This window comes from Streptomyces achromogenes subsp. achromogenes, from assembly GCF_000720835.1.
Classification (GTDB): Bacteria; Actinomycetota; Actinomycetes; order Streptomycetales; family Streptomycetaceae; genus Streptomyces; species Streptomyces achromogenes.
Genome location: NZ_JODT01000041.1, coordinates 1 through 57,671 on the forward strand (window position 1 = coordinate 1; position 57,671 = coordinate 57,671).

The 57,671-nt window shown below is 72.1% G+C and carries 47 protein-coding genes and 1 tRNA gene (1 of these 48 running past the window's edge); 22 read left to right on the top strand and 26 right to left on the bottom strand.

The window, feature by feature from the left end; all coding sequences use genetic code 11:
* Positions 1 to 990, bottom strand: a 990-nt coding sequence (locus IH25_RS0131795; RefSeq protein ID WP_037656018.1) for an AfsR/SARP family transcriptional regulator, incomplete at its 3' end; no start/stop codon positions are given.
* Positions 991 to 1,331: 341 nt separating this feature from the next.
* On the opposite strand from IH25_RS0131795, the gene IH25_RS0131800 reads away from it, so the two are divergent.
* Complete coding sequence (locus IH25_RS0131800; protein ID WP_245172940.1) at positions 1,332 to 1,523, top strand: hypothetical protein; 192 nt, start codon at positions 1,332 to 1,334, stop codon at positions 1,521 to 1,523.
* Between the two features lie 70 nt (positions 1,524 to 1,593).
* Here the strand turns inward: IH25_RS0131800 and IH25_RS0131805 are convergent, their stop codons facing one another.
* Positions 1,594 to 3,018 carry a GH1 family beta-glucosidase gene (locus tag IH25_RS0131805; protein ID WP_030618621.1) on the bottom strand — a complete coding sequence of 475 codons (1,425 nt, stop codon included), beginning with the start codon at positions 3,016 to 3,018 and terminating at the stop codon, positions 1,594 to 1,596.
* Positions 3,019 to 3,501: 483 nt separating this feature from the next.
* Positions 3,502 to 4,551 (bottom strand): LacI family DNA-binding transcriptional regulator, encoded by a 1,050-nt coding sequence (locus tag IH25_RS0131810; protein WP_030618623.1) that lies wholly within the window; start codon positions 4,549 to 4,551, stop codon positions 3,502 to 3,504.
* Between the two features lie 483 nt (positions 4,552 to 5,034).
* Between IH25_RS0131810 and IH25_RS0131815 the strand changes: the two genes are divergently transcribed.
* From IH25_RS0131815 to IH25_RS0131835, 5 genes are all read left to right on the top strand, one after another.
* Entirely contained in the window at positions 5,035 to 6,357 is a 1,323-nt protein-coding gene (locus IH25_RS0131815) for an ABC transporter substrate-binding protein (protein WP_030618627.1), read from the top strand.
* Positions 6,358 to 6,765: 408 nt separating this feature from the next.
* Positions 6,766 to 7,758 (top strand): carbohydrate ABC transporter permease, encoded by a 993-nt coding sequence (locus tag IH25_RS0131820; RefSeq protein WP_030618630.1) that lies wholly within the window; start codon positions 6,766 to 6,768, stop codon positions 7,756 to 7,758.
* Between the two features lie 14 nt (positions 7,759 to 7,772).
* On the top strand, positions 7,773 to 8,696 hold the full coding sequence (locus IH25_RS0131825) for a carbohydrate ABC transporter permease (protein WP_030618633.1): 924 nt from the start codon (positions 7,773 to 7,775) through the stop codon (positions 8,694 to 8,696).
* 415 nt (positions 8,697 to 9,111) lie between these two features.
* Positions 9,112 to 10,554: a GH1 family beta-glucosidase gene (locus tag IH25_RS0131830; RefSeq protein WP_030618635.1), complete on the top strand. Its 1,443-nt coding sequence runs from the start codon at positions 9,112 to 9,114 to the stop codon at positions 10,552 to 10,554.
* A gap of 87 nt (positions 10,555 to 10,641) precedes the next feature.
* A complete protein-coding gene (locus IH25_RS0131835; RefSeq protein WP_030618639.1) occupies positions 10,642 to 11,697 on the top strand; it encodes a LacI family DNA-binding transcriptional regulator in 1,056 nt (351 codons plus the stop codon).
* 140 nt (positions 11,698 to 11,837) lie between these two features.
* Here the strand turns inward: IH25_RS0131835 and IH25_RS0131840 are convergent.
* The 4 genes from IH25_RS0131840 to IH25_RS38020 form a co-directional block, all read right to left on the bottom strand.
* Positions 11,838 to 11,910, bottom strand: a tRNA-His gene (locus IH25_RS0131840).
* Between the two features lie 107 nt (positions 11,911 to 12,017).
* Positions 12,018 to 12,620 (bottom strand): oligoribonuclease, encoded by a 603-nt coding sequence (gene orn, locus IH25_RS0131845; RefSeq protein WP_030618642.1) that lies wholly within the window; start codon positions 12,618 to 12,620, stop codon positions 12,018 to 12,020.
* A gap of 91 nt (positions 12,621 to 12,711) precedes the next feature.
* The gene (locus tag IH25_RS0131850; protein ID WP_030618644.1) at positions 12,712 to 13,935 is read right to left on the bottom strand and encodes a helix-turn-helix domain-containing protein; all 1,224 of its coding nucleotides are present in this window, start codon (positions 13,933 to 13,935) and stop codon (positions 12,712 to 12,714) included.
* Positions 13,936 to 14,314: 379 nt separating this feature from the next.
* Entirely contained in the window at positions 14,315 to 14,584 is a 270-nt protein-coding gene (locus IH25_RS38020) for a hypothetical protein (RefSeq protein ID WP_030618647.1), read from the bottom strand.
* A gap of 317 nt (positions 14,585 to 14,901) precedes the next feature.
* Here IH25_RS38020 and IH25_RS0131860 point away from each other — a divergent pair, with 317 nt between their 5' ends.
* Positions 14,902 to 15,429, top strand: a complete 528-nt coding sequence (locus IH25_RS0131860) for a universal stress protein (protein ID WP_030618650.1) — start codon at positions 14,902 to 14,904, stop codon at positions 15,427 to 15,429.
* Between the two features lie 127 nt (positions 15,430 to 15,556).
* Positions 15,557 to 16,117 (top strand): GPR1/FUN34/YaaH family transporter, encoded by a 561-nt coding sequence (locus IH25_RS0131865; RefSeq protein WP_030618653.1) that lies wholly within the window; start codon positions 15,557 to 15,559, stop codon positions 16,115 to 16,117.
* Positions 16,118 to 16,186: 69 nt separating this feature from the next.
* On the opposite strand, the gene glmS is transcribed toward IH25_RS0131865, so the two are convergent.
* On the bottom strand, positions 16,187 to 18,004 hold the full coding sequence (gene glmS, locus IH25_RS0131870; protein ID WP_030618655.1) for a glutamine--fructose-6-phosphate transaminase (isomerizing): 1,818 nt from the start codon (positions 18,002 to 18,004) through the stop codon (positions 16,187 to 16,189).
* Between the two features lie 76 nt (positions 18,005 to 18,080).
* Positions 18,081 to 18,338, bottom strand: coding sequence for a hypothetical protein (locus IH25_RS0131875; protein WP_030618657.1), 258 nt, complete (start codon positions 18,336 to 18,338; stop codon positions 18,081 to 18,083).
* 165 nt (positions 18,339 to 18,503) lie between these two features.
* Here IH25_RS0131875 and IH25_RS0131880 point away from each other — a divergent pair, with 165 nt between their 5' ends.
* On the top strand, positions 18,504 to 20,069 hold the full coding sequence (locus IH25_RS0131880) for a purple acid phosphatase family protein (RefSeq protein ID WP_030618659.1): 1,566 nt from the start codon (positions 18,504 to 18,506) through the stop codon (positions 20,067 to 20,069).
* Positions 20,070 to 20,091: 22 nt separating this feature from the next.
* Here IH25_RS0131880 and IH25_RS0131885 read toward each other — a convergent pair whose 3' ends face one another.
* Complete coding sequence (locus IH25_RS0131885; protein WP_030618661.1) at positions 20,092 to 20,982, bottom strand: DUF4429 domain-containing protein; 891 nt, start codon at positions 20,980 to 20,982, stop codon at positions 20,092 to 20,094.
* Positions 20,983 to 21,067: 85 nt separating this feature from the next.
* Between IH25_RS0131885 and IH25_RS0131890 the strand changes: the two genes are divergently transcribed.
* Positions 21,068 to 22,669 (top strand): beta-N-acetylhexosaminidase, encoded by a 1,602-nt coding sequence (locus IH25_RS0131890; protein WP_030618664.1) that lies wholly within the window; start codon positions 21,068 to 21,070, stop codon positions 22,667 to 22,669.
* Positions 22,670 to 22,735: 66 nt separating this feature from the next.
* Here the strand turns inward: IH25_RS0131890 and IH25_RS0131895 are convergent, their stop codons facing one another.
* The 11 genes from IH25_RS0131895 to IH25_RS0131945 all read right to left on the bottom strand — a co-directional run bounded on the left by IH25_RS0131895 (position 22,736) and on the right by IH25_RS0131945 (position 37,353).
* Positions 22,736 to 24,508: an IucA/IucC family protein gene (locus IH25_RS0131895; protein ID WP_030618666.1), complete on the bottom strand. Its 1,773-nt coding sequence runs from the start codon at positions 24,506 to 24,508 to the stop codon at positions 22,736 to 22,738.
* Positions 24,505 to 25,029: a GNAT family N-acetyltransferase gene (locus tag IH25_RS0131900; RefSeq protein WP_030618668.1), complete on the bottom strand. Its 525-nt coding sequence runs from the start codon at positions 25,027 to 25,029 to the stop codon at positions 24,505 to 24,507. The genes IH25_RS0131895 and IH25_RS0131900 overlap by 4 nt, the downstream gene beginning before the upstream one ends.
* On the bottom strand, positions 25,026 to 26,312 hold the full coding sequence (locus IH25_RS0131905; protein ID WP_030618669.1) for a lysine N(6)-hydroxylase/L-ornithine N(5)-oxygenase family protein: 1,287 nt from the start codon (positions 26,310 to 26,312) through the stop codon (positions 25,026 to 25,028). The genes IH25_RS0131900 and IH25_RS0131905 overlap by 4 nt, the downstream gene beginning before the upstream one ends.
* Positions 26,296 to 27,738 carry a lysine decarboxylase DesA gene (gene desA / locus IH25_RS0131910; protein WP_030618670.1) on the bottom strand — a complete coding sequence of 481 codons (1,443 nt, stop codon included), beginning with the start codon at positions 27,736 to 27,738 and terminating at the stop codon, positions 26,296 to 26,298. Before desA ends, IH25_RS0131905 begins: the two co-directional genes overlap by 17 nt.
* A gap of 119 nt (positions 27,739 to 27,857) precedes the next feature.
* Complete coding sequence (locus tag IH25_RS0131915) at positions 27,858 to 28,703, bottom strand: siderophore-interacting protein (RefSeq protein ID WP_030618672.1); 846 nt, start codon at positions 28,701 to 28,703, stop codon at positions 27,858 to 27,860.
* Between the two features lie 52 nt (positions 28,704 to 28,755).
* Entirely contained in the window at positions 28,756 to 29,808 is a 1,053-nt protein-coding gene (locus IH25_RS0131920; RefSeq protein WP_030618674.1) for an ABC transporter substrate-binding protein, read from the bottom strand.
* 1,338 nt (positions 29,809 to 31,146) lie between these two features.
* Entirely contained in the window at positions 31,147 to 31,599 is a 453-nt protein-coding gene (locus IH25_RS0131925; RefSeq protein ID WP_030618676.1) for an NUDIX hydrolase, read from the bottom strand.
* A 105-nt stretch (positions 31,600 to 31,704) separates the two neighbouring features.
* A complete protein-coding gene (locus IH25_RS0131930; protein ID WP_030618679.1) occupies positions 31,705 to 32,865 on the bottom strand; it encodes an acyl-CoA dehydrogenase family protein in 1,161 nt (386 codons plus the stop codon).
* Positions 32,866 to 32,870: 5 nt separating this feature from the next.
* Entirely contained in the window at positions 32,871 to 33,812 is a 942-nt protein-coding gene (locus tag IH25_RS0131935; RefSeq protein WP_030618683.1) for a hydroxymethylglutaryl-CoA lyase, read from the bottom strand.
* On the bottom strand, positions 33,809 to 35,725 hold the full coding sequence (locus IH25_RS0131940; RefSeq protein WP_030618686.1) for an ATP-binding protein: 1,917 nt from the start codon (positions 35,723 to 35,725) through the stop codon (positions 33,809 to 33,811). Before IH25_RS0131940 ends, IH25_RS0131935 begins: the two co-directional genes overlap by 4 nt.
* Before the next feature lie 11 nt (positions 35,726 to 35,736).
* Positions 35,737 to 37,353, bottom strand: coding sequence for a carboxyl transferase domain-containing protein (locus IH25_RS0131945; protein WP_030618689.1), 1,617 nt, complete (start codon positions 37,351 to 37,353; stop codon positions 35,737 to 35,739).
* Between the two features lie 96 nt (positions 37,354 to 37,449).
* Between IH25_RS0131945 and IH25_RS0131950 the strand changes: the two genes are divergently transcribed.
* From IH25_RS0131950 to IH25_RS0131960, 3 genes are all read left to right on the top strand, one after another.
* Positions 37,450 to 38,046, top strand: coding sequence for an SACE_7040 family transcriptional regulator (locus IH25_RS0131950; protein ID WP_030618691.1), 597 nt, complete (start codon positions 37,450 to 37,452; stop codon positions 38,044 to 38,046).
* A gap of 883 nt (positions 38,047 to 38,929) precedes the next feature.
* Positions 38,930 to 40,087, top strand: coding sequence for an acyl-CoA dehydrogenase family protein (locus IH25_RS0131955; protein WP_030618694.1), 1,158 nt, complete (start codon positions 38,930 to 38,932; stop codon positions 40,085 to 40,087).
* 34 nt (positions 40,088 to 40,121) lie between these two features.
* Positions 40,122 to 40,997 (top strand): acyl-CoA thioesterase, encoded by an 876-nt coding sequence (locus IH25_RS0131960; protein ID WP_030618697.1) that lies wholly within the window; start codon positions 40,122 to 40,124, stop codon positions 40,995 to 40,997.
* A gap of 210 nt (positions 40,998 to 41,207) precedes the next feature.
* On the opposite strand, the gene IH25_RS41405 is transcribed toward IH25_RS0131960, so the two are convergent.
* From IH25_RS41405 to IH25_RS0131975, 3 genes are all read right to left on the bottom strand, one after another.
* Positions 41,208 to 41,573 carry a hypothetical protein gene (locus tag IH25_RS41405; protein WP_030618700.1) on the bottom strand — a complete coding sequence of 122 codons (366 nt, stop codon included), beginning with the start codon at positions 41,571 to 41,573 and terminating at the stop codon, positions 41,208 to 41,210.
* A gap of 154 nt (positions 41,574 to 41,727) precedes the next feature.
* A complete protein-coding gene (locus IH25_RS0131970; protein WP_030618703.1) occupies positions 41,728 to 42,516 on the bottom strand; it encodes a phosphatase in 789 nt (262 codons plus the stop codon).
* A 78-nt stretch (positions 42,517 to 42,594) separates the two neighbouring features.
* Complete coding sequence (locus IH25_RS0131975; protein ID WP_037656022.1) at positions 42,595 to 44,106, bottom strand: PucR family transcriptional regulator; 1,512 nt, start codon at positions 44,104 to 44,106, stop codon at positions 42,595 to 42,597.
* 173 nt (positions 44,107 to 44,279) lie between these two features.
* Here IH25_RS0131975 and IH25_RS0131980 point away from each other — a divergent pair, with 173 nt between their 5' ends.
* The 4 genes from IH25_RS0131980 to IH25_RS0131995 are packed head-to-tail and all read left to right on the top strand — an operon-like array spanning position 44,280 to position 49,136.
* A complete protein-coding gene (locus tag IH25_RS0131980) occupies positions 44,280 to 45,740 on the top strand; it encodes a sodium:solute symporter family protein (protein WP_030618707.1) in 1,461 nt (486 codons plus the stop codon).
* Positions 45,741 to 45,796: 56 nt separating this feature from the next.
* Positions 45,797 to 46,777 carry an agmatinase gene (gene speB, locus IH25_RS0131985; RefSeq protein WP_030618710.1) on the top strand — a complete coding sequence of 327 codons (981 nt, stop codon included), beginning with the start codon at positions 45,797 to 45,799 and terminating at the stop codon, positions 46,775 to 46,777.
* A complete protein-coding gene (locus IH25_RS0131990; protein WP_030618713.1) occupies positions 46,774 to 48,459 on the top strand; it encodes a thiamine pyrophosphate-binding protein in 1,686 nt (561 codons plus the stop codon). Before speB ends, IH25_RS0131990 begins: the two co-directional genes overlap by 4 nt.
* 53 nt (positions 48,460 to 48,512) lie before the next feature.
* Entirely contained in the window at positions 48,513 to 49,136 is a 624-nt protein-coding gene (locus IH25_RS0131995; protein ID WP_394298457.1) for a GntR family transcriptional regulator, read from the top strand.
* 51 nt (positions 49,137 to 49,187) lie between these two features.
* On the opposite strand, the gene IH25_RS0132000 is transcribed toward IH25_RS0131995, so the two are convergent.
* Entirely contained in the window at positions 49,188 to 49,544 is a 357-nt protein-coding gene (locus tag IH25_RS0132000) for a peptidase inhibitor family I36 protein (RefSeq protein WP_030618719.1), read from the bottom strand.
* A gap of 273 nt (positions 49,545 to 49,817) precedes the next feature.
* Between IH25_RS0132000 and IH25_RS0132005 the strand changes: the two genes are divergently transcribed.
* The 5 genes from IH25_RS0132005 to IH25_RS0132025 all read left to right on the top strand — a co-directional run bounded on the left by IH25_RS0132005 (position 49,818) and on the right by IH25_RS0132025 (position 57,661).
* Positions 49,818 to 50,741, top strand: a complete 924-nt coding sequence (locus IH25_RS0132005; protein ID WP_030618722.1) for a serine hydrolase — start codon at positions 49,818 to 49,820, stop codon at positions 50,739 to 50,741.
* A 53-nt stretch (positions 50,742 to 50,794) separates the two neighbouring features.
* Entirely contained in the window at positions 50,795 to 51,820 is a 1,026-nt protein-coding gene (locus IH25_RS0132010; protein ID WP_030618724.1) for an esterase-like activity of phytase family protein, read from the top strand.
* A gap of 93 nt (positions 51,821 to 51,913) precedes the next feature.
* On the top strand, positions 51,914 to 55,633 hold the full coding sequence (locus IH25_RS0132015; protein WP_030618728.1) for an ABC transporter ATP-binding protein: 3,720 nt from the start codon (positions 51,914 to 51,916) through the stop codon (positions 55,631 to 55,633).
* Between the two features lie 112 nt (positions 55,634 to 55,745).
* Positions 55,746 to 56,135, top strand: a complete 390-nt coding sequence (locus IH25_RS0132020) for a hypothetical protein (RefSeq protein ID WP_030618730.1) — start codon at positions 55,746 to 55,748, stop codon at positions 56,133 to 56,135.
* A gap of 104 nt (positions 56,136 to 56,239) precedes the next feature.
* On the top strand, positions 56,240 to 57,661 hold the full coding sequence (locus IH25_RS0132025; RefSeq protein ID WP_030618733.1) for a S28 family serine protease: 1,422 nt from the start codon (positions 56,240 to 56,242) through the stop codon (positions 57,659 to 57,661).
* Here the strand turns inward: IH25_RS0132025 and IH25_RS0132030 are convergent.
* A protein-coding gene (locus IH25_RS0132030; protein ID WP_030618736.1) for a glycoside hydrolase family 3 protein crosses the window boundary here: on the bottom strand, positions 57,658 to 57,671 show its 3' portion. Its footprint extends 1,837 nt past the window's final position; the window shows 14 of its 1,851 coding nt (coding positions 1,838-1,851); its start codon lies off the right edge, out of view; it ends in the stop codon at positions 57,658 to 57,660. The genes IH25_RS0132025 and IH25_RS0132030 overlap by 4 nt on opposite strands.

Below are 57,671 nucleotides of genomic sequence, written 5' to 3' on the forward strand. Positions count from 1 at the left end.
GGCGTTGTCCAGCAGGACCAGCACCCGCCGGCCGCGCAGCAGGGAGCGGTACAGCGCCGACCGTTCCTCCAGGGAGTCGGGGATCGCCGAGTCGGCCGTGCCCAGCGCGCGCAGGAAGGAGCCGAGCACGGTTTTCGGTTCGACGGGGCGCGGGCCCGTGCCCTGGAGGTCGACGTACAGCTGTCCGTCGGGGAAGGCGGACCGCGCGCGGTGGGCCACGTGCACCGCCAGGGTCGTCTTGCCGACGATGCGCTGCTGGAGGTCGCTGAGGCCGGGACGCGGGTCCACGCCCAGTTCGTCCTGGAGCAGGCGGCGGGTGTCCGCGTAGACCGCGAGGGCCTCCGCCTGCCGGCCGCTGCGGTACAGCGCCAGCATCAGCAGTTCGCGCAACCGCTCGCGCAGCGGGTGCGCCGCCGTCAGGGCGGTCAGTTCCGAGACCGCCTCGGCGTGCCGGCCCCGCTCCAGGTCGATGTCCAGCCGGGACTCCAGGAGTTGCAGCCGCCACTCCTCCAAGCGGGCCCGTTGCGCCTCGGCGTACGGGCCGGGCACCCCGGCCAGCGCCTCCCCGTCCCACAGAGCCAGCGCCCGGTCCAGGGCGTTGCGTGCCCCGTCCGGGTCCCCGGCGACGCGTGCCCGCTCCGCCTCCTCCGCCAGGTGCTGCGCGGTCCACACGTCGACGGCGTCCTCGGGCAGCGCGCCGACCGCGTACCCGCCCGACCGGCTGACCAGGATGTCGGGGCCCAGCACCTTCCGCAGCCGGGAGGCGTACGTCCGCACGCCGGGCAGCGCCGAGGCGGGCGGTTCGTCGCCCCAGAGGCAATCGATCAGCTCGGCGGCGGTCGCCGTACGGCCTTCACGCAGCAACAGGGCGACCAGCAGAGCGCGTTGGAAGGGGCTGCCCGTGGGCAAGGATTCCTCGCCGCGCCAGGCGCGCACCGGGCCGAGGAGGGTGAACCGCGGTTCCGGGTCGCCGGATATCGATGCGCGCATCACGCCCCCTTCCCACACGTCAGGGTAACAACCGGCGCGGACGGCGCGTATATCGTTCGTATATCTCGGCGCGCGACCATCTAACGAGCAGTCTTCCGCGACTTGCCCAGTCCGGAGCTGACCTGAGCGGGGGAACCCAGGGGTGGCTCCCTGGGGGCCCCTGCTCGTTTCGCTGTCTCGGCCAACTCTGGCCCACGGGGCTCGGTTTGAGCTACCGTCATATCACCGGCACCTCACCGTGGCTGTCCATGTCCCCCGCCAAGGGACGCGTATGGCCTGCTCACGGCGGGGCCGGCACCGGACTGGGCATGTCGCACAGAGAAGAGCGCCGTATGCACTCGATGAGTCCTGCTGTCCTGCTCTCGGCCGGAGTCGTGGTGACTCTGGCCTATTTCGTACTCGTGGCCTATCTCGCCCGGGCCCTGAAGTCGGCACACCGGCTTCCCGTGGTGATCGGGGCGCTGACCGGGCTCGTCGGGGCCCTCCCGGCCATCCTCTACGCGCTGTACTCCGCGCTCAAAGTGATCGCCTGACACCCGGCGTCCCCCACCGGGGACGACGAAGGGCGCGGCCCGCCCCCACGACAGGCCGCGCCCTCCGGGACTAGAGGGCCGGCACCGGCGGCAGCGCTCCGGTGCGGGCCGCCTCGCCGTACCAGTGGGCGCTCGACTTCGGCGTCCGCTCCAGCGTGGCGTAGTCCACGTAGACCGCGCCGAACCGCTTGCCGTAGCCGTACGCCCACTCGAAGTTGTCCAGCAGCGACCACAGGTAGTAGCCGCGCACATCGGCGCCGTCGGTGATGGCCCGGCGCACCTCCGACAGATGGCCGTGCAGGTAGGCGATGCGCTCGGGGTCGTGCACGCGGCCGTCGGGGTCGGGCTTGTCGTCGTAGGCCGCGCCGTTCTCGGTGACGTACAGCGGCAGGCCCGGCGCCTCGCGGGCGTAGCGCATGATCAGGTCGTACAGGCCCGTCGGGTCGATGCTCCAGCCCATCTCCGTGCGCTCGCCCGGCGTCTGGTGGAAGACGATGTCGTCGCAAGCCGGCCAGGGGGAGTGCTCGCCGCCGCCGTGCCCGTCCAGCCGGGGCCCCTTCACCTCCCCGGACGCGGCCGAGACCAGCGCCGGCGTGTAGTAGTTCAGGCCCAGCGCGTCCAGCGGCGCGTTGATCGTGCGCAGGTCGGTGTCCAGGACGTGACTCCAGTCCGTCACCGAGCGCGTGGCCTCCAGCAGCGTCTCCGGGTACGCCCCGTGCAGCATCGGGCCGTGGAAGATCCCGTTGGCCAGGTCGTCGATGCGGCGGACGGCGGCCAGGTCGGCCGGGTCCTGGCTGAGCGGGCGCACCACCGAGGAGTTGAGGCTGACCGCGATCCGGTTGTGGGACGGCATCGCCGCGCGCAGGGCGGACACGGCCAGCCCGTGCCCGAGGTTCAGGTGGTGCGCGGCCCGCAGGGAGGCCGCCGGGTCGGTGCGGCCGGGCGCGTGCACCCCGGAGCCGTAGCCCAGGAAGGCGCTGCACCAGGGCTCGTTGAGGGTGATCCACTGCTCCACCCGGTCGCCCAGCGCCTCCCCGACCAGCCGCGCGTACTCGGCGAACCGGAACGCGGTGTCCCGCTCCGGCCAGCCGCCCGCGTCCTCCAGCTCCTGCGGGAGGTCCCAGTGGTAGAGCGTGAGCGCCGGCTTGATGCCGTGTTCCAGCAGTTCGTCCACCAGCCGGCGGTAGAAGTCCAGGCCGCGCTGGATCGCCGGGCCCCGGCCCGTCGGCTGCACCCGGGGCCAGGACACGGAGAAGCGGTACGCGCTCAGGCCCAGCTCCGCCATCAGCGCCACGTCGTCGCGGTAGCGGTGATAGTGGTCGACCGCGACGTCCCCGGTCTCCCCGCCGGCCGTGCGGCCCGGCGTATGGCTGAAGGTGTCCCAGATCGACGGGGTGCGGCCGTCCTCCCCCACCGCCCCCTCGATCTGGTACGCCGAGGTCGAGGCGCCCCAGAGGAAGGCGGGCGGAAAGGTCTGTGTCATCGGTTCGGGCATGGAGGCTCTCCCAGGGGTCGAGTACATGCATTATGCATGGGAGCGCTCCCACGATGGAAGGGGGAGCGGACGGTGGTGTGGCGCGCCAGGGGGGCGTGCGGAAGCGCGATGCGGCGGACGACGCGACCGTGCGGGCCGCCGGGCCGAGGTTCCCTGTCCGCTGCCGGGCCGCCGCGCCGCGGGTCGCCGTCGCCGGGCCGCCGCGCCGTGGTTCCCCGCCGTCGGCCGCCGCGCTGTGGTTCCCCGCCCACCGCCGGGTCACCGGCGCCCCGCCCCTGCCGCGGGCCCTGATCCCGGCCGCCGCGCTGGGCGGAGCCGTGCCGCGCTGGACGGGAGCCACGCCGGGCAGAGCCGCGCCGCGCCACGCCGGGCGTCCGCGCTCGGCGCGTCCCGGCCGCCGGGACCAGCCGATGGCGTACGAACGTCGAGAAGCCGGACGAGCACCACGCGTCCCAGCCGCCGGGACCGGCCGCGCGACCGGCGTCAGGCGGACTCCCGCACCACCAGTTCCGTCGGCAGCACCACCCCGCGCTGCCCCGTGCCGCGCTGGGCGATCTCCTCCAGCAGGAGGCTCGCCATCGTGCGGCCCATCTCCGCCAGCGGCTGGCGGACGCTGGTGAGCGGCGGGTCGATGTGCCGGGCCACGATGGAGTCGTCGAAGCCGACCAGTGCCACGTCCCCGGGGATCCGGCGGCCCGCCGCGCGCAGTTCCTGCACCGCGCCCGAGGCCATCACGTCGGAGGCGGCGAAGACGGCGTCGAGATCCGGGCGCCGGCGCAGCAGTTCCCGCATGGCCGCGCGTCCGCCCTGCTCGGTGAAGTCGCCCGCCGCGATCAGCTCCTCGGCGACGGGGACCCCGGCGTCCCGCAGCGCGTCCCGGTAGCCGTCGAGCCGGCCCCGCGCCACGTCCATGTCCGGCGGGCCGGTGATGGTGGCGACGGCCCGCCGCCCGCCCGCCAGCAGGTGCCGTACGGCGAGCCGGGCGCCGCCCCGGTTGTCCGCGCGGACATGGCCCAGCCGCTCCGCCTCGCCGCGGCGCCCGGCCAGCACGGTCGGCACGGCCAGTTCCGCGAGCCGGTCGGGCAGGGTGTCCTCGGCGTGCACCGCCATCAGCAGCACCCCGTCCACCCGCTGCGCGGCCAGATAGCCGGCCAGCCGGCCGTACTCGGTCTCGTCGCCCGTGAGCACCAGCAGCAACTGCATGCCCGCGCTGGAGAGTCCGGCGGACACGCCCAGGATGATCTCCGAGAAGTACGGCTCGGCGAACAGGCGGCTCTGGGCGTCGGGCACGACCAGCGCGACCGAGTCCGTGCGGCTGGTGGCCAGCGAGCGGGCGGCGCGGTTGGGGACGTAGCCGAGTTCCGCGATCGCCCGCTCGACGGCCGCCCGGGAGCGGTCGCTGACCTTGGGGGAGCCGTTGATGACCCGGGAGACCGTGCCGCGGCCCACGCCGGCGCGGGCGGCCACGGCGTTCAGGGTCGGTCGCCGCACGGCCGCCGTCCGGGACGGCTGCGGCTGTTCGGCAGGGCTCATCGTTCACCTTCCGGCGGTCCGGGTCGGGGGCGCTTCATTCTGGCCCAGGATTTCCGGCAATCGCCCCGCGGTGCGCGGCGGTTGGCCGCGGTAAGCGGCCGACGTGCCCGGTGACCTGCGCCGACGCGCGGCGGGACGGCCCAGGGCGAGGTGAGCGGGGCGACACGTTCCCGTGACGTACGGAACACGCTTGCGCAACAACGCCGTCTTCAAGTCTTGACACCCGCCCCGGCACCGACGAGTCTTCCGGCATGCCGCGTGGGAGCGGTCCCACGGGGTGACCGGGGCTCTCTTCCGTTCGGACGAAACCACCCATGGCCTTCCCCTCTACCTTGCATGGCACACCGTTGACCAGCACGTTTCCATCGCACACCGTGTGCTGTTGGCTAGCCGCTGCTCGATCCGAGAGGGCAGGTCCGGACCGCCCGGCCCGGCGGTCCGAATCCTGAGGTCCCGTTCCCCACTGGAACAAGGAGTAGTGGAATGCGCATCACCCGTACCGGCGGTGGCCACGGCCGCAGAGCGGCGATCGTGGCCACGACGGCCCTGACCGCCTCCGCCCTGCTGCTGACCGGTTGCAGCAGTGACGACGGCGAGTCGGACGGCACGGACGCCAACGGCAACATCACCCTCACGGTGGCCGACTACGGGCAGTTCGGCTACAAGGAAGCCAACCTGTTCGCCAAGTACCACGAGCTGCACCCGAACATCACGGTCAAGGAAGAGACCACCGCCAACGAGCAGGACTACTACCCGAAGCTCCTTCAGCAGCTGAACTCGGGCAGCGGCCTGGCGGACGTCGCCGGTATCGAGGTCGGGCGCATCAAGGAGGTCGTGGACACCCAGGCGGACAAGTTCACCGACCTCGGCAAGGCGATCAACGTCGGCGACTGGGTGCCCTGGAAGGCGAAGCAGGCCACCGCCAAGGACGGCGCGGTGATCGGCGCCGGTACCGACATCGGCCCGATGTCCCTGTGCTACCGCAAGGACCTCTTCGAGAAGGCGGGCCTGCCCACCGATCGCGAGGCCGTCGCCAAGGCCGTCGCCGGCGGCTGGGAGGACTACCTCAACCTCGGCGAGCAGTACCAGAGGAAGGCGCCCTCCGGCACCTACTTCATGGACTCCGCCTCCGCGATGTACAACGCGGTCGTCTCCTCCTCGTCCCAGCAGTACTACAACGCCGACGGCGACGCGGTCTACAAGGACAGCGCGTCCGTCAAGCAGGGCTGGAACCTGGCCGCGGAAGCCGCCGACAAGAAGCTCAGCCAGGGCCTGCCGCAGTTCACCGACGCCTGGTTCGCGGCGCTGCGCAAGGGCAGCGTGGCCACCATCGCCTGCCCCGCCTGGATGTCCACCCAGATCGTCACCTACTCCGGTGACGCCTACAAGGGCAAGTGGGACATCTCCCGCGCGCCCGGCACCACGGCGGCCAACTGGGGCGGTTCCTTCCTGACCGTTCCCAAGAGCGGCAAGCACGTCAAGGAGGCCACCGAGCTGGTCAAGTGGCTGACCGCGCCCGAGCAGCAGGCCGCGGTGTTCAAGGCCGCGGGCATCTTCCCGTCCAACCAGAAGGCCTACGAACTGGCCGACGTGAAGAACGCCAAGCTCCCGTACTTCAGCGACGCCCCCATCGGCCAGATCTACGCCGAGGAGGCCAAGTCCATCCCCGCGGCGGTGCTCGGCCCGAAGGACGGCACCATCAAGGACACCATCTCCACCCAGATCAACAACATGGAGAAGCGGGGCACCGACCCCGACGACGCCTGGAAGGCCGCGACCGACACGCTGGACAAGGCGATCGGCTGACCGGCCCGGGTGCGGACGGCTTCCGGGCCGCCCGCACCCCGCCCGTACGGGCACCCCGCCCCCGCCGCCGGGCAGCGCAGACCGGTACGCGGCACGGGGACACCGGCCCTGTCGTCGAACTCCCGCCAGGCGCGCCCCGCGTGCCGGCGGCGGGAGCCGGACGACAGGACGCCGGCCCGGGCGGGTGAGTGACCGACGACGCGGAAGCGGTGCCCGGCCCAGGGCGCCGCCGCGGCGTCACCGGCGGGGACCGGCGGCCGACGGCCGGGTTCCGCCCCACACGCACGTCAGGCCGCGGCACGGGTCGTCCGCCACCGTACCGATCCGCGCGGGGAGCGGCGGGCCGGTCCCCCTGTGGACCGCGCCGTACGCCCCACCGGCCGAAACCTTCAGGGAAGGACTCCCTCCGTGGCAACGACAACCCCCACCCGGGGTGCCTACACCCCGCCCCCCGGCGGCTCCGGTGCCGTGTCGAACGGACGCGGCACATGGCGCAGCCGGCTGTGGCGCTTCGACGACAAGGCGTCGCCGTACGCCTACATCGCCCCCTTCTTCCTGATCTTCGGCGCCTTCGGGCTCTATCCGCTCCTCTACACCGGCTGGATCGCCCTGCACCGGGTGGAGATGACGGGCCTCGACCAGTCCGAGTGGGTGGGCCTCGACAACTTCTCCCGGATCCTCCAGGACGCCGAGTTCTGGACGGCCGTGTCCAACACCTTCATCATCGGTGTCATCTCCACCGTGCCGCAGCTGCTGGTGGCCCTGGGTCTCGCCCATCTGCTCAACTACAAGCTGCGGGCCAGCACCTTCTGGCGGACCGTCATCCTCACCCCGTACGCCACCTCCGTCGCCACGGCCGCCCTGGTCTTCGCGCTGGTCTTCCGCGCCGACGGCGGCATCCTCAACTGGGTGCTGCACTTCTTCGGCGCCGGCAACATCGACTGGGGCAACGGGACCTGGACCTCCAAGATCGCCATCTCGGTCATCGTGATCTGGCGGTGGACCGGCTACAACGCCCTCATCTACCTGGCCGCGATGCAGGCGGTCCCCACCGATCTGTACGAGGCCGCCGCCATCGACGGGGCGACGCGCTGGCAGCAGTTCCGCAAGGTGACCATCCCCTCGCTGCGGCCGACGATCCTGTTCACCATCGTCATCTCGACCATCGGCTCGATGCAGTTGTTCGGCGAGCCGCTGCTGCTCCAGGGCGGCACCCTCGGCTCGATCGGCGGCAGCGAGCACCAGTACGAGACGCTCAGCATCTACCTCTTCAACTACGGCTGGAAGCTGGGCCACCTGGGACCGGCGGCGGCCGTGGCCTGGGCCATGCTCGTCCTGCTGCTGCTGATCGCCCTGATCAACTGGATCGTCGGCCGGTTCGTGCGCAAGAACGCGGCCTGACGGGAGCGACATCGATGACCACGACCAGTCCCACCAAGACCTCGGCGCCGGGCCTTGTCCCGGCACCGTCCCCCACCGCCCCCGGCAGGGCCCCGGGCCGTCTGCGCCTGGGCGCCGGCCAGCAGTTGCGGGGCGGCCCGTTCACCTACGCCGCCCTGATCGTCGTCGGGCTCGGCTCGATCCTGCCGCTGTACTGGACGCTGGTGGCCGCCTCGCACGACCAGCAGCGGGTCCTGGACAGCCCGCCGCCGCTGCTGCCGGGCGGCAGACTGGGGAGCAACCTCCAGGCGGCCTGGGACCAGGCGAACCTCGGCAAGGCCATCGTCAACAGCGTGATCGTGGCCGGCAGCATCACCGTCGCCACCCTGTTCTTCTGCACCCTCGCCGGCTACGCCTTCGCCAAGATGCGCTTCCGCGGCCGGAACGTGCTGATGACCGCGGTCATTGCCACGCTGACCATCCCGCCCCAGCTCAGCGTCGTCCCGCTGTTCATGATGATCTCGGACTTCGGGTGGAGCGGACAGCTGGAGTCGGTGATCTTCCCGACCCTGGTCGGCGCGTTCGGTGTCTTCTTCATGCGCCAGTACCTCATCGAGGCGCTGCCGTACGAGCTGATCGAGGCGGCCAAGGTGGACGGGGCGAGCAACATCCGCATCGTGTGGAGCGTGGTGCTGCCCGTGGCCCGGCCCGCGATGATGGTGCTGGGCATGCTCACCTTCGTCCAGGCCTGGAACGACTTCTTCTGGCCCTTCCTCGCGCTGAACCAGCAGAACCCCACCATCCAGGTGGCGCTCGGCCAGCTCAGCGCCTCCTACACGCCCGACCAGAGCATCGTCATGGCCGGCGCGCTGATCAGCACCCTGCCGCTGCTGCTCGTCTTCGTGATCTTCGGCAAGCAGATCGTCGGGGGCATCATGGCCGGCGCGGTCAAGGGCTGACCCCCGGCCGCGGGGCCCGCCCCGCCGGACCGGCCCACCGCGGGCCGGTCCGTGTCCCACCGCCGGCGCGCCGCACGCGCCGGCCCACCCCTCGTGCCCGGTCCGGTACCGCCCACCTCCTCATCCGCCCCGCAGCGGGCCGTACCGGACCGGACACCTCCCGGCCCCGCCGGGCTCGTACCGCACGGGATGCCCACCGCCCGGCCGGGCCGTCGACTCCCGTACCGGGTACGGGAAGGACACGGCCCCGTCCCTCCGCGCAACCCGTCCGGCCGGTACCGGCCACGACGCCCAGCGCCATCCGGGGCGGACCCGGGCCCCGGCCGCCCGGACCCCGCCCCGCCCGCGACCGGCTCCCGCACGGCCGGCCCGCCGTCCGCCATCCGTTTCTCTTCCTTCTGGGAGCGCTCTCACCATGACCGCCGTACGACCCGAGACCACCGTCCAGCCGGCCGCGGACACCTCCTTCCCGACCGGCTTCGTCTGGGGTGCCGCCACCGCCTCCTACCAGGTGGAGGGCGCCGCCACCGAGGACGGCCGCACCCCCTCCATCTGGGACACCTTCAGCCACACCCCCGGCAAGATCCGCAACGGCGACACCGGTGACATCGCCGCCGACCACTACCACCGGTACCGCGACGACGTGGCCCTGATGAAGGACCTCGGCCTCAAGGCCTACCGGTTCTCCATCTCCTGGCCCCGGGTCCAGCCCACCGGCCGGGGCCCCGCCGTCGAGCGCGGCCTGGACTTCTACCGCCGCCTGACCGACGCCCTCCTGGAGGCGGGCATCACCCCGGTCGCCACCCTCTACCACTGGGACCTGCCGCAGGAGCTGGAGGACGCGGGCGGCTGGCCGCACCGCGACACCGCCCACCGGTTCGCCGACTACGCCACCCTTGCCGCCCGCGCCCTGGGCGACCGGGTCAAGATGTGGACGACCCTCAACGAGCCCTGGTGCTCGGCGTTCCTCGGCTACGGCTCCGGCGTGCACGCCCCGGGCCGCACCGACCCGGCCGCCACCCTGCGCGCCGCCCACCACCTGAACCTGGCCCACGGCGAGGCCGTCGGCGCCCTGCGCACGGCCCTGCCCTCCTCGGCGCAGGTCTCCATCACCCTGAACCTGCACCAGGTGCGCCCGCTCACCGACAGCCCCGAGGACGCCGAGGCCGCCCGCCGCATCGACGCCGTCGGCAACCGGGTCTTCACCGGCCCCCTGCTGGACGGCGCCTACCCCGAGGACCTGCTGCGCGACACCGCGCACGTGGTCGACTGGGAGGAGCTGGTGCGCGCCGGGGACCTCGCGGAGATCTCCCGTCCGCTCGACGTGCTCGGGATCAACTACTACGCGCCGACCGTGGTCTCGCTGCCCGCCGACGGCGCCGCCAGCACCCGCAACGACGGCCACGGCGCGAGCGACCACTCCCCGTGGACCGGCTCCGAGCAGGTCGCCTTCCACCTCGCCAACGACGACCTGACCGCCATGAACTGGGCCATCGACCCCAGCGGGCTGCACACCCTGCTGACCGAGATGTCGGCCCGGCACCCCGGGCTGCCGCTGATGGTCACCGAGAACGGCGCCGCCTTCGACGACTATGTCTCCCCGGAGGGACGCGTCGAGGACCCGCAGCGCATCGCCTATCTCCACTCCCACCTGGACGCCGTGCGCCGGGCCATCGCCGACGGAGCCGATGTGCGGGGCTACTTCCTGTGGTCCCTGCTGGACAACTTCGAGTGGTCCTACGGCTATTCGAAGCGCTTCGGCGCCGTCTACGTCGACTACGCCACCCAGCGCCGCATCCCCAAGGCCAGCGCCCGCTGGTACGCCGAGGTGATCCGCAACAACGCCCTGCCCGCCTGACCGCCCGTCGCCGCCCGCGGAATCGAAGGCGCCGCCGTCACGCTGTTACATTCCTGGCCTGACGGCGGTGAACGGAAGGCGGCGACCATGGCAGGCAACGGTGTGAGGGGCCGGGGCGGCCGGCGGCCGACCCTGGAGGAGGTCGCCGCCCGGGCCGGGGTCGGGCGCGGCACCGTCTCCCGGGTGATCAACGGCTCGCCCCGGGTCAGCGACGCCACCCGCGCCGCCGTCGAGGCGGCCGTCGCGGAGCTGGGCTACGTCCCCAACACCGCGGCCCGCGCCCTCGCGGCCAACCGCACCGACGCCATCGCGCTGGTCGTGCCCGAGCCGGAGACCCGGTTCTTCGCCGAGCCCTACTTCTCCGACATGCTGCGCGGGGTCGGCGCGGGACTGGCCGACACCGAGATGCAGCTGCTGCTGACCTTCGCGGGCAGCGACCGGGAGCGGCAGCGGCTGGCCCAGTACCTGGCGGCCCACCGGGTGGACGGCGTGCTGCTGGTCTCCGTGCACGCCGACGACCCGCTGCCCGATCTGCTGGCCGAGCTGGAGATCCCGGCCGTGATCAGCGGCCCGCGCTCGGCGGCCGAGTCGCTCACCTCGGTGGACTCCGACAACTACGCCGGCGCCCGCGCGGCCGTGGAGCACCTGCTGTCCCGGGGCCGCCGCCGGATCGCGCACATCACCGGCGCGCTGGACGTCTACGGCGCCCAGCGCCGTGCCGACGGCTACCGCGACGCCCTCGCCGACGCGGGCCGCCCGGCGGACGAACTCCTCATCGAGCCGGGGGACTTCACCGAGGAGGGCGGCCGGCGCGCGATGAGCACCCTGCTGTCCCGCCGGCCCGACCTGGACGCGGTCTTCGCGGGTTCGGACGTGATGGCGGCCGGCGCCCGCCAGGTGCTGCGCGAGGCGGGCCGGCGGATCCCCCAGGACGTGGCGCTGGTCGGCTACGACGACTCGGCCATCGCCCGCCACATGGACCCGCCGCTCACCAGTGTCCGGCAGCCCATCGAGGAGATGGGCCGCGCGATGATCGACCTGCTCCTCACCGAGATCGCCGGCCGGCGTCCGGGCCCGGCGCGGGAGGCGGCGCCCCGCCGGGCGGTGCTGCCGGTGCAGCTGGTGGTGCGGGCGTCGTCGTGACGCGGCTCACCGGCCGGGTCCGCACGGGGCCCGGCCGGTGGGGGAGCGCGTCGGAGAAGCGCGGGTGGGAAACGTGGGCGGAAAAACGAATCAGCCGGTGACTTCCGTCTTCCGACGTAAGTCACCGGCTGATCACTCAGGGTGAGTGACGGGACTCGAACCCGCGACATCCTGGACCACAACCAGGTGCTCTACCAGCTGAGCTACACCCACCACGACCGGTGGTGGAACTTGTCGTTTCCCCGACCGGCCGAGAAGAAGTCTACAGGGTCTTCAGGGGTGCTCGCGCACACGTTTTCGCGCGGGCGGCCACCGGGCGGCTACGGCGCGGGTACGACGTGCCGGGCGGCGATCTGCCGGGCGGTGTCGGAGTCCGGGCCGGGCTGGGGCACGAAGATGGCCTCGCGGTAGTAGCGCAGCTCGGCGATCGACTCGCGGATGTCGGCGAGGGCCCGGTGGTTGCCGTTCTTCTCGGGGCTGTTGAAGTACGCCCGCGGGTACCAGCGGCGGGCCAGCTCCTTGACCGAGGAGACGTCGACGATCCGGTAGTGGAGGTAGTCCTCCAGGGTCGGCATGTCCCGCAGCAGGAAGCCGCGGTCGGTGCCCACGGAGTTCCCGCACAGCGGGGCCTTGCCCGGCTCCTTCACGTGCTCGCGCACATACGCCAGCACCTGCTCCTCGGCGTCCTGAAGGGTCGTGCCCCGCTCCAGCTCGGCGAGCAGCCCGGACGCGGTGTGCATCTGACGCACCACCTCCGGCATCGTCTCCAGCGCGCGGGCCGGCGGACGGATGACGATGTCCACCCCCTCGCCGAGTACGTTCAGCTCGGAGTCGGTGACGAGGGCGGCCACCTCGATGAGCGCGTCGTCGGACAGCGAGAGGCCGGTCATCTCGCAGTCGATCCACACCATGCGATCGTTCATGCGACCACCCTAAAGCGCACCTGAGCTTTTTACGTGCCCCTGTGCCGCACGAGAGAAGGGGGCGGGACCCGCCCGCCCCCTTCCGTCGTGCTCAGTTACCGCTGCGCGGGCCCGGGAGCAGGCCCACGGCGCCGGCCGGGGCCCGGCGGGCCTGGAGCGGTACTCCGCCTTCGCGGTGCTCGTGCAGCAGCGCGGGGGCGGGGCCGTTCACCGGTCCCGGGCCGGGCAGCCCCGCGGGGGCGCCCTGCGGGCCGGCCACCGGCACCGCCGGCTCCGGCTCGCCCGGCTTGTCGCCCTGCGGCCTGCGGGCCCGGTAGGCGGCCCGGTAGGCGGCGGGGGAGGAGCCGAGCTGGCGGCGGAAGTGGCCGCGCAGGGCCACCGGGGAGCGGAAGCCGCAGCGGCCCGCCACCTCGTCCACCGAGTAGTCCGACGTCTCCAGCAGCCGCTGCGCCTGGAGCACCCGCTGGGTGATCAGCCACTGCAGCGGCGCGCTCCCGGTGAGCGAGCGGAACCGGCGGTCGAACGTGCGGCGGCTCATATAGGCGCGTGCCGCCAGCGTCTCCACGTCGAACTGCTCGTGGAGGTGTTCCAGCGCCCAGGCGACGACCTCGGCGAGCGGGTCGGCGCCGATCTCCTCGGGTAAAGACCGGTCGAGGTAGCGCTCCTGACCGCCCGAGCGGCGCGGCGGGACCACCAGGCGCCGGGCGAGCGCGCCGGCCGCCTCGTTGCCGTGGTCCGTCCGCACGATGTGGAGGCAGAGGTCGATCCCGGCCGCGGTGCCCGCCGACGTCAGCACATCGCCGTCGTCGACGAACAACTCCCGCGGATCGACGTGCACCGACGGATAGCGCTTGGCCAGCGTCGGCGCGTACATCCAGTGGGTGGTCGCCGGGCGGCCGTCCAGCAGGCCGGCCGCCGCGAGCACGAAGGCACCGGTGCACAGCCCGACGATGCGGGCACCCTCCTCGTGCGCCCGGCGCAGCGCGTCGAGCGCCTCCTCCGGCGGCGGCGAGGTGATCGACCGCCAGGCCGGCACGACGACCGTCCCGGCGCGGGAGATCGCCTCCAGCCCATGCGGTGCGGTGAGTTCCAGGCCCCCGGTGGTCCGCAGCGGGCCTTCCTCGCCCGCGCACACCAGCAGCCGGTAGCGCGGCACGCCGGCGTCCTGGCGGTCGATGCCGAACACCGAAAGCGGAATGGAACTCTCGAAGATGGGGCCGCCGCTGAACAGCAGCACCGCGACGATTTCCTTACGGCGTCGCCCGGACAGTTTCCGGGCTGCGGCATCCTGCGCGGCAGTGGAGTCGTGGCTCATACTGCTAAGCCCCCCTCGGTGGTCGCGGCTCCTCGGTTGTGTCGCTCCTGCACGTTTCCCCTCGGTCCTGCACGAGTCCCCCGCCGTAAAGACAGTCAAGATCGAATTTACTGGTTCCCGCGATCATGCGGTGGCCAGTTCGACACGCCGGACATTGTCGACATGACAACTTGGCGTGAAGCATTCGATCACGAAGCGTTGCACTCACGAGGCGTGCAGGGAAGTGCGCCTTGTCGTCGTGGCCAAACCGCGTAGGGTGCGCGGCGGCTCGCGGACCCTTTCCTTGCAGGTCGAACGGGGATTGGAGGGCGGGTCGGAGCCCTCTTGGGCGATATCCAGAAGTTGGCTGAAAAGCAGCGCTCAGAGGCGCGAAAACAGGTCAGTCGACCGGTGTCTGACCCCGGGTGTGACGTCCGCCTCTTTGCGCGGCGCAACGCGCGGCACACCGCTCCGACCGGCGCAGCAGCAGCCGGCACACGGCCGTGACGGCGGTGAGACCGAGTGCCGTGCCGGCGGTGCCGGCCAGTGAGGTGCCGTACCAGAGCAGGACGACCGGTACGAGCACACAGCTGAAGGCTGCCCACCGGATCACCTCGCCGACCGTGTCCGGCGTGGGGCGGGGGTCGCCGCTGGATCGGGGACCGGGCATCTCGTCCTCCCTGGGGCGGTGGCTCACCCGGGTTCAACGCGTGTTCGACCGGCCGGTCACCGACCGTACACCGGTGAACGGTGTGCAAACCGCCTGTACGAGGCAGCAACCATTGCGTTACGGGCGCGGCTCGTGCATGCTCCGGTGAACCCCTGCGGATGCCGGGGGGAACCGCTTACGGAGCGTGCGCGGGATCTGGGCTCGGGAGGCGTGCCGCCGTACCCTTGGGGGTATGGGCTTGGGAAGATGTTTCCCGGACACAGCTCCGCCGCACACTGTCGTCCCTTCCCATAAAGGATCACAACGCCGAGACAGCCATGGCCGGTCACGAATTCTTCGAACCAGCGGACCGCAAGCGGCCGGTCGCCGACCCCACGGCGGCCGATCCCCTGGCGGCGGAAGAGTCCCGCCCTTCCTGCGACCCCGCCTTCCGGCACGGAGTCGTCGTCGGCTTCGACGGCTCCACCTCCAGTGAGCGCGCCCTCGCCTACGCGATCGGCATGGCCCACCGTTCCCGCTCGGGCCTGATCATCGTCCATGTCGCCAACCGGTTGCCCACGACCGTGTGGGCCGGCTGCGAACCACCCGTCTTCGTCGATGTGCCGGACCACCGCACCGAGGTCCTGGGGCTGGAGCTGGCCTGCGCCGACTATCTGGCCGAGGTGCCCTGGATCCTGGTCGAGCGGGGCGGGGACATCTGCCACGAACTCGAAGAGGTGGGGCGGGAGTACGAGGCCGACGCGATCGTGGTCGGCTCCACGCACGGCATCGTCGGCCGGATCTTCGGCTCCGTCGCCGGGCGGCTCGCCAAGCGGGCGCGACGGCCCGTGATCGTCATTCCCTAGGGCATCCCACGCCCCCTCAACTCCCTTGGCGCACAGGCGAACTACTGGCGCGTAGCAGGTGTTCCGGCCCTGGTGGGGGGCATATACCGGGCACCGCACCACCGCACCCGCACGAAGGGAGCCCGCCGTGGACAACGACGTCTCAGCGGGAAACGTGACCACCGCCGCGGCCGGCCGGCTGGCCCTCGCCCTCACCCTCCTGGCGTTCGGGCTGGGGACGACCGGCGTCATCCACGGCGTGGGCGCCTCCGACACCGTGACCGTGGCCCACTACGTCGGCGGGGTCACCCTCTTCCTCGTCGGCCTGCTGGCCCTGCACGACGGCGCCGCCGCCTCCGGCGCGGGCTATGTCACGCTCGGCGCCCTGTGGTTCGCCTGGGCCGTGTCGGACCGCGGACCGGCCAACGCGGCCGGCCTCTTCCTGCTGCTGTTCGCCCTGGTCGCCCTCACCCTGACCCTCACCGGCCGGGACGCCCTGGGCCGGCTGATGTACGGGCTGTTGTTCCTGTCCATGCTGGTGCTGGCCGTCGCGGCCTTCGCCGGCAGTTCGGTGCTCGCCCGGGCCGGCGGCTGGACGGCCGTCGCCTCGGGGGCGGTGGCCTGGTACGCGGCGACGGCGGCGCTCGCGCACTGGCCGACGGTGGTGTCCCGGCGTGCCGCGGGCCGGGGGGTGACGGCCACCGGTTGAAGTCGAGCGGCATGAGAAGGACCCCCGCGTGCCCGGTGGCACACGCGGGGGTCCGTTCTGTGCTCGCGCCTACTCGACGGTGACCGACTTGGCGAGGTTCCGCGGCTTGTCGATGTCCCGGCCGAGCGCCTTCGCCGTGTGGTAGGCGAGGAGCTGGAGGGGGATGCCCATCAGGATCGGGTCCAGCTCGTCCTCGTTCTTCGGGACGATGATGGTCTGGTCCGCCTTCTCCTGGTGCTGGTGGGCCACCGCCAGGATCTTGCCCTCGCGGGCCTTGATCTCCTCCAGGGCCGCGCGGTTCTTCTCCAGCAGGTCGTCGTCGGGGACGATCGCGACCGTGGGCAGGGCCGGCTCTATGAGGGCCAGCGGACCGTGCTTCAGCTCGGAGGCGGGGTAGGCCTCGGCGTGGATGTAGGAGACCTCCTTGAGCTTCAGGGAGGCCTCGCGGGCCACCGGGTAGCCCCGGACGCGGCCGATGAAGAGCATCGAGCGGGCGTCGGCGTAGCTCTCCGCCAGCCGCTTGATCTCCTCCTCCTGCTTCAGGATCTCGGAGATCTGCCCGGGCAGCTTGCGCAGGCCCTCGATGATCCGCTTGCCGTCGCGGACCGACAGGTCGCGGGTGCGGCCCAGGTGCAGCGCCAGCAGGGCGAAGGCCACCGTGGTGTTGGTGAAGCACTTGGTGGAGACGACGCAGACCTCGGGGCCGGCGTGGACGTAGACGCCGCCGTCGGCCTCGCGGGCGATCGCCGAGCCGACCACGTTGACCACGCCGAGGACCCGCGCGCCCTTGCGCTTCAGTTCCTGCACGGCGGCCAGCACGTCGTAGGTCTCACCGGACTGGGAGACGGCGATGTACAGGGTGTCGGGGTCCACGACCGCGTTGCGGTAGCGGAACTCGGAGGCCGGCTCGGCGTCGGCGGGGATGCGGGCCAGCTCCTCGATCATCTGGGCGCCGATCATGCCCGCGTGGTACGAGGTGCCGCAGCCGAGGATCTTCACCCGGCGGATCCGCCGGGCCTCGCGGGCGTCCAGGTTGAGGCCGCCGAGGTGCACGGTGGAGAACCGGTCGTCGATCCGGCCGCGCAGCACCCGGTCCACGGCGTCGGCCTGCTCGAAGATCTCCTTGTGCATGTAGGTGTCGTGGCCGCCCATGTCGTACGACTCGGCCTCCCACTCCACCGTGGTGGGCTCGGCGGTGGTGCGCGTGCCCTCGGTGGTGTAGGTGCGGAAGTCGTCGGCCTTGAGGGTGGCCATCTCGCCGTCGTCGAGGGTCACTATCTGGCGGGTGTGGGTGACCAGCGCGGCGATGTCGGAGGCGACGAACATCTCCTTCTCGCCGATGCCGAGGACGACCGGGGAGCCGTTGCGGGCCACCACGATCCGGTCCGGGAAGTCGGCGTGCAGGACGGCGATGCCGTAGGTGCCCTCGACCAGCCGGACCGCCTGGCGGACCTTGTCCTCCAGCTTCTCGGCCTGCGAGCGGGCGATCAGGTGGGTGAGGACCTCGGTGTCGGTCTCGGAGAGGAACTCGACGCCGTCCGCCTCCAGCTTGCGGCGCAGGTCGGCGGCGTTGTCGATGATGCCGTTGTGGACGACGGCCACCTTCTGGTCGGCCGACATGTGCGGGTGGGCGTTCACGTCGGACGGGGCGCCGTGGGTGGCCCAGCGGGTGTGGGCGATGCCGGTGGTGCCCTTGAAGCGCGCTGGGACCTTCGCCTCCAGGTCGCGCACCCGGCCCTTGGCCTTGACCATCTTCAGGCCGGGCGTCTTCGGGGAGGTGACGACGATGCCCGCGGAGTCGTAGCCCCGGTACTCCAGGCGCTGGAGGCCCTCCAGCAGGAGGGGGGCGACGTCACGCTTCCCAATGTAACCGACAATTCCGCACATATATAGAGGTATCCCTTGACTGTCGCTGGTCCGGGCGGGAGGGGTCTGGCTGAGTGGGTCCGGGCTGCGGCCGGGCTCAGCCGTAGACCATGCGGCGCAGCTGCCTGAGCGTCAGCTCCGGCGGCGCCACCGCCCGGTATTTCAGGTCCGCCTCGATCCGCTGGAAGATCTCCGCGTTCACCAGGCCCTGGGCCTGGAGCTCGCGGTGGCGGCGACGGACGTACTCCTGGGTCGTCTCGTCGAAGAAGGCGAGCACGTCCTGGACCACGCGCAGTGCCTCGCCCCGGCTCAGGGGCGTGGACCGCGTCAGATGATCTACGAGTTCGTCGTGCACCCGGTAGATCCTGGGGTACCGGCGCCTGTTTCGCAAGAATCGTGCCCGATTCCGGGCAGAGGGCTGTTGAAACTCTTATGGCGCCCTGTTCGCCCCCCGTCCATCCGGAGTCCCGCATCCCGTTGCCCGAGCCGACCAGTTTCAGACGCCATGGACATTCCTCGTATGGGCGTTCCCGAGAAGCTGGCCGAGCGCATGAGCATGGCCGAACAGCACGAGTACCTGCGGGCCGGATTCTCGCGGCGCACCATGATCCGGGGCGGCGCGGTCACGCTGGGCGCCGTCGCCGGCGGCGCGTTCGTGCCGGGGGCCACCGCCCAGGCCGCCGTGCCCGCCCGGCACACCGCCCCCGCCGCCGCCACGGCCGACGGCGCGCACGTCGCCCCCTTCGGCCGCCACCTGGCCTGGGGCAACGACCCGCGCACCGAGATCACCGTCTCCTGGCAGGTCCCGGTCGCCGTCAGGAAGCCGTTCATCCGGGTCGGCGCCCACCCCTGGGACCTCTCCCGGAAGATCGAGGCCGAGGTCCGCACCCTGTACACCCCGGCCGGGGTCGGCGCGAGCGGCGACCACACCCAGTACTACCTGCACGCCAGGCTCACCCACCTGCGCCCGGGGCGGACGTACTACTACGGCGTCGGCCACCAGGGCTTCGACCCGGCCGAACCGCACCTGCTGGGCACCGTGGGCACCTTCACCACCGCCCCCGCCCACAAGGCGCCCTTCACCTTCACCGCCTTCGGCGACGAGGGCGTCGGCTACCACGGCCTGGCCAACAACAGCCTCCTGCTCGGCCAGAACCCCGCCTTCCACCTGCACGCCGGCGACATCGCCTACGCCGACCCGTCCGGCGCGGGCAAGACCGCCGACACCGGCTTCGACGCGCGGACCTGGGACTCCTTCCTCGCCCAGACCGAGACCGTCGCCAAGCAGGTCCCGTGGATGCCGGCGTACGGCAACCACGACATGGAGGCCTGGTACTCGCCCAACGGCTACGGCGGCGAGGACGCCCGCTGGACCCTGCCGGACAACGGCCCGGACCGGAAGAACCTCCCGGGCGTCTACTCCTTCGTCTACGGCAACACCGCCGTCATCTCGCTCGACGCCAACGACATCTCCTACGAGATCCCGGCGAACCTGGGCATCTCCGGCGGAACCCAGACCACATGGCTGGAAGGACAGCTGAAGAAGTTCCGCGCCGCCAAGGACGTCGACTTCATCGTCGTCTTCTTCCACCACTGCGCCTACTGCACCTCCACCGCCCACGCCTCCGAGGGCGGGGTGCGCCAGGAGTGGGTGCCGCTGTTCGAGAAGTACACCGTGGACCTGGTCATCAACGGCCACAACCACCAGTACGAGCGCACCGACGTGATCAAGGGAGGCGAGGTCGCCAAGAAGCTGCCCATCGGCGGCACCGCCTACCCCGAGACCGACGGCGTGGTCTACGTCACCGCCGGCGCGGCCGGCCGCAGCCTGTACGCCTTCTCCGCCCCCGACACCTACGAGGGCCACGAGCACGAGACCGACTCGGTGGCCTCGTTCGTCAACACCGAGGACGGCAAGGTCCACGAGACCGTCGGCTGGTCCCGGGTGCGCTACCTGAACTACTCCTTCCTGCGCGTGGACGTCAGCCCCGCGCCCAGGGGCCGCCAGGCCACGCTGAAGGTGTCCGGCATCGCCGAGACCGGCGACCGCGTCGACCACTTCACGGTGTCCCGCACGGCCAAGTAGCCCCCGCTGTCGCGGGCGGTCCTCACAGGCGCTTGAGGACCGCCTGCTTGGCCAGCGCGAACTCCTCGTCCGTCAGCACCCCGTCGCGGTGCAGCTCGCCCAGCTCCCGCAGCCGCCGCAACAGCGTGTCGTGGTCGTCCCCGGCCGCCTGTTCCCCGGTCGTCCGCTCCCCGGCCCGCTGCTCCGGGATCCGTCCCGCCTGCGTCCGCGCGGCCGAGGGGTGCGGCAGCCGCGCCTGCACCGCCGCCGCGACCAGGGCCATCAGCGGGTCCTTCCGGAACCCCCACAACTCCACCGCGTTCGCGTCGTACTTGGGCGGTGCGCCCGCCGGCGCACCGCGGACCAGGAACCGCAGGTGCCCGTTCTCCAGACCGGCCGCCGGCTGCCACTCGACACCGGTGAGGTCGGCGAGCGGAATCGTGCGGGGTCCGGCCGACGCCTTGGACTCCTCCGTCTTCCAGTTCCACTCCAGCCGCACCCGCTCCCCGTCGAAGCCCGCGGTGCCGTCCCCGGCCGAGGCGGACACCGGCAGCGACGGGCCCGGCAGCAGGTACTCGTCCACCGGGTCCGGTGAAATCCCCTCCAGCAGCAGGGCGTTGCGCAGCTCGTCGGCGAGGTACTCGGCCACGCCGTACCGGTCGGGCTCCACGACCAGCTGATAGGGGTCGTGCGGCGCGGCGAGCCGGCCCGCGGTGGCCTGGAGCAGCGGATCGGCGCCGTCGCGCAGCCGCAGCCTGAGCCGCCCCGACTTCCGGCCCTGCTCCAGGGAGACCCCGGCCAACGCACGCAGCGGAACGACGAGTTCGCTCAGCTCACGGCGGAGCAGACCCACGCTCTTCTCCCCGCCCGGGGTGATCCGCAGGGTGTCGCCGTCGAACGCCCAGGTGCCGTCCTTCTGGATGATGTCCGCCATACGGGGATTGTTTCACCCGATCTGCGGCACAGTGGAGGACGACCCCGTCAGACGGTCAACCTCCCCTTAACCGAAGGGAGCGCATGTGAGACCGAACCACGGCACCACTCCCCGGACGTTCCGCGTCCTCGCCACCCTGCTGCTGCTCGCGGCGGCCGGTGCCTTCGGCGTCGGCGCGGCCCCCGACGTCCAGGCGGCCGCCCCCTCGCCGCTGGACCGGGTGGTCCCGGCACCCGTCTCCGCCAAGCCGGGCGGCACGCCGTACCGCATCACCCGCGCCACCCGCATCCGCGTCGACGGCTCCGCCGAGGTCCGCCGCGTCGGCGCCTACCTCGCCGGCATCCTGCGCCCGTCCACCGGCTACCCGCTGCCGCTCACCGACCACGGCAGCGGCGGCATCCGGCTCCGGCTGCGAAACGGCGACTTCGGCGCCGAGGGCTACCGGCTGCACAGCGGCGCCGGCGGCGTCACCCTCACCGCGCGCACCCCCGCCGGGCTCTTCCACGGCGTCCAGACCCTGCGCCAGCTCCTCCCGCCGGCCGTCGAGAAGAAGACCGTGCAGCGCGGCCCCTGGCGGATCGCCGGCGGCACCGTCGAGGACCGCCCCCGCTACGCCTACCGGGGCGCCATGCTCGACGTCGCCCGGCACTTCTTCACCGTCGCCCAGGTCAAGCGCTACATCGACCAGGTGGCCCTCTACAAGGTCAACGAACTGCACCTGCACCTCAGCGACGACCAGGGCTGGCGCATCGCCGTCGACTCCTGGCCGCGCCTGGCCGCCTACGGCGGCGCCACCCAGGTCGGCGGCGGCCCGGGCGGCTACTACACCAAGGCCGACTACCGCGAGATCGTCCGCTACGCGGCCTCCCGCTATCTGGAGGTCGTCCCCGAGATCGACATGCCGGGCCACACCAACGCGGCCCTGTCCTCCTACGCCGAGCTCAACTGCGACGGCGTGGCACCCCCGCCCTACACCGGCACCCGGGTCGGCTTCAGCTCGCTGTGCGTGCCCAAGGAGGTCACCTACGACTTCGTGGACGACGTGATCCGCGAACTGGCCGCCCTCACCCCCGGCCGCTATCTGCACATCGGCGGCGACGAGGCGCACTCCACCAGCCACCCCGACTACGTGGCCTTCATGGACCGGGTCCAGCCGGTGGTCGCCCGCTACGGCAAGACGGTCATCGGCTGGCACCAGCTCACCGGCGCCCGCCCGGCCCCGGGCGCCCTCGCCCAGTACTGGGGCCTGGACCGCACCGCCGCGGCCGAGAAGGAACAGGTCGCGCAGGCCGCCCGGAACGGCACCGGGATCGTCCTGTCCCCGGCCGACCGGATCTACCTCGACATGAAGTACACCGACGCCACCCCCATCGGCACCAAGTGGGCGGGCCTGGTGGAGGTGCGGCGCTCCTACGACTGGGACCCGGGCTCCTATCTCGCCGGGGTGCCCGCCTCGGCCGTCCGGGGCGTCGAGGCACCCCTGTGGACGGAGACCGTGCAGACCACCGCCGACATCGAGTACCTGGCCTTCCCTCGGTTCGCCGGGGCGGCCGAGCTGGGCTGGTCGCCGGCCGCCCGGCTGGGCTGGGACGGCTACCGTGAGCGGCTGGCCGCGCAGGGCCCGCGCTGGGACGCCCTCGGCATCGGCTATTACCGCTCGCCGCAGGTGCCCTGGCCGGCACCCTGACCGGCGGAAAACCGACGGGCACCCCGGAGGACCGTACTCCGGGGTGCCCGTCCGCCCGCGGGGCCGTCAGAACCCGGCGAGGGGGTTCTTCAGGGTGCCGACCAGCTGGAGCGCGCCGGACGGATCGGCGAGGTCCACCATCTGCTTGTTGTTGCGCAGCTGGAGCCGGTTGAGGCAGGACAGCGCGAACTCCGGGGCGAACATGTCGTACTGGCGGAACCGGTCGGCCAGCTGCGGATTCGCCTCCTGGTACTCGCGGGTGACCTCGGCGACCGTGCGCCAGAAGCCGTCCTCCTCCAGGACGCCCTCCTCGGCGAGCTGCGCGGCGAGGAAGCGGAAGAAGCAGTCGAAGACGTCCGTGAAGATGGACAGCAGCTTCTTGTCCTCGGGGACCTCCACCCGGATGCGCGCCACCTCCGGCGGCAGCGCCGCGTCCGGGTCCATGACGGCGATCTCCTCGGCGATGTCCTTGTAGACCGCCCGCCGCACGGCCCCGTCCCGCAGAACCAGGATCGTGTTCTCGCCGTGCGGCATGAACACCAGGTCGTAGGCGTAGAAGCTGTGCAGCAGCGGGGTGTAGTAGGCCCGCAGATACCGCCGCAGCCACTCCACCGGGGCCAGGCCCGACCGCTCGATCAGCGCGCCCGCGAAGGAGGCGCCCTCGTGGTCGACGTGCAGCAGCGAGGCCATCGTCGCCAGCGACTCGCCCTCCTCCAGCGAGGGCACCGGGCTCTCCCGCCACAGCGCGGCCAGCATCTTGCGGTACGGCGAGTAGCGGTCGGTGGCCCGCTCGTACTCCAGGTGCCGGTAGCCGACGGCCGCCCGCTCCCGGATGATCGACAGACCGCTCGCCTTCAGCACCGGGTCGCCGTCGATCAGCCGGGCCAGCCAGTCGTTGATCGCCGGGGTGGCCTCCATGTAGGCGGCCGACAGACCGCGCATGAAGCCCATGTTGAGGACCGACAGGGCCGTCTTCACATAGTGCTTGTGCGGGGCGCTGGTGTTGAAGAAGGTACGGATCGACTGCTGGGCCAGGTACTCGTCGTCGCCCTCGCCGAGCGGCACCAGCAGGTCCCGGGCCACCTCGGCGGCGAAGGTGACGCTGAGCTTGTTCCACCACTGCCAGGGGTGCACCGGTATGAACAGGTAGTCGGCGGGGTCCAGGCCCCGGCCGGTGAGCCCGGCCCGGAACCGCGCCACCGTCTCCTCGCCCAGCTCCTCGCGCAGGAACGACTCGTACTCGATGCCCACGCCGGCCGTGAACGCGGCCCGCGAGCGGTGCGCGGCCAGCCACACCAGCCGGACGGGGCTCGCCGTCTCCGGCGCGTACGACAGGTACTCGTGGACGCCGAAGCCGAGCCGCCCGTTGTTCGCGACGAAGCACGGGTGGCCCTCGGTCATCCCGGTCTCGATCGCCTGGAACCCGGCCCGCGTCAGCTCCGCCGAGGTCACCTGCGGCTTGGTGAGCTTGTAGCAGGTGCCCGACAGGGTGGAGGAGATCTCCTCCAGGTACACCGGCAGGATCTCGTCGCTCAGCCCCAGCGACTCCTTCAGCTCGATGAAGAAGTCCAGCGCGGCCAGTTCGAGATCGCCGCCGTCGCGGTGCCGGGTGATGGAGTCGGGGTCGATCTGCCAGTGGTCCAGGGCCCGGCGCACGGCGGTGAACCGGTAGCTGGTCAGACCGTCGTCGCTGCGGACGACGTACCGGCCGCCGCCCTGCTCCTGAGGGGTGAGCAGCCGCTCGTGCGCGAACTCGGCGAGGGCCTTGCGCACCAGCAGGCGGTTGGCCCTCGCCCACCGCTCGGGGGACAGGTGGGACACGGCGTCGGCGAGGGTCATGCGGTCACCGCCTTCTCGAACTGCTCACGGGTGCAGAAGCTCAGCAGCGCCCGCTTCTCCGGCTTGTCCATCTCCCGCTCGGGCACGAACCCCACGGCCGCGTTCAGGGCGTGCACCGCCGTGTTGCGGACGTCCGGCTCGACCACGACCCGCTCCACCGCCGGGTCCTCGAACAGGTGCGCCATCACGGCGGTGATCACGGCCCGGGTGAACCCGTGCTCGGGGGTGTCCGTGGCCGGCGTCAGGAAGTGCATGCCGACATCGCCCGGCCGCGCCTCGTACAGCCCCACCAGTTCCCGGTGCGCGGGGTCGTACTTCTCCATCAGGAACACCGGCTCACCGTCGCGCAGCCCGAACAGCGCGTGGTGGTGCTCGTCCGCCGCTATCTCCATATAGGCCCGCTCGACGTCCTCCAGCCGCGCGTCCTGCATCATCCAGAACGCCGCCTTGGGATGCGTGACCCAGGCGTGCAGCAGCTTGGCGTCGTTCAGGGGATCGACGGGTCGGAAGGTGAAAGTCATACGGCGAACTCCTGGAAGGCGATGGACTTCTCGACCGGGTAGTACTCGGTGCCGAGCAGTTCTCGGATGATGTACGCGTTCCGGTACGCGCCCATGCCCAGGTCGGGGCTGGTGATGCTGTGGGTGTGGACGCCGGCGTTCTGCAGGAAGACCCCGCGGCCGGTGACGTCCACGCTGTAGTTGCGGGCCACGTCGAAGCGGCCGTGGCCGTCGAAGCGGAGCCGGTCGCGGATGGGGTCGAGGAAGGCCGGCGGGGTGTAGTGGTAGCCGGTGGCCAGGACCAGGCCCTCGGTGCGGATCTCGAAGTCCTTGTCCTGCTCGTCCTGGTGGAAACCGAGGGTGTAGGCACCGTCCGCGTACGTGGCCGTGCGCAGCGTGGAGTTGGTCAGCAGCCGGGTGGGCACCGGGCGGTCGCCGCTCTCGACGTTCTTCTGGTACAGCAGGTCGAAGATGGAGTCGATCAGATCCGAGTTGATGCCCTTGAACAGGCCCTTCTGCTGCTTCTCCAGCCGGTAGCGGGTCTCCTCGGGCAGCGCGCGGAAGTAGTCGATGTAGTCCGGGGAGGTCATCTCCAGCGTCAGCTTGGTGTACTCCAGCGGGAAGAACCGCGGGGAGCGGGTGACCCAGTTGAGCCGGTAGCCGTGGGCGTCGATCTCCGAGAGCAGCTCGTAGTAGATCTCGGCCGCGCTCTGGCCGCTGCCGACGACGGTGATGGACTCCTTCCCCAGCAGCTCCGCCTTGCGGTGCATGTACTGGGAGGTGTGCAGGAAGTCCCCGCCGAGGTCCCGGCACGCCTCGGGCACGAACGGGACGGTGCCGGTGCCCAGCACCAGGTGCCGGGCGCGGTAGGTCTCCCCGGCCGCGGTCCGCACGGCGTACAGCTCACCGTCGTGGACCACCTCGGTCACGGTGGTGCCGAAGCGGACGCTGCTCAGTTTCCCGGCGGCCCAGCGGCAGTAGTCGTCGTACTCGACGCGCAGCGGGTAGAAGTTCTCGCGGATGTAGAACGAGTACAGTCTGCCCTTCTCCTTCAGGTAGTTCAGGAAGGAGTACGGCGAGGTCGGGTCGGCCAGGGTGACCAGGTCCGACATGAACGGGGTCTGGAGGTGGGCGCCGTCCAGGAACATCCCGGCGTGCCACTCGAAGTCGGGCTTGGACTCCAGGAAGACGCCGTCCAGTTCGGCGATCGGCTCGGTCAGGCAGGCGAGGCCGAGGTTGAAGGGGCCGAGCCCGATCCCCACGAAGTCGTAGGTCTTGGTCGGGCTGTCAGGACGCGCGGTCAAGGGACTCTCCCAGGTACTGCTCGGCATGGCCGGCGATCAGATCGAGGACGGCGGCGATGTCGTCCGCCTTGGTCTCGGGGTTGAGCAGGGTGAACTTCAGGTAGTGGCGGCCGGCCACCTTGGTGCCCGCGACCACGGCGTCGCCGGAGGCGAACAGGGCCTTGCGGGCGTAGAGGTTGGCCCGGTCGATCTCGGCCGGGTCGGTGACGGCCGCCGGGATGTAGCGGAAGACGAGGGTGGACAGGGAGGGCTCGACCACGACGTCGTAGCGCGGGTCGGCCGCCAGCAGCGCCCAGCCCTCGCGCGCCAGGTCGCACACCTCGTCGAAGAGCTGTCCGATGCCGTCGGCGCCCATCGTGCGCAGGGTCAGCCACAGCTTGAGGGCGTCGAAGCGGCGGGTGGTCTGGAGGGACTTGTCCACCTGGTTGGGGATACGTTCCTGCACCATGCGGCGCGGGTTGAGGTACTCGGCGTGGTAGGTGGCGTGCCGCAGGGTGGCCGCGTCCCGGACCAGCACGGCGGAGGAACTGACCGGCTGGAAGAAGGACTTGTGGTAGTCGACGGTGACGGAGTCGGCGCGCTCGATGCCGTCGATGCGGTCCCGGTACTTCAGGGAGGCGAGCAGCCCGCAGCCGTAGGCGGCGTCCACGTGCATCCACACGCCGTACTGGGCGCACAGCCCGGCGATCTCCGGCAGCGGGTCGATGGAGCCGAAGTCGGTGGTGCCGGCGGTGGCGACGACGGCCATGGGCACCAGGCCCTCCCGCGCGCACCGCTCCAGCTCGCGGGCGAGGGCGACCGTCTGCATGCGCTTGTCGTGGTCGACGGGGATGGTGACGACGGCGTCCGGGCCGAGGCCGAGCAGTTTCGCGGACTTCTTGACGCTGAAGTGGCTGACCTCGGAGGCGAAGATCCGCAGTTTCGCGAGCGAGTCGCTCTTGGCCTCCTCCCGCGCGAGCAGCAGCGCCTGGAGGTTGGACTGGGTGCCGCCGGAGGTGAACACGCCGTCGGCGGCCGGGCCGAGGCCGATGCGGGCGGCCGTCCAGTCGATGAGCTTGCGCTCGATGAGGGTGCCGCCGGCCGACTGGTCCCAGGTGTCCAGCGAGGAGTTGACGGCGGACAGCACGGCCTCGGCGAGCACCGCCGGGATGACCACCGGGCAGTTGAGGTGGGCCAGGTAGCGGGGGTGGTGGAAGTAGACCGCGTCCCGCAGGTAGACGTCCTCCAGTTCGTCCAGGACGGCGGTGGTGTCGCCCAGCGGACGGTCGAGGTCGATCGCGTCGATGGCGGGGGAGAGGGCGTCCACGGTGACGCCGGTGAACGGACGGTCGGTGGTGGCGAGTTTGGCCGCCACCCGCTCGACTCCTTCGGTCACGGAGCGGCGGTAGTGCTCCGCGGTGAGGCCATTGAGCAGGTGCGAGCGCATGTGGGGGTCCTCCGAGGGGACGATCCGTGCGGGATGATCTTAGGTTAGCCTAACCTAAGTTTCGCGGAGGGAGGCATGCCTCTCCCAAGGCCGGATCAGGCCAAAGGGGGAGGGGCGGGCTACTCGCCCGTCGCGCGGAGCTGTTCCTCCGTCAGGCCCTGGCGCCAGTAGCCGACGAACGTCACCCGCCGCCGGTCCACCCCGCGTTCGCCGACGAAGTGCCGCCGCAGGGCCTTGACCTGACCGGACTCCCCGGCGAGCCACACATACGGCCGCTCGGCGGCGGGCAGCGCGGCGGCCCGCACGGCGTCGACGGCCATGGGGGACCCGTCGTGCCGCACGAGCCACGTGATCTCCGCGTCCGCCTCCGTGCGCACGTCCTGTATGTCACCGGCGTGCGGCACCTCCAGCCAGGCCCGGACCCGGGTGCCGGCGGGCAGGGACTCCAGGATCGCGGTCGCGGCGGGCACGGCCGTCTCGTCGCCGCACAGGACGACGAGGTCGGCGTCCTGGGGCGGGCGGAAGCGGATCGCGCGGTTGTCGGCGACGGCCGGCCCGAGCAGCAGCACCCGGTCGCCGGCGGCGGCCCGCGCGGCCCAGCGGGAGGCGGGACCGGCCGGGGTGGCGGCACCCGGCTCCACGCCGTGCAGGGCGAAGTCGATGTCGATCTCGTCGGGGTCGCGGCGCAGCGCCCGCAGCGTGTACGAGCGCATCACGGCCCGTACGTCGTCCGGGAGTTCCCGCCAGCCCTGCCACCAGCCGTCGCCCAGCTCCAGCGGGACCGCCGGTTCGCTCTGCCCGGGGTGCGGCAGGAACAGCGACAGGGACTGGTCGCGCCCGTCGGAGTGGAAGGCGTGCAGGTCGGTACCGGTGAAGGTGACCCGGACCAGAGACGGGCCGAGCCGCCTCGTCCGTACGACCTGGAGGGAGAAGAAACGGAACGGGGCGGCTACGGCCGTGGTCATGTGTGGCTCCTGAGGGCGGGGTTCAGGGCTTTGTGGGAGGGCTGGACCGTCGTCAGCTGACCTTCTTGGCCTTCTCCAGGGCCTCGGCCAGCTTGGTGAGCAGCGGTACGCACTTGTCGTACGAGAGGATCGGCTCGGGGGAGCGGGGGATGACCTGACCCGCCTTCACCGCGGGCAGCTTCTTCCAGGTGGCCTTGGTGAGGTCGGCGGGCTGGATCGCCTGGGAGCGGTCGTCCATCATGATGATGTCGGCGCCGTACTTGTCGACGTTCTCCCAGCTCAGCGCCTCGTACCAGCCGCCGCCACCGTTCTTCTGCTTGGCAGCCTCGGACGGCTCGACGAAGTTCACGCCGAGGGACTTGAAGTACTCCAGGTCGATGGAGAGGTTGCTGCCGGAGACGTAGAACAGCTGGTCGCTGGCGCTGCCGACCATCACCTTGAGGTCGGGCTTGGCCTTCGCGGCGGCGCGCAGGCGGGCGGCGGCGTCCTCGAACCGCTTCTTGGCGTCGGTGACCTTGGCGGCCTTCATGTCGGCGCCGAGCGACTCGGCCAGGTCCCACATGCGCTGGAGCGGCTGGGTGAGCTGACGGTCGTAGACGGAGATGCCGACGCTGGGGGCCAGCTGGTCGATCTTCTTCTTCGACTCCTCCGGGACGTACCAGAGGGTGCCGGCGCCGTCGAACATCGTCGTGATGAGGACGTCCGGGGCGAGGGAGGCGTACTTCTCGATGTTGAACTGGCCCCAGGCGTTGCCGAGGATGGTCACCTTGCTGATGTCCATGTCGCCGGCCTGGACGTCGGGCTTGCCGGCGGTGGTCTTCGTCGGGCCGAAGACGCCCTTGACCTGGATGCCGTAGTCGTACAGCGCGGCGCCGACGCCGGTGAACGCGACGATGTTCGCGGGCACCTTGTCCAGCTTCACGGTCGTGCCGCGGTCGTCCTTGTACGACCAGGGGCCGGACTTGCCCGCGCCCTTGCTCCCGCCGGAGCCGCCGTCTGCGCCCTTGTCGTCCCCGCAGGCGGCGAGCGCGGCCCCGAGGCCGAGGGCGCCGCCCGCGGCGAGCAGTCCGCGGCGAGTGAGGTGGGTGGCACGGGCATGGGACATGGGTATGACTGCTTTCGACCGGGGCGAAGCGCCCGCCGGACAAGTTCGAAGGTAGGTTAGCCTAACCTCAGCTGATGTCCAGAGGGTGGGGTTGCCCTGCTGCGTGGGTCGCGTTCACCTCTTCCCTCAAGTGGCCGTCGGGCCGCTCGCTTCTCGGCGAGTGTCGGGCTTCCGCGAGGTGAGTCAAGGGCGCGTTCCGCGTCGGCTTCGCCGATGGGCCTGCGGCCCACCCTTGACACACCTCACTCCAGCCCGGGGAAGAAGCGAGCGAGCGGCCGAAAGAACAGTGGCCCACCCCGGTACCGGACCCCTGGGCGAGCTACAACCCCCTGTCGGCAAGGATGCGCACTCGCGCCTCGCCAGCACGCCGGGCAGGCTTAGCGACTTCCGGCCCGGTGGGGCGTGGTGCGCGTTCGCGTCTCGCCAGCACGCCGGGCTGGTTAAGCGGCTTGCGGCCCGGGGGCGGGTGCGCGGTTGCCTCTCGCCTGCACGCCGGACGGGGTCGGCGGCTTGCGGAGAGTGGGTGGTTCGCGATCGACGGAGGCTTCTCGCCAGCGCACCAGCACGTCATTGCGCCAGCGGGTCGGTGGGCTCGGGGGCTGCGGACGCGCGGGCGGCGCATGCCCCCTCGCCCACCGGCCCACGGGCGTATCGGCCAGCGGCTCACCGGAACGCCGGGCCGGTGGCCTGGTGGTGGGGGCGGCACTCGGCGGCCAGGGTCAGGGGGTGGTTAGTTATGGGCAAGCAGTCCAAAACGAGCCCCTCGGCAGCCCGCGCCCACGGTTCCATTCGAGGGGGCGATGCTGCTGGCGCGGCAGGGCTGGGCCCAGGGAGGTGGGTTATGGACAGGTATTTCCAGAACTAGCCACCGGCCGTATCGGCCAGCGCCCCGGCGAGGCCCCGGCCATCGAAAGACCGGAAGGGGCACCGTGTGGCCGAGGCCCCCGAAGGGGGGCCTGTTTGACTTGCTGGTCCGCCCGCCGTGACGGCCGTCAGACGCCGAACCGGCCCGGCGTGCAGGCGAGGCGCGAGCGCGTATCCCTGACCCACGATGCGGACGTAGCCGACGGCAGGGGCCAACCAAGTTCAGCCGGCCACTTTCCCCTGGCCGCCCGCTCGCTTCTTCCCCGTGCTGGAGTGAGGTGTGTCAAGGGTGGGCCGCAGGCCCATCGGCGCAGCCGACGCGCAAGCGCCCTTGACTCACCTCACGGAAGCACGACACTGACAGAGAAGCGGGCGGCCCCACGGCACCCATGGCAACCCCGGCCCAGCCCGACCCACGCGTTCGACCAGGGCAGACCGCCCACCGGACAAGTGGGGTCGGGGTCCCCCCGGGGATCAGGGCCGGCAGCCGGCGGACACCCCGCTCGCGAGAAGCAGCGCCAAGGGCCCGCCCTGCAAAAGGAAGCGCCCCTCGCCCACGGCCCTGAGCGCGTCGTCCATCGCCCACCACATGAGCTTGAAGTCGGCCTCCCACGGCATGAGTTGCTGGTGCCCACAGGTGAGCTGCGTGGCCTGGAAGAGGTGCACCCGGGCGACGGAGTCGAGTGACATGGCGTACGAGCCGAGAGGCCGCCAGGACCGGGCGGTGATGCCCGCCTCTTCCCGGAGCTCGCGGCGGGCGCACTGCTCCGGCGTCTCGCCCGCCTCGGCCTTGCCCCCGGGCAGGAACAGGTACTCGCCCCCATGCCGGGGGAACTCCGCGGTCAGGACGGCGACCTGTCCGTGGTCGTCACGGGCGACGACCACGGAGGCGTCGGACTTCGCGTCAGCGGCGTGTGCTTGGGCCATACCCGGTGAGCGTAGTGCCGGGGCCCCTCAGAGTGGCGGCGAACGGCGGCCCCACGGCACCCGTGGTGGCCCCGGCCCAGCCCGGCCCGCGCGAGCGGTGGCGTCTCAGCCCACCAGCCCCAGTTCGCGGGCGATCAGCATGCGCTGTACCTCGCTCGTGCCCTCGCCGATTTCCAGGATCTTGGAGTCGCGCCACATGCGGGCCACCGGGTACTCGTTCATGAAGCCGTAGCCGCCGTGGATCTGGGTGGCGTCGCGGGCGTTGTCCACGGCGACCGTGGAGGAGTGGAGCTTGGCGAGGGCGGCCTCCTTCTTGAAGGGTTCGCCCGCGACCAGGCGGGAGGCCGCGTCACGCCAGGCAAGGCGGGCCGTGTGGGCCTTCATCTCCATGTCCGCGATCTTGAACTGGATGGCCTGGTTGGCGCCGATCGGGCGGCCGAAGGCGTGACGTTCCTTCGCGTACTTCACCGACTCGTCCACACAGCCCTGGGCCAGGCCCGTGGCGAGCGCGGCGATGGCGATGCGGCCCTCGTCCAGGATGCGCAGGAACTGGGCGTAGCCGCGGCCCTGTTCGCCCAGCAGGTTGGCGGCCGGGACCCGGACGTCCTGGAAGGACAGCTCGCGGGTGTCGGAGGCGTTCCAGCCGACCTTCGAGTAGGGCGCCGCCACCGTGAAGCCAGGGGTGCCGGACGGCACGATGATGGCCGAGATCTCCGGGCGGCCGTCCGGCTTGTGGCCGGTGACCGCGGTGACCGTGACCAGACCCGTGATGTCCGTGCCCGAGTTGGTGATGAAGCACTTGGTGCCGTTGATCACCCACTCGTCGGTGTCCGGGTCCAGCCGGGCCGTCGTACGGGTCGCCCCGGCGTCGCTGCCGCCGTCCGGCTCCGTCAGGCCGAACGCCCCCAGGATCTCGCCCGCGCACAGGCGGGGCAGCCACTGGCGCTTCTGTTCCTCCGTGCCGAACAGGTGCAGCGGCATCGCGCCGAGCGAGACGCCGGCCTCCAGGGTGATCGCCACCGAGGAGTCCACCCGGGCCAGCTCCTCCAGGACGAGGCCCAGTGCCAGGTAGTCGCCGCCCATCCCGCCGTACTCCTCCGGGAACGGCAGCCCGAACAGGCCCATGCGGCCCATCTCGCGGACGATCTCGTACGGGAACTCGTGCCGCTCGTAGAAGTCGCCGATCTTCGGCGCCACGACATCGTGCGCGAACTCCTCGACCGTACGGCGGAGTTCCTCCAGCTCGGGGCTGAGACGGTGGTCCATGCTGATCACTGGTCCTTGTGGGAGAGAGCGCGGACGGTACGGGACGGGCTGGGCCGGCCCAGCTGTTCGGCCATCCACACGCTGGTGGCGGTCAGACGGCCGAGGTCGACCCCCGTCTCGATGCCGAGGCCGTGCAGCATCCAGACGAGGTCCTCGGTGGCGAGGTTGCCGGTGGCGGACTTGGCGTACGGGCAGCCGCCGAGCCCTCCGGCGGAGGCGTCCACGGTGGTGACGCCGTGCTGGAGCGCGGCCAGGGTGTTGGCGAGCGCCTGGCCGTAGGTGTCGTGGAAGTGCACGCCGATCGCGTCGGTCGGCACGCCCCGCTCGTTCAGCAGCGCGAGCAGCGCCTGCACCTGGCCCGGGGTGGCCACTCCGATGGTGTCGCCGAGGCTCAGCTCGTCGCAGCCCATGTCCCGCAGCGCCCCGCACACCCGCGCCACCTGGGCGGGCGGCACCGGACCCTCCCACGGGTCGCCGAAGCACATGGAGACATAGCCGCGCACCCGTACGCCCTCGTCCTTCGCGTGCCGCACCACCGGTTCGAACACCGCGAGGGACTCCTCCAGCGTGCGGTTGAGGTTGGCCTTGGCGAAGGACTCGGTGGCACTGGCGAACACCGCGACGTACTCGGCGCCGAGGGCGAGCGCCCGGTCCAGGCCGCGCTGGTTGGGCACCAGGACGGGAAGAGCCGCGTCCAGGTCCTTGACCTGGGGGAACAGCTCTTCGGCGTCGGCGAGTTGGGGGACCCACTTGGGGTGGACGAAGCTCGTCGCCTCGATGGTGGTCAGGCCCGCGCCGGCCAGCCGGCGGATGAACTCGGCCTTCACCGCCGTCGGGACGGCCGTCTTCTCGTTCTGCAGCCCGTCGCGCGCGCCCACCTCGTGGATCCGCACCCGCGCCGGCAGGCCCTCGGCCGGTACGGTCATGGGCAGTCCCTCGGTGCTCATCCGGCCGCCTCCTCGTGCGGTGCGATGACGGCCAGCACCTGGTCCATGGCGACCGTGCTGCCCGGGGTCACGTCCAGTTCGGCGACCGTGCCGGCGTGCGGGGCGGAGATGACGTGCTCCATCTTCATCGCCTCCACCACCAGCAGGCTCTGGCCCGCGGTCACCTCGTCGCCGACGGCCACCTTGACCACCGTGACCGTGCCCGGCATGGGAGCGGTGAGGGAGTCGGCGCCCGCGTGGGCGGCACGGTTCAGGGACGCGGCGACCGGGTCGTGGTCGCGCACCTGCCAGGCGTCGCCGTCCCGGCCGAGCCAGTCGCCGGCGCGGCGGAAGGTGTGCCGGACGCCGTCCAGGGTGACGCTCACCCGGTCACCGGTGACGGTGTGCTCGCCCCGGGGGGTGTGGGCGACGGGTTCGCGCACCCGCAGATGGAAGACGGGCGGCTTCGGAGTGCCGCCCAGCCGCCAGCCGTTCGGCACCGAGAACGGGTCGGTCCAGCCCTCCGTGCGCGGCCTCAGCGCCTCCAGCCGTACGGCCGCCGCCGCCTCGTACACCTCCTGAGGCACCTCGGCGGGGACCAGGTCGTCCACCACCCGCTCCACCAGCCCGGTGTCCAGGTCACCGGCGACCACCGCCGGATGGGCCAGCAGCCGGCGCAGGAACCCGGCGTTGGTCTGCACGCCCAGCGTGACCGTCTGGGCCAGGGCCGCCCGGAGCCTGCGCAGCGCGGTCGCGCGGTCGGGGCCGTAGGCGATCACCTTGGACAGCATCGGGTCGTACAGGCTGCCCACCTCGGTGCCCTCGCTGAGCCCGGAGTCGGTGCGCACGCCGTCGCCCTCGGGCTCGTCCAGCAGCAGGACCGTGCCGCCGGAGGGCAGGAAGCCGCGCGCGGGGTCCTCGGCGCAGATCCGGGCCTCCACCGCGTGCCCGGTGAGGGTGATGTCCGACTGGCCGAAGGGCAGCGGTTCGCCGGCCGCGACCCGCAGCTGCCACTCCACCAGGTCCAGTCCGGTCACCAGCTCGGTGACCGGGTGCTCCACCTGGAGCCGGGTGTTCATCTCCATGAAGTAGTACTGCGACGGGTCGCCGCCCGGGACGATGAACTCCACCGTGCCCGCGCCCCGGTACCCGCAGGAGCGGGCCGCCTGCACGGCCGCCTCGCCCATCGCGGCCCGGGTCGCCTCGTCGAGGAGCACGCTCGGCGCCTCCTCGACGACCTTCTGGTGGCGCCGCTGGAGGGAGCACTCGCGCTCGCCGAGGTGCAGCACGTTGCCGTGGCCGTCGGCCAGCACCTGGATCTCGATGTGCCGGGGCCGGTCGATCCACCGTTCCACCAGCAGCGTGTCGTCGCCGAAGGAGGTGCGGGCCTCCCGGCGGGCGGCGGCGATCTCCTCCTCCAGCACGGTCAGGTCCCGCACCAGGCGCATGCCCTTGCCGCCCCCGCCGGCCGACGGCTTCAGCAGCACGGGCGCGCCCAGGGCGCGGGCCGCCTCGGCCAGCTCCGGGTCGCGGCCGCCCGGCACCACCGGCACCCCGGCCGCCTCGACCGTCTCCTTGGCCCGGATCTTGTCGCCCATCAGCGCGATCGCGTCCGCCGGCGGGCCGATGAAGACCAGTCCCGCCTCCTCGCAGGCCCGCGCGAAGGCCGCGTTCTCGGCGAGGAAGCCGTACCCGGGGTGGACGGCCTGGGCGCCGGTGCGGGCGGCGGCCTCCAGCAGCCGCTCCACCGACAGATAGCTCTCGGCGGCCGGCGCCGGGCCGAGCCGCACCGCCGTGTCGGCCTCCCGTACGTGCCGCGCGTCGGCGTCGGCGTCGGAGAAGACCGCCACCGAGCGCACGCCCAGGGCGCGCAGCGTACGGATCACGCGTACGGCGATCTCGCCCCGGTTGGCCACCAGCACTGTGTCGAACACGGTTCCCCTCCTCACATCCGGAAGACGCCGAACTGGGGGTCTCCCAGAGGCGCGTTGGCGCAGGCCGTCAGGGCCAGTCCGAGGACCTGACGGGTGTCCAGCGGATCGATCACGCCGTCGTCCCAGAGCCGGGCGGTGGCGTAGTAGGCGTTGCCCTGGCGCTCGTACTGGGCGCGGATCGGCGCCTTGAACGCCTCTTCCTCCTCGGCGGGCCACTCCTCGCCGCGCCCCTCCAACTGGTCCCGCTTGACGGTCGCCAGCACGGACGCGGCCTGCTCGCCGCCCATCACGGAGATCTTGGCGTTGGGCCACATCCACAGGAAGCGGGGGGAGTAGGCCCGGCCGCACATCGAGTAGTTGCCCGCGCCGTAGGAGCCGCCGACCACCACCGTCAGCTTCGGCACGCGCGTGCAGGCCACCGCCGTGACCATCTTGGCGCCGTGCTTGGCGATGCCCCCCGCCTCGTAGTCCTTGCCGACCATGAAGCCCGAGATGTTCTGGAGGAACACCAGCGGGATGCCGCGCTGGTCGCACAGCTCGATGAAGTGGGCGCCCTTCTGGGCGGACTCGGAGAACAGGATGCCGTTGTTGGCGACGATGCCGACCGGGTGGCCGTGAATCCGGGCGAACCCGGTGACCAGGGTCTGCCCGAACTCCGCCTTGAACTCGGCGAACCGGGAGCCGTCGACCACGCGCGCGATGATCTCGCGGACGTCGTAGGGGGTGCGGGAGTCGACCGGGACGGCGCCGTAGAGCCCGTAGGGGTCCACCTTGGGTTCGACGGCCGGCCGGACCTCCCAGGGCAGGGACTGCCGGGCGGGGAGCGTGGCCACGATGTCCCGGACGATCCTCAGGGCGTGCGCGTCGTCCTCGGCGAGGTGGTCGGTGACCCCGGAGACCCGGGAGTGCACCTCGCCGCCGCCCAGCTCCTCGGCGGTGACGACCTCGCCGGTGGCCGCCTTCACCAGGGGCGGCCCGCCGAGGAAGATCGTGCCCTGGTTCCGTACGATCACGGCCTCGTCGCTCATCGCCGGGACGTACGCCCCGCCCGCCGTGCAGGAGCCCATGACGGCCGCGATCTGCGGGATGCCCGCGCCGGACATGCGGGCCTGGTTGTAGAAGATCCGGCCGAAGTGGTCCCGGTCGGGGAAGACCTCGTCCTGCATCGGCAGGAAGGCCCCGCCGGAGTCGACCAGGTAGACGCACGGCAGCCGGTTATCCAGGGCCACCTCCTGGGCGCGCAGGTGTTTCTTGACCGTCATCGGGTAGTACGTGCCGCCCTTGACCGTGGCGTCGTTCGCCACGATCACGCACTCGCGGCCGCCGACCCGCCCGATCCCGGCGATCACGCCGGCGGCCGGGGCCTGCCCGTCGTACATCCCGTCGGCCGCGAGCGGCGCCAGCTCCAGGAAGGGCGAGCCCGGGTCGAGCAGGGTGTCCACCCTGTCCCTGGGCAGCAGCTTGCCGCGCGCGGTGTGCCGGGCGCGGGCCTTCTCGCCGCCGCCGAGGGCCGCCGCGGCGAGTTTGCCGCGCAGCTCCTCCACGAGTGCGAGATGGGCCCTCTCGTTGGCCCGCCAGCCCTCCGACGCGGGATCGGCCGCGCTGTGAAGCTCCGGTGCCTCCTGCATCCTGCGGTCCCCTCACCGGTGTCCGAACCTGTTAATGAGCGTTAACCATTTCCCTCAGGTTAACGACCGCTAACGTCGCTGTCTAGAATTGACGGCATGGCCAGCAGAACCGACGCCCCGACCCGCCGCGAGCAGATCCTCAAGGAAGCCGCCCGGCTCTTCGCCGAACGCGGCTTCCACGGTGTCGGCGTGGACGAGATAGGCGCCGCGGTCGGCATCAGCGGCCCCGGGCTGTACCGGCACTTCCCGGGCAAGGACGCGATGCTCGCCGAGCTGCTGGTCGGCATCAGCGGACAGCTGCTCACCGGTGCCCGGCGCCGGCTGGCGGAGGCCGACGGGACCCCCGCGAGCCGCGTGCTGGACTCCCTGATCGAGGGCCACATCGACTTCGCCCTGGACGACCGCCCGCTGATCACCCTGCACGACCGCGAGCTGGACCGGCTGCGCGACAGCGACCGCAAGCTGGTGCGCCAGCTCCAGCGGCAGTACGTGGAGCTGTGGGTGCAGGTGGTCCGCGAGACCTACCCGGGCCTGACCGAACCGGCCGCCCGCTCGGCCGTGCACTCCGTCTTCGGCCTGCTCAACTCCACCCCCCACCTCGGCCGCGCCGGCACGCTCCCCGGCCGGGGGACGACAGCGGCCCTGCTGCACCGGATGGCGCGGGGGGCGTTCGAGGCGGCGGGGCGGGAGTAGCGGCCGGGGGGAGCAGCCGTACGGCTGTCTCCCTTGCGGGGCGTCTCGGGTGTTCGGGGGGCCGTCCGCCGGGGCCGGGTTGGCACCGCCTGCCGTTCCTGTCCGGGCGCCTGCGGCCCGCCGCCTGTGGGTTTCCTGGCCTGGCCTGTTGCCTGCTGCCTGCCGCCCCTGTCCGTCGCCTGCGGCCTGCGGCCCCTGTCCGCGGCCTGTGGCCCGCGGGCTGCCCGCCGCCTGTCGCCCCTGCCTCCCGCCCGCCGCCGGTCGCGCCGGACCGCCGCCCGTGGTGCCCGGCGCTGGAAGGGCCGCCGCCTGCCGGTTGTGCGCCGTGTCCCGGGGTTTGGCCTGCCGGTTGTGCGTCGTGTCCTGGGGTGGGGCCTGTCGGGCGTGCGTCGTGTCCTGGGGTGGGGCCTGTCGGGCGTGCGTCGTGTCCTGGGGTGGGGCCTGTCGGGCGTGCGCCGTGTCCTGGGGTGGGGCCTGTCGGGCGTGCGCCGTGTCCCGGGGTGGAACCTGTCGGGCGTGCGCCGTGTCCCGGGGTGGGGCCTGCCGGTTGTGCGCCGTGTCCCGGGGTCTGGCCCGTCGGGCGTGCCTCGCCTCCCGGGGTCGGGCCCGTCGGGCGTGGCCCGCGCCGACTCTCGCGCCCGGTGTGCCGTCGGTGCGCGGCCGGGTGCCGCGGGGGCTCTTCCTCGGTGCCGGGCCACGTCCGGGAGCACCGGACCGTACGTGTCCTCGCGCCGCCGGGCCGTGTCCCCGCGCGCCGTCGTCGCGGGCGTGACGAGCATTACGGCGCAACCCCCCTGGACGGGATTCCGTACTCGCCGGTACGGTGAGTGAGCAAGCGCTTAGACATGCTCGAAGTCATGCCGAGGTACGTGGAGGTGGCGGCGTGCGCCGTACGGTGTTCAACGAGGATCACGAGGCGTTCCGGGAGACCCTTCGCGCCTTCATCGAGGCCGAGGTCGTCCCGGTCTACGACGAGTGGTTCGCCGCCGGCCAGGCGCCGCGCGACTTCTACTACAAGCTCGGCGAGCTGGGCATCTTCGGCATCAGCGTGCCCGAGGAGTTCGGCGGCGCGGGCCTGGACACCCACAAGTTCGAGGCCGTCCTCTACGAGGAGACCGCGCGCGCGGGCGTGCAGTTCGGCGGCTCCGGCGTGCACGTGCTGCTCGCCCTGCCCTACATCAAGATGCTCGCCACCGAGGAGCAGAAGAAGCGCTACCTGCCGAAGTTCGTCACCGGCGAGGAGATGTGGGCCATCGCGATGACGGAGCCGGGCACCGGCTCCGACCTCGCGGGCATGAAGACCACCGCCAAGCTGAGCGAGGACGGCACGCACTACGTCCTCAACGGCGCCAAGACCTTCATCACCGGCGGCGTGCACGCCGACAAGGTGATCGTCTGCGCCCGCACCTCCGCGCCCACCGCCGAGGACCGCCGCCACGGCATCTCGCTGTTCGCCGTGGACACCAAGTCCGAGGGCTACTCCATCGGCCGCAAGCTGGACAAGCTGGGCCTGCGCACCTCCGACACCGCCGAACTGGCCTTCGTGGACGTCAAGGTGCCCGTCGAGGACCTGCTCGGCGAGGAGAACAAGGGCTTCTACTACCTCGGCCACAACCTGGCCTCCGAGCGCTGGGGCATCGCCTTCGGCGCCTACGCCCAGGCCAAGGCCGCCGTCCGGTTCGCCAAGCAGTACGTGCAGGAGCGCACCGTCTTCGGCAAGCCGGTCGCGCACTTCCAGAACACCAAGTTCGAGCTGGCCGCCTGCCAGGCCGAGGTGGACGCGGCCGAGGCCGTCGCCGACCGCGCGCTGGAGGCGCTGGACGCCGGCGAGCTGACCCCCGCCGAGGCCGCCTCCGCCAAGCTGTTCTGCACCGAGGTCGCGCACCGCGTCATCGACCGCTGCCTCCAGCTGCACGGCGGCTACGGCTACATGAACGAGTACCCGATCGCCCGCCTGTACGCGGACAACCGCGTCAACCGCATCTACGGCGGCACCAGCGAGATCATGAAGACGATCATCGCCAAGGACATGGGTCTCTGAGGACGCCGGGCCCCGGGCGGTATACCTGCACGTCATGAGCCAGGCACTCCAGGACCTCCTCGATCTGCTCGCCCTGGAGCAGATCGAGGAGGACATCTTCCGCGGCCGGTCCCGCCCCGCCGTCGTCCCGCGCGTCTTCGGCGGGCAGGTCGCGGCGCAGGCGCTGGTCGCCGCCGGGCGCACGGTCCCCGCCGACCGGCCCGCCCACTCCCTGCACGCGTACTTCCTGCGCCCCGGCGACCCGGGCGCGCCGATCGTGTACACCGTGGACCGCATCCGCGACGGCCGGTCCTTCACCACCCGCCGGGTGGTCGCCGTCCAGCACGGCAAGCCGATCTTCCACCTCTCCGCGTCCTTCCAGACGTACGAGGACGGCCTGGAGCACCAGGCGCCCATGCCCGCCGCGCCCGACCCGGCCACCCTGCCCACCTCCCGGGAGCGGCTGGGCGGCTACGGCCACCTCGCCCCCGAGGTCGTCGAGCGGTTCCTCGAGGCCCGCGAGGCGGTCGACCTCAGATACGTGGACGAGCCGCCGTACGGGCGCTACGGCGAGCCGCGCGAGCCGCGCTCCCAGGTGTGGTTCCGCGTCAACGGCAAGCTCGACGGCGACGACCCGTTGCGGCACGTCGTCCTCGCCACCTACGTCTCCGACATGACCCTGCTCGACTCCGTGCTGCTCGCCCACGGGCGCGGCGGCTGGGCCGTCGGGGACGTCGTCGGGGCGTCCCTGGACCACGCGATGTGGTTCCACCGGCCCTTCCGGGCGGACGAATGGCTGCTGTACGACCAGGAGTCGCCGTCCGCGTCCGGTGGCCGGGGCCTCGGTCAGGCCCGCATATACACGCAGGACGGGCGGCTCGCCATCACCGTCATCCAGGAGGGCGTGGTCCGCGTTCCGAGACAGCCGTGACGGATGTGCCGCTCGGGATGACTTGTGGCGTATGTCCGATTAGGCTCTCTGGGTGAAGGGCCGCAGTGAACGCCCATGCGTTCATTCTGCTGCGGTGACACCTGAAGACCGCGCCGCATCTTCCTCATCGGTCGCGGCGACGGCCATCCACCTCGCGCTTTCCCCCGGGAAACGTGAGAGACGATGGAGATGGAAGGTATTCCCATGCGATCACAGCGCACGAGGCGTCTTGTCGCGTTGTCCGCCTCCGGTCTGCTGCTGGCCGGCGGAGCCGCGTTCGGCACGGCCGCGACGGCCTCCGCCTCGGACTACGGCAGCGACAGTTCCTACAGCCGGTCCCACGATGACCATGGCGGCGGCTGGTGGGACGACGATGACGACGACTACGGCTACGGTGGCGACCACGGTGGCTACGGTGGCGACCACGACGGTGGCTACGGCGGCGGCGACCACGGCGGCTACGGCGGTGGTGACCACGGTGGCGGCGGTGGCCACGGCGACGGTGGCGGTCACGGCGGTGGCGGCGGTCACGGCGGTGGCGGTGGCGGCGGCCACGGAGGCGGTGGTGGCGGTCACTGATCCGGTCTGAACAACCGAACACCGAGTGCGGCCCCGTCGACGGGGCCGCACGTCGTTTCCGCGGCCGGGGTGACGAGCCGTCAACCCGGTTCCACCCGGCCGGTACCGACGATCCGTCAGCCCGGCCCCACCCGCTGGTACCGACGATCCGTCAGAGCAGTCCCGCCCCGGCCAGCAGATACGCCGTCATCGGGTCATAGTGACGGGGGCTGACCACATGGTCGTCCAGCGGGACCACCACCTGTACGGTGCCCTCCGCCTCGGCGAGGAAGAGCGCCGGGTCGTTGCAGTCGGCGTACCCGACGGAGTCCACGCCGTGCTGTCCCGCGTATCCGGCCCAGCCGTGGTCGGCCACGACCAGGTCGGGCAGCGGACGCCCCGCGCGCTCGAGTGCGGTCAGGATGGCCCGCATCGGCTCCCCGGAGTGGGTGTGCCACAGCGTCGCCCCGTGTTCCAGCACGGCCACGTCCGCGAACTGCATGACGTACCCCTCCTCCGTGCTCAGCCCGTCCGGGATTACCACGATCTCGCAGCCGGCGGCGCGCAGCGCGGCGGCCGTGGCCCGGTGCACGTCCAGCAGCCCGCCCGGGTGCCCGGTGGCGAACAGCACCCGCTCGCGCCCCTCGGCCGCCTTGCGCAGCCGCGCCGCCATCCGGTCCAGCGCGTCCACGGTCAGCTCGGGGTCGATGGTGTCCTGCCCGTACCGGTACTCCGGGTCGTCGTTGACACCCACCCGCTCGGCCATCACCGCGAGCACGTCCTGCTCGTCCGTCCAGCGGTCGCCCAGCTCCAGGCCGAGCCAGAAGCCGCGGACACCGTTGGCGAGCTGACGGTAGTGGGAGAGGTTGTTCTCGCGGGGCGTGGCGACGTCCCCCGCGATGCGGGTGCGCACCAGATGGTCGACGAGCTGGGCGCGGCTGGGTGTCCCGGATATCGGCATGGCTCCCATTGTGGGGCAGCGGGCGGCGCCGGTCCCCGGGATATCGCCCGCTGGGACGGGGGTCACGCACCGGCGCGGTCAGGGGTGGCGCAGGGCGAACCACAGCTCCATGCGTACGTCCGGGTCGTCCAGGTCGGCCTCCAGCAGGGCCGCGCACCGGGCGACGCGCTGCCGCACGGTGTTGCGGTGCACGCCCAGCGCCACCGCCGTACGGTCCCAACTGCCGTGCAACGACAGCCAGGCGCGCAGGGTCTCGGCGAGCGCGGGCCGCCCGGCGAGGGGGGCGAGCAGGGTACGGGCGTGGGTCTCGGCCTCCGCCGCCGGCACCAGGTCCGCGAGCGCCGGCCGGGCGGCGTGCCGCAGCAGCGGGGCGCGGGTGGCGCGGGCCCGGGCCAGGGCGCGGGCGGCCTGGGTGTCGGCGGCCGGCCACTCCCGGGGCCCGGCCGGGGCGCTCACCCCGAGGGTCCAGCCGGGCTGCGGCTGCGGTACCCGGTCGGCGGGCACCAGCACCCGTACGACCTCGTCGGCGAGGTCGACCAGCGGCGAGCCCAGGGCGGCGCCGAGCGCGGAGGCGGCGACCGGGTCCGGGGCCTGGGCCTCCGGCCGGGCGTGCACGACGAGCCACCGGCCGGCGCCGAGCAGCGGGGCCACCTCCTCGGGCGGGGCGCCGAGCAGCAGCCGCACCAGCGCGGAGGACCGGGCCGCGCCGGCCCCGCTGTGGTGCTCCCCGGTCAGCAGCGCCAGCAGCACGGCGGCGACCGACGCGATGGTGTGGTCCCCGGCCTCCCGCCGGGCGCTCGCCACCCCGAGCACGAATCCCTGCCCGGCCCCGAGCGCGTAGACGGCGAGGTGCACACCGCCGTGGGTGTCGGTGGCGGAGGCGGGATGCGAGGGGGCCTTGGCCGGGTGGGAGGCCGGCCTGACCACGTCGACCAGCCCGGCCAGGGCCGCCCGCACCTCCCCGGGTGTCTCCCGCCCCGCCGCCGCGACCTCCGTGCCGTCCGGGCCGTAGAGGACCGCGCGGCCGGACAGGCGCCGGGACAGCCGGCGCAGGACCGAGGGGATGGGGTCGGGGCGGGCGGCGGCCGCCGCGAGGCTCTGCTGGGCCTCGGTGACGCGGCGCAGCTCGGCCAGCCGGGCCTGGGCCATCAGCTGCCACACCGCGCGGGCCACGGCCGAGAACGTGGTGTGCGGCGGCACCTCCAGCAGCGGCAGGCCCCGCTGTTCGCAGGCGGCGACCAGGGCGGGCGGGACCGTGTCGTGCACCGGGGCCACCCCGAAGCCGAGCGCCGCGCCGCCCCCCGCCACGATCCGGGAGACGTAGTCGGCGAAGTACGCGCCGGAGTCCGCCGCCTGAGGGATGTGCACCCCGGCCGTGAGCAGCAGCTCGCCGCCCAGCAGGTAGGGGAAGGGGTCGGCCATCTCCGAGGTGTGCGCGCCGTGGATCACGGTCCCGGCGTCCGCGGGCCCGGCGATCTGCCGCAGGGCGAGGTCCTCCCGGGCCAGCAGCGCCTGGAGCGGCACCGGCGGTGTCGGCGGCACGGCCGGTGCCGGGGTGATCGTCTCCGACATGGTGTGCGAACCCTCCATCCCACCCCGTTCCCGTGGATGAAACGTACACTTCGCAGTCGCTTTCCGGCCACCTACTGTCAAGTGAGCACGGCAGCCGCGGGTACGGGCGGATGTCCCCGCGAGCCGCTGCCGAGGGAACCGAAGGATCTGCACGACACGCCACCGGACAGTGCGCGAAGGAGGGCCGCCCCATGGCCGTCGACTACACAGTGATCGTCGTCTATCTCGCCGGCATGCTGGCGATGGGCTGGTGGGGCATGCGCCGCGCCAAGTCCAAGAGCGAGTTCCTGGTGGCGGGCCGCCGCCTGGGCCCGGTCATGTACTCCGGCACCATGGCGGCGATCGTGCTCGGCGGCGCGTCCACCATCGGCGGCGTGGGGCTGGGCTACCAGTACGGCCTGTCCGGCGCCTGGATGGTCTTCACCATCGGCCTGGGACTGCTCGCCCTGTCCGTGTTCTTCTCCGCGCGCATCGCCCGCCTGAAGGTCTACACGGTCTCCGAGATGCTGGACCTGCGCTACGGCGGCCGGGCCGGCGTGATCTCCGGCGTGGTCATGTGGGCGTACACCCTGATGCTCGCGGTGACCTCCACCATCGCCTACGCCACCATCTTCGACGTGCTGTTCGACGTGAACCGCACGGTCGCGATCGTCCTCGGCGGCGCGATCGTCGTGGCGTACTCCACCCTCGGCGGGATGTGGTCCATCACCCTGACCGACATGGTGCAGTTCGTCGTCAAGACGATCGGCGTCCTGCTCCTGCTGCTGCCCGTCGCGGTGGTCAAGGCGGGCGGCTTCGCCGAGATGAGGGCGAAGCTGCCGGCCTCCTACTTCGACCCGCTGGGCGTCGGCGGCGAGACCATCTTCACGTACGTGCTGATCTACACGTTCGGCATGCTGATCGGCCAGGACATCTGGCAGCGCGTGTTCACCGCCCGCAGCGACCGCACCGCCCGCTGGGGCGGCACGGTGGCCGGGACCTACTGTCTGGCCTACGCCCTCGCCGGCGCGGTGATCGGCACCGCCGCCAAGGTCCTCTACCCGGACCTGGGCAGCCCCGACGACGCGTTCGCCACCATCGTCAAGGATGAACTCCCCGTCGGCGTGCGCGGCCTGGTGCTGGCCGCCGCCCTGGCCGCCGTGATGTCGACCTCCTCCGGCGCCCTGATCGCCTGCGCCACGGTCGCCAACAACGACATCTGGTCCCGGCTGCGCGGCCTCGGCAAGCGCTCCGGAGAGGAACACGACGAGGTCGCCGGCAACCGCGCCTTCATCCTCGTCATGGGCCTCGCCGTGATCGGCACCGCGATCGCGCTGAACGACGTGGTCGAGGCGCTCACCGTGGCCTACAACCTGCTCGTCGGCGGCCTGCTGGTGCCCATCCTCGGCGGCCTGCTGTGGAAGCGCGGCACGGCCGAGGGGGCGCTGGCCGCCGTCGCCGTCGGCGGCCTGGCCGTCATCGGCCTGATGGCCGGCTACGGCATCCTCGCCAACGAGCCCGTCTACTACGGCCTGCCGGCCTCCCTGGTGGCCTACGTCGCCGTCTCCCTGGCCACCCGGCCCACCGACGAGGCCGTGCTCGCCGCCTGGCGCGAGCGCCTCGCCGGACGGTCCCCCGAACTTGCGTCCGAAACGGTCCCGGCTCACCAGTAGAGTCATAGGAAAAGCAGTACATGCGCGACGAAGCGCGAGAAAGAAGGCATTTCACGATGAGCAGCAACGAGACGCCCCGCGGCCCCGTCGACTCCTCCCGCGTCCCGCGGTACGCCGGCCCCGCGACCTTCGCCCGGCTGCCCCGCCTGGACGAGGTCGGCACGGCCGATGTCGCCGTGGTGGGCGTGCCGTTCGACTCCGGCGTCTCGTACCGGCCCGGCGCCCGCTTCGGCGGCAACGCCATCCGTGAGGCGTCCCGGCTGCTGCGCCCGTACAACCCGGCGCAGGACGCCTCCCCGTTCGCCCTGGCGCAGGTCGCCGACGGCGGCGACATCGCGGTGAACCCGTTCAACATCAACGAGGCCGTGGAGACCATCGAGGCCGCCGCCGACGACCTGCTCGGCACCGGCGCCCGCCTGATGACCCTCGGCGGCGACCACACCATCGCGCTGCCGCTGCTGCGCTCGGTGGCGAAGAAGCACGGCCCGGTGGCCCTGCTGCACTTCGACGCCCACCTGGACACCTGGGACACCTACTTCGGCGCCGAGTACACCCACGGCACCCCGTTCCGGCGCGCGGTGGAGGAGGGCATCCTCGACACCTCGGCCCTCTCCCACGTAGGCACCCGCGGCCCGCTGTACGGCAAGCAGGACCTCACGGACGACGAGAAGATGGGCTTCGGCATCGTCACCTCCGCGGACGTCTACCGCCGGGGCGCCGACGAGATCGCCGACCAGCTGCGCCAGCGCATCGGCGACCGCCCGCTGTACATCTCCATCGACATCGACTGCCTGGACCCGGCGCACGCGCCCGGCACCGGCACCCCCGAGGCGGGCGGCATGACCTCCCGCGAGCTGCTGGAGATCCTGCGCGGCCTGGCGTCGTGCAACCTGGTCTCGGCGGACGTGGTGGAGGTCGCCCCGGCGTACGACCACGCCGAGATCACCTCGGTCGCGGCCTCCCACACGGCCTACGAACTGACCACCATCATGAGCCGCCAGATCGCCGCGGCCCGGAAGGACGCTGAAGCGAAGTGACCCACGACCACGACCTGGTACTCCGCCCGACGCCGGCGCAGATCACCGCCGCCCTGAACCCGCCCCCGGGGCGCAACGGCGGAGACCTGGTCGTGGAGACGCTGGCCGGGCTCGGGGCGACGACGGTCTTCGGCCTGCCCGGCCAGCACGCCCTCGGCATGTTCGACGCCCTGCGCCGCTCCTCGCTGCGCTACGTCGGCCTGCGGGTGGAGAACAACGCGGGCTTCGCGGCCGACGCGTACGGCAGGATCACGGGCGAGGCGGCCCCGCTGCTCCTCTCGACGGGGCCGGGGGCGCTGACGTCGCTGGCCGCGCTCCAGGAGGCGGCGGCGGCGAGCGCGCCGGTGCTGGCGATCGGCAGCCAGATCCCGGTCGCGGGCCTGGGCGGGGCCCGCAAGGGCTACCTCCACGAACTGCCCGACCAGGCGGCCTCGTTCCGGGGCGTGGTGAAGTCGGTTCACACGGTCCGCAGTCAGTCCCAGATCCCGTCGGCGATCGCGGCGGCCTGGAAGTCGGCGCTGACGGCCCCGCACGGCCCGGTGTGGGTGGAGATCCCGCAGGACGTGCTGCTGGCGGAGACGTCCCTGCCGGTGGTGACGGCACCGGACGCGACGCCGGACGACCTGCCCCCGCGTCCCGAACTGACGGCGCTGGCCGCCCACTTGCTGTCCCGCGCCGAACGCCCGGCGATCCTCGCGGGCGGCGGGGTCGTACGGTCGGACGCCTCGGGGAAGCTGCGGCTGCTGGCGGAGAGGCTGAACGCGCCGGTGGCGACGACGTTCGGCGGCAAGGGCGCGTTCCCCTGGAACCACCCGCTGTCCCTCCAGTCCTGGCTGGAGGACCGCCACACGACGGACTTCCTTCAGGACGCGGACGTCCTGCTGGTGGTCGGCTCGGGCCTGGGCGAACTCTCCTCGAACTACCACACCTTCGCCCCCCGGGGCCGGGTGATCCAGATCGAGGCCGACCTCGGCAAGCTGGAGTCCAACCACCCGGCCGTGGGCATCCACGCGGACGCCCGCCTGGCCCTCCAGGCCCTGCTGGAGACGGTGGAGGACCGCCCGGACACAACGGCACGGGAGCGCGTACGCGAGCTGCTGGCCAGGGTGGCGGCCCGCATCGACGCGCAGGACCGCACCCTGGAACGGAACGTACTCTCAGCGGTCCGCCAGGCTCTGCCCGCCGACTCCCCGTCCTTCTGGGACATGACGATCCTGGCGTACTGGGCCTGGTCGGCGTTCGACGCGCAGGGCCCGAACCTCATGCACTCCGCCCAGGGCGCGGGCGGCCTCGGCTACGGCTTCCCGGCGGCCCTCGGCGCGGCGGCGGCCGACCCGACCCGCCCGGTCCTGGCGGTCTCCGGCGACGGCGGCGCCCTGTACTCGATCGCCGAACTGGCCACGGCCAGGCAGTACGACCTCCCCGTCACCTGGCTGATCATCGACGACGGCGGCTACGGCATTCTCCGCGAGTACATGACGGACGCCTTCGGCGCACCGACGGCCACGGAACTCCACCGCCCGGACTACGTGGCCCTGGCGGAGTCCTTCGGGGTGACGGGCGTACGCACGACCCCGGAAACCCTGCGAGAGGACTTGGCAAGGGCCCTGACCACCCCGGGCCCGTCGGTGGTCGTACTCCCGGCGGTCTTGCGGATGTTCGCGCCTACTCACCTGGGTTGAGCAAGGGCACGCATCCCCATTCCGGCCGTCGGGTATCTCTTCTTCGGAAACGTCTGGAGACATCGGGAAACGTCTGGAGATATCCGGAGAAGAGGTCTGGATTGAGCGGCCACGAGACGGTGCGGCAGCCCGAGCACCAGCGGGCCGGGGCGGAACTTCGCCGCCGGGGCGTCCAGCGGCTCGCGCGGGAGCGCTGGGCCGAGGGGCGGTCCATCTGGTCCGCCGACATCGGGGACCGGGAACTGGTGGTGGACTCCGTCGAGGTGACCGAGGAGGCGGCGCCCGCTGCCGTGGCGGCAGTCCTTGGACTCGGTGAGGGCGCGCACGCCTGTGTCCGGCGGCGCCGGTTCGTGCTCGACGGTAAGCCGGTGCTGCTGTCCACGTCCTATCTGCCGGCCGCGCTCGTCGCGGGTACGGCGATCAGCCGGGCGGAGACCGGGCCGGGAGGCACGTATGCGCGGCTCGCGGAGTTGGGGCGCGGGCCCGTGCGGTTCCGGGAGGAGGTCCGGTCGCGGATGCCGGGTGCGGAGGAGGCCGGGCGGCTGGAGTTGCCGGCGGGTGTGCCGGTCGTGCTGATCGCGCGCACCGCCTTCGACGCCGAAGGGTTCGCGGTCGAGGTCAACGAGATGGTGCTGGACTCGTCGGCCTATGTGCTGGAGTACGACTTCGAGACCTGAGGGCGCCAACTGCCTCCTCAGTCCTCGAAGTCGGTGCGCGGACGGCGCGGGTCAGCAGCCGTTCGGGCCCACCCCGTCGATCCGGCCGCCGAAGTCGCTCAGGTAGCGGGAGCGCCAGTCGCCGTTGAAGACGTCTCGCTTCTCCACCGGGCCCCAGTTGATGAAACACGCGCGGGTGGAGGAGACGAACGAGCCCACGTGGTCGTGGAGGAACGACGGCATGTCGCGGTAGCCGCTGCGGGCCGTCCACTCCCAGGAGGAGCCGCCGAAGTTCTCGCCGCTCCAGAAGCAGACCGAGCCGTCGGGGCAGGAGGGCTGGGCGGCCTTGGCCGTCGCGGTCTGGGTGGGCAGGAGTACGGCGGTCAGGGCGAGGGCGGCGGCCAGCGTCCAGGAGCGGAGCTGCTTCATATGGCTCTCCAGAGGGGGGAGTCGGGGTGGCCGGCAGGACGGTGCGCCGGGCATCGTCATGGTGAGGGCAGGCTGTCCTGACACGCCCGGCGGTCGCGGCCCCGTCCCCGGTGTGAGGGAAGAAGTGGGACTAGTAGGACCAATTCGGTAAGCAACCCCGCCTTTCCGAACGTACGTGCAACCGTCGGCAGTCTTGGCGAGTCCACTAGGGCAGCGCACCAGTGCGCTCCAGGGCGTTCAGGGGGACGCCCGGACCTCCAAGGGGACTTTTCCATGACTCACCGGACCACCGGCCGGGCCGGCGCGCTCGCGGCCGTCGTCAGCGCCGCGCTGCTCATACCCGCCGTCACCGCCGCCACCCCGGCCGCCGCCGCCACCCCGGCCGTGACCTGCACGTCGGCCAAGGCGGGCCTCGCCGCCAAGCTGAAGAAGGACATCACGGCCGCCCTCTCGGGCCGCAAGGGCACCGTCGCCGTCGGCCTCTACGACCGCAGCACCAAGACCACCTGCACCCTGCGGGCCACCAGCGCCTACGACTCGGCCAGCACCGTCAAGGTCACCGTGCTCGCCACGCTGCTGTGGGACGCCAAGAAGCACAACCGGTACCTGACGAGCACCGAGCAGTCGCTCGCCAAGGCCATGATCACCCAGTCCGACAACAACGCGACCAGCAAGCTCTGGAAGCAGCTCGGCATGACGAAGATCAAGGGCTTCCTCAAGGCCGCCGGCATGACCAAGACCGTGCCGGGCACGGGCGGCTACTGGGGCCTGACCCAGGAGAACGTCAACGACGAGCAGAAGCTGCTCCAGCTGATCACCGCCAAGAACAGCGTGCTGAGCGACAACTCCCGCGACTACATCCAGAAGCTGATGGGGCAGGTCGTCTCCTCGCAGCGCTGGGGCACCCCGGCCGGCGCGCCGTCCTCCGTCTCCGTGCACGTCAAGAACGGCTGGCTGCAGCGCTCCACGCACGGCTGGCGCGTGCACAGCCTGGGCACCTTCAAGGGCGCCGGCCACGACTACATGATCACCGTGCTGACGCAGGACAACAGCACGATGAACTACGGCGTGACCACCATCCAGAACGTCGCCAAGGCCATCCACAAGGACCTGGTGCCGACCACCTCCGGCGTCACCCGCTTCACGCCGACCAGCCGGCCGAGCGAGGCGTTCGTCGCCGCGCCGCCGCAGGGCTGACGCTTCACGGGACGGCTTCCCGCGCGTCACCGGCCGGCCCTACGGTGACGGCCATGCGCCTGAAGACCGTATGCGCCGGCCTCGCCGCCGGCCTGGCGGCGGTCGCCTCCCTGACCGCCGCCGGGCCCGCCGCCGCCCACGCGCCGGACGACCACACCTGTTCGCCGTACGCCGTCCTCGACCGCTTCTCCGACGCGCTCGACAAGACGACGTACGACGGCACGTACACCGGCAACTTCTCCGCCCTCGCCGTGGACCGGGACGGCTCGCTCGCGGCCCTCGGGGACCGCTCGTCGCTGTTCCGGCTGGACGCCCGTACCCTCCGGCCGACGGGGGTGATCCGCCTCGCCGACGAGAAGGGCGCCGACCTCGACTCCGAGGGCCTGGCGATCGACCGCGACGGCACCCGGCTGGTCTCCTCCGAGACCGAGCCGTCCGTCCGTCGCTACGGCCCCGACGGCAGCCTCCTCGAACGCCTCCCGGTGCCCGCCGCCCTCCAGGTCGCCCCGGCCGGCCGGGCCACCGCCAACCAGACCTTCGAGGGCCTGACCCTGCTGCCCGGCGGCCGCACCCTGCTGGCCTCCATGGAGTACGCGATAGCGGGCGACTCCGCCGGGACCGTCCGCTTCCAGACCTGGCAGCGCCACCGGGGCCGCTTCACGCCCGCCGCCCAGTACGCCTACCGCACCGACCCCGGCCTCGGCGTCCCCGAGGTCCAGGCCACCCCCGACGGCCGCCTCCTCGTCCTGGAGCGCGGCTTCACCGCGGGCGTCGGCAACACCGTCCGCCTCTACCTCGCCGACCCCCGCCACGCCACCGACACCCGGAACATCGAGAACCTGACGGACCGGAGCGGCGTCCGGCCGGTGCACAAGACCCTGCTCGCCGACATCGCGGCCTGCCCGTCCCTCGGCGCCACGGCCAGGCAGCCCCAGCCCAACCCCCTGCTGGACAACATCGAGGGCATGACGGTCACCGGCCGCGACGCCAAGGGCCGCCTGAAGGTCCTCCTGGTCAGCGACGACAACCAGAACCCGGCCCAGACGACCCGCTTCTACTACCTGCGGGTACGGGCCTGACCTCGGGTCCCCCGGTTTGTTGCGGAGGGATGAAATCCGCTCGCCGCCGCGTTGGTGCCTTGCGGTAGGGCAGGACGAACGGAAGGCACCGGCGTGGCAGCGCAACGGGGATGGGCACGACGGCTGGCGGGATACGCCTGGCGGTATCCGAAGGACGTCGTCCTGGCCCTCGGCTCCTCCCTCGCCGGCATGGCGGTGATGGCCGTCGTCCCCCTGATCACCAAGGTGATCATCGACGACGTGATCGGCGGCCACAGCCGCGCCATGGCCCCCTGGGCCGGCGCCCTCATAGGCGCCGCCGTCCTCGTCTACGTCCTCACCTACATACGCCGCTTCTACGGCGGCCGGCTCGCCCTGGACGTCCAGCACGACCTGCGCACCGAGATGTACGGCACGATCACCAGGCTGGACGGCCGCCGCCAGGACGAGCTGTCCACCGGGCAGGTCGTCGGCCGCGCCACCAGCGACCTCCAGCTGATCCAGGGCCTGCTCTTCATGCTCCCGATGACCATCGGGAACGTCCTGCTCTTCCTGCTCTCCCTGGTGATCATGGCGTGGCTGTCGCTGCCGCTGACCCTGATCGCCCTTGCCGTCGCCCCCGCCCTCGGCTGGATCGCCCGGCGCAGCCGCACCCGGCTGCACCCCGCCACCTGGTACGCCCAGGCGCAGGCCGCCGCCGTGGCCGGCGTGGTCGACGGCGCGGTCAGCGGGGTGCGCGTGGTGAAGGGCTTCGGGCAGGAGGAGCAGGAGACCAACAAGCTCCGCGAGGTCGGCCGCCGGCTGTTCGCGGGCCGGCTGCGCACGATCCGCCTGAACAGCCGCTACACCCCGGCCCTCCAGGCCGTGCCGGCGCTCGGCCAGGTCGCCATGCTGGCCCTCGGCGGCTGGCTCGCCGTGCACGGCCACATCACGCTCGGCACCTTCGTGGCCTTCTCCACCTACCTGGCCCAGCTGGTCGGCCCGGTCCGGATGCTCGCGATGGTGCTCACGGTCGGCCAGCAGGCCCGGGCCGGCACCGAGCGCGTGCTGGAGCTGATCGACACCGAGCCGGCCCTGAGGGACGGCACCAAGGAACTGCCCGCCGACGCGCCCGCGACCGTCGAGTTCGACGACGTGAGCTTCGGCTACGACGAGGGGCGCCCGGTCCTGGACGGGATCAGCCTGGAGATCCGGTCCGGCGAGACCCTCGCCGTCGTCGGCTCCTCCGGCTCCGGCAAGTCCACCCTCTCGCTGCTCCTGCCGCGCTTCTACGACGTCCACCGCGGCGCCGTCCTGATCGGCGGCCACGACGTGCGCGAGCTGACCCTGGACTCGCTGCGGGCCGCGATCGGACTCGTCCCCGAAGATTCGTTTCTCTTCTCGGACACCGTCCGTAACAACATCGCCTACGGCCGCCCGGACGCCACCGACGAGGAGATCGAGGCCGCCGCCCGCGCCGCCCAGGCGGACCGTTTCATCAGCGAGCTGCCGGACGGCTACGACACCAAGGTCGGCGAACACGGCCTGACCCTCTCCGGCGGCCAGCGCCAGCGCCTCGCGCTCGCCCGCGCCCTGCTCACCGACCCCCGCCTGCTGGTCCTGGACGACGCCACCTCGGCCGTCGACGCCCGCGTGGAGCACGAGATCCACGAGGCGCTGGCCCAGGTGATGCGGGGCCGCACCACCCTGCTCATCGCGCACCGCCGCTCCACCCTGAACCTCGCCGACCGCATCGCCGTCCTGGACGGCGGCCGGCTCGCCGACCTCGGCACCCACGACGAACTCCAGGAGCGCTCGGCCCTCTACCGCCGGCTGCTCACCGACCCCGACGAGCTGGGCGGCGTCTCCCCGGGCCGCGCCCGCCCGGCCACGCCCGCCGAGGACACCTCCGTACGCGACGAGCTGGACGCCGAGTTCGACGCCGAGCGCGGCGTGACCCCCCGCCTGTGGTCCGGCGACCGGGAACCGGAGGACCGGGCGCTGTCCGGCTCCCCGGCCACCCCTGAGCTGCTCGCCCAGGTCGAGGCGCTGCCCCCGGCCACCGACACCCCGGACATCGACGAGGGCCGCGCGACGCTGCCCGAGGAGTCCTACGGCCTGCGCCGCCTGCTGCGCGGCTTCTGGCCGCCGCTGCTGATCAGCCTGGCGCTGGTCGCCGTGGACGCGGGCGCGGGCCTGCTGCTGCCGGTGCTGATCCGGCACGGCATCGACTCCGGCGTGACCCGGATGGCGATCGGCGCGGTGTGGTCGGCCTCCCTGCTCGCGCTGCTGACCGTGCTGGTGCAGTGGGTCGCGCAGATCGCCGAGACCCGGATGACCGGCCGCACCGGCGAGCGCGTGCTCTACACCCTGCGGCTGAAGATCTTCGCGCAGCTCCAGCGGCTCGGCCTGGACTACTACGAGCGCGAGCTGACCGGCCGCATCATGACGCGGATGACCACGGACGTCGACGCCCTGTCGACCTTCCTCCAGACGGGCCTGGTCACCGCGTTCGTCTCGGTCGTCACGTTCTTCGGCATCATGGTCGCCCTGCTGGTCCTCGACGTGCGGCTGGCCCTGGTCGTCTTCGCCACCCTGCCCCCGCTGGCCGTGGCCACCTTCTTCTTCCGCCGGGCCAGTGTGAAGGCGTACGAACTGGCCCGCGAGCGCGTCTCCGGGGTCAACGCCGACCTCCAGGAGACGGTGGCCGGACTGCGGATCGTGCAGGCCTTCCGGCGGGAGCGGGACGGCGGCCGGCGGTTCGCCGAGCGCAGCGCCGGCTACCGGAGCGCCCGCATCCGCGGCCAGCGGCTGATATCGGTCTACTTCCCGTTCGTGCAGCTGCTGTCCTCGGTCGCGGCGGCGTCCGTGCTGATCGTGGGCGCGGGCCGGGTGGAGGCGGCGACGCTGACCACCGGCGCCCTGGTGGCCTACCTGCTCTACATCGACCTGTTCTTCGCGCCCGTCCAGCAGCTCTCCCAGGTCTTCGACGGCTACCAGCAGGCCACGGTCTCGCTGGGCCGCATCCAGGAACTGCTGCGGGAGCCGACGTCCACGAAGACCGCCGACGCCCCGCTCGACGTGCTCTCGCTGCGCGGCGACATCGCCTTCGAGGGCGTCCGGTTCGCCTACGGCGACGAGGAGGAGGCCCTCACCGGCATCGACCTGACGATCCCGGCCGGGCAGACGGTCGCCTTCGTCGGCGAGACGGGCGCCGGGAAGTCGACCCTGGTCAAGCTGGTCGCGCGGTTCTACGACCCGACCGCCGGGCGGGTCACGGTCGACGGCACGGATCTGCGCGCCCTGGACCTCACCTCGTACCGGCACCGGCTCGGGGTGGTGCCGCAGGAGGCGTACCTCTTCCCGGGCACCGTCCGCGACGCCATCGCCTACGGCCGGCCCGACGCCACCGACGCCCAGGTGGAGGCGGCGGCCCGGGCGGTCGGCGCGCACGAGATGATCGCCCGGCTGCCGGGCGGCTATCTGCACCAGGTGGCCGAGCGCGGCCGGAACCTCTCGGCGGGCCAGCGCCAGCTGATCGCCCTGGCCCGCGCCGAGCTGGTGGACCCGGACATCCTGCTGCTGGACGAGGCCACGGCCGCCCTGGACCTGGCCAGCGAGGCCCAGGTCAACCAGGCCACCGACCGGCTGGCGGGCCGTCGTACCACGCTGGTGGTGGCGCACCGGCTGACCACCGCGGCCCGTGCCGACCGGGTGGTGGTGATGGACCACGGCCGGGTCGCGGAGGACGGCACCCACGAGGAGCTGCTGGCCCGCGGCGGCCGGTACGCCGAGCTGTGGCGGACCTTCGTCGGCCGGTCCGAGCCGGAGGAGCCGGTCGGCGCGGCCCGCTGACACGCCCCCCGCCGAATCGTTTGGCTGACGGTCGTGCAACCATCCGGCACACCCGTGCGTCCGTACAACAGTACGGAAACGGGGGAGTGTGACCGGGTACGGGGAGGACGAAGTGGACAGTGGTGCGATACGCCGGCGGCTCGCCCTCGGCGCGGCCGTGCTGGCCGCGTCCGGCGCGCTCGCGCTGACGGCGACCGGGACCGCGCAGGCCGCGACCGGCGGCTGCGCCGGGCGCGAGGTGCGGACCCTGCCGTTCAAGACCGGCATCACCCACGTCTACAAACGCGACGGCTACGTCTGCGCCGTCACCGTCCCGCGCACCCCCGGTTCCGCCCGCGTCATGTCGGTCAGCGTGCAGGCGCGCGGCAACCGGCCGGTCGTCGACGCGGGCCGCTACACCCGTCTCGCCGGCCCGGTGACCGTGCACGCCGGGCACCGCTGCGTGTGGATCAAGGGCGCGGTGGGCCGCTCCTCGGTCAGCTCCGGCTGGATCCTGTGCTGACCCGCTGAGCAGCGGCGGCCCGGCGACCGGGCGAACGTCCTCTGGTGGGGCGGGACTTGCTGGGATAGTTTCCGCGCACATCTGTCTCACAGGGGAGAGTGCGCATGCGCAAGGCGCTCAGATGGCTGCTCGCGCTCACGGTGCTCATCGGCACGCTGGGCACGACGGCCGGGGCGGCCACCGCCGCCGGGGACGAGCCCACCGACATCAAGGACCGGCTCCTGTCGATACCCGGCATGAGCCTGATCGAGGAGAAGCCGTACCCCGGCTACCGCTACTTCGTCCTGAACTTCACCCAGCCGGTCGACCACCGCCACCCGGACCGGGGCACCTTCCAGCAGCGGATCACCGTGCTGCACAAGGACGTGAGCCGGCCCACCGTCTTCTACACCGGCGGCTACGGCGTCTCCACCAAGCCCTCCCGCCGCGAGCCCACCCAGATCGTGGACGGCAACCAGGTCTCCCTGGAGTACCGCTTCTTCACCCCCTCGCGCCCCGACCCGGCCGACTGGTCCACGCTCGACATCTGGCAGGCCGCGAGCGACCAGCACCGCGTCTTCCGGGCGCTGAAGTCCCTCTACCCCGCCAACTGGCTGGCCACCGGCGCCTCCAAGGGCGGCATGACGGCCACCTACTACGAGCGGTTCTACCCGCGTGACATGGACGGCGTCGTCGCCTACGTCGCCCCCAACGACGTCGTCGACGACGAGGACTCCGCCTACGACCGGTTCTTCGCCCGCGTCGGCACCCAGGAGTGCCGGGAGAAGCTGACCGCCGTCCAGCGCGAGGCACTGGTGCGCCGCGAACGCCTGGAGAAGAAGTACGCCGAGTACGCCGCCGCCAAGAACTACACCTTCGACACCATCGGCGGCCTGGACCGGGCCTACGAGGCGGTCGTCCTGGACTACGCCTGGGGCTTCTGGCAGTACAGCCTGCTCCAGGACTGCGACACCATCCCGGCGGCCACGGCGGACGACGACGCGCTGTGGACCTCGCTCGACACCATCTCCGGCTTCGACGCCTACACCGACCAGGGACTGGACCCGTACACCCCGTACTACTACCAGGCCGGCACCCAGCTCGGCGCCCCCACCATCCACTTCCCCGGCATCGACCGGCACCTGATCCGCTACGGCTACCAGCCGCCCCGGAACTACGTGCCCCGCTCCATCCCGATGCGGTTCCAGCCGTGGGCGATGCGGGACGTGGACACCTGGGTGCGGCACCACGCCACGCACATGCTCTTCGTCTACGGCCAGAACGACCCCTGGGGCTCGGAGCGCTTCCGGCCCGGCGCGGGCGCCCGTGACTCCTACGTGTTCACCGCGCCCGGCATGAACCACGGCGCCAACGTGGCCGGCCTGGTCCCGGACCAGAAGACCCTGGCCACCGCCCGCATCCTGGCCTGGGCGGGCCTGCCGCGGGCCACCGTGGACCAGGCCCGGCCGCTGGCCCGGTACGACGCCCGGCTGGACGTACGGGACGTGGAGCGGGAGCCCGCGCCGCGGCCCCGGGCGGCCGGCTAGTACGTCAGCC

Coding starts and splice junctions, on each gene's coding strand:
- IH25_RS0131805 (WP_030618621.1), bottom strand. CDS start 3,018: ATGCCCGAACCGATGACACAGACCTTTCCGCCCGCCTTCCTCTGGGGC.
- IH25_RS0131950 (WP_030618691.1), top strand. CDS start 37,450: ATGGCCAGCAGAACCGACGCCCCGACCCGCCGCGAGCAGATCCTCAAG.
- IH25_RS0131915 (WP_030618672.1), bottom strand. CDS start 28,703: ATGACCACGGCCGTAGCCGCCCCGTTCCGTTTCTTCTCCCTCCAGGTC.
- IH25_RS0131880 (WP_030618659.1), top strand. CDS start 18,504: ATGGGCGTTCCCGAGAAGCTGGCCGAGCGCATGAGCATGGCCGAACAG.
- IH25_RS0131945 (WP_030618689.1), bottom strand. CDS start 37,353: ATGCAGGAGGCACCGGAGCTTCACAGCGCGGCCGATCCCGCGTCGGAG.
- IH25_RS0131835 (WP_030618639.1), top strand. CDS start 10,642: ATGGCAGGCAACGGTGTGAGGGGCCGGGGCGGCCGGCGGCCGACCCTG.
- IH25_RS0131935 (WP_030618683.1), bottom strand. CDS start 33,812: ATGAGCACCGAGGGACTGCCCATGACCGTACCGGCCGAGGGCCTGCCG.
- IH25_RS0131825 (WP_030618633.1), top strand. CDS start 7,773: ATGACCACGACCAGTCCCACCAAGACCTCGGCGCCGGGCCTTGTCCCG.
- IH25_RS0131850 (WP_030618644.1), bottom strand. CDS start 13,935: ATGAGCCACGACTCCACTGCCGCGCAGGATGCCGCAGCCCGGAAACTG.
- IH25_RS0132010 (WP_030618724.1), top strand. CDS start 50,795: ATGCGCCTGAAGACCGTATGCGCCGGCCTCGCCGCCGGCCTGGCGGCG.
- IH25_RS0131920 (WP_030618674.1), bottom strand. CDS start 29,808: ATGTCCCATGCCCGTGCCACCCACCTCACTCGCCGCGGACTGCTCGCC.
- IH25_RS0132000 (WP_030618719.1), bottom strand. CDS start 49,544: ATGAAGCAGCTCCGCTCCTGGACGCTGGCCGCCGCCCTCGCCCTGACC.
- IH25_RS0131960 (WP_030618697.1), top strand. CDS start 40,122: ATGAGCCAGGCACTCCAGGACCTCCTCGATCTGCTCGCCCTGGAGCAG.
- speB (WP_030618710.1), top strand. CDS start 45,797: ATGAGCAGCAACGAGACGCCCCGCGGCCCCGTCGACTCCTCCCGCGTC.
- IH25_RS0131800 (WP_245172940.1), top strand. CDS start 1,332: ATGAGTCCTGCTGTCCTGCTCTCGGCCGGAGTCGTGGTGACTCTGGCC.
- glmS (WP_030618655.1), bottom strand. CDS start 18,004: ATGTGCGGAATTGTCGGTTACATTGGGAAGCGTGACGTCGCCCCCCTC.
- IH25_RS0131900 (WP_030618668.1), bottom strand. CDS start 25,029: ATGACTTTCACCTTCCGACCCGTCGATCCCCTGAACGACGCCAAGCTG.
- IH25_RS0131980 (WP_030618707.1), top strand. CDS start 44,280: ATGGCCGTCGACTACACAGTGATCGTCGTCTATCTCGCCGGCATGCTG.
- IH25_RS0131975 (WP_037656022.1), bottom strand. CDS start 44,106: ATGGAGGGTTCGCACACCATGTCGGAGACGATCACCCCGGCACCGGCC.
- IH25_RS0131860 (WP_030618650.1), top strand. CDS start 14,902: ATGGCCGGTCACGAATTCTTCGAACCAGCGGACCGCAAGCGGCCGGTC.
- IH25_RS0131815 (WP_030618627.1), top strand. CDS start 5,035: ATGCGCATCACCCGTACCGGCGGTGGCCACGGCCGCAGAGCGGCGATC.
- desA (WP_030618670.1), bottom strand. CDS start 27,738: ATGCGCTCGCACCTGCTCAATGGCCTCACCGCGGAGCACTACCGCCGC.
- orn (WP_030618642.1), bottom strand. CDS start 12,620: ATGAACGATCGCATGGTGTGGATCGACTGCGAGATGACCGGCCTCTCG.
- IH25_RS0131930 (WP_030618679.1), bottom strand. CDS start 32,865: ATGGACCACCGTCTCAGCCCCGAGCTGGAGGAACTCCGCCGTACGGTC.
- IH25_RS38020 (WP_030618647.1), bottom strand. CDS start 14,584: ATGCCCGGTCCCCGATCCAGCGGCGACCCCCGCCCCACGCCGGACACG.
- IH25_RS0131970 (WP_030618703.1), bottom strand. CDS start 42,516: ATGCCGATATCCGGGACACCCAGCCGCGCCCAGCTCGTCGACCATCTG.
- IH25_RS0132005 (WP_030618722.1), top strand. CDS start 49,818: ATGACTCACCGGACCACCGGCCGGGCCGGCGCGCTCGCGGCCGTCGTC.
- IH25_RS0131895 (WP_030618666.1), bottom strand. CDS start 24,508: ATGACCCTCGCCGACGCCGTGTCCCACCTGTCCCCCGAGCGGTGGGCG.
- IH25_RS0131830 (WP_030618635.1), top strand. CDS start 9,112: ATGACCGCCGTACGACCCGAGACCACCGTCCAGCCGGCCGCGGACACC.
- IH25_RS0131885 (WP_030618661.1), bottom strand. CDS start 20,982: ATGGCGGACATCATCCAGAAGGACGGCACCTGGGCGTTCGACGGCGAC.
- IH25_RS0132025 (WP_030618733.1), top strand. CDS start 56,240: ATGCGCAAGGCGCTCAGATGGCTGCTCGCGCTCACGGTGCTCATCGGC.
- IH25_RS0131810 (WP_030618623.1), bottom strand. CDS start 4,551: ATGAGCCCTGCCGAACAGCCGCAGCCGTCCCGGACGGCGGCCGTGCGG.
- IH25_RS0131925 (WP_030618676.1), bottom strand. CDS start 31,599: ATGGCCCAAGCACACGCCGCTGACGCGAAGTCCGACGCCTCCGTGGTC.